The organism is Nocardia pneumoniae NBRC 100136 (assembly GCF_000308755.1).
Taxonomy (GTDB): Bacteria; Actinomycetota; Actinomycetes; order Mycobacteriales; family Mycobacteriaceae; genus Nocardia; species Nocardia pneumoniae.
This window is the reverse complement of the sequence record NZ_BAGF01000079.1, coordinates 166,922-222,322: the sequence shown is the minus strand read 5'-3', so window position 1 is coordinate 222,322 and position 55,401 is coordinate 166,922. Positions and strand designations below refer to the sequence as shown.

Here is a 55,401-nt window from a genome sequence, read left to right as displayed (position 1 = left end):
ATCCAAACCTGCGATCGTCCTGTGTGTCAGCCATACACATGGAGGATCTCAACAACGCCATGGCCAAGACAATTGCGTATGACGAAGAGGCCCGTCGCGGTCTCGAGCGGGGCCTGAACAGCCTCGCCGACGCGGTCAAGGTGACGCTGGGCCCCAAGGGTCGCAACGTTGTCCTGGAGAAGAAGTGGGGCGCCCCCACGATCACCAACGATGGTGTGTCCATCGCCAAGGAGATCGAGCTGGAGGACCCGTACGAGAAGATCGGCGCCGAGCTGGTCAAGGAAGTCGCCAAGAAGACCGACGACGTCGCCGGCGACGGCACCACCACCGCGACCGTGCTGGCGCAGGCGCTGGTGCGCGAGGGCCTGCGCAACGTCGCGGCCGGCGCGAACCCGCTGGGCCTGAAGCGCGGCATCGAGAAGGCCGTCGAGGCCGTCACCGCCAAGCTGCTCGACACCGCCAAGGAGGTCGAGACCAAGGAGCAGATCGCCGCCACCGCCGGTATCTCGGCGGGCGACGCGTCCATCGGTGAGCTGATCGCCGAGGCCATGGACAAGGTCGGCAAGGAAGGCGTCATCACCGTCGAGGAGAGCAACACCTTCGGCCTCCAGCTGGAGCTCACCGAGGGTATGCGCTTCGACAAGGGCTACATCTCGGGCTACTTCGTCACCGACCCGGAGCGTCAGGAAGCGGTTCTCGAGGACCCGTACATCCTGCTGGTCGGCTCGAAGGTCTCCACCGTGAAGGACCTGCTGCCGCTGCTGGAGAAGGTCATTCAGGCGGGCAAGCCGCTGCTGATCATCGCCGAGGACGTCGAGGGCGAGGCCCTGTCCACCCTGGTGGTCAACAAGATCCGCGGCACGTTCAAGTCCGTCGCGGTCAAGGCGCCCGGCTTCGGTGACCGTCGCAAGGCGCAGCTGGCCGATATCGCCATCCTGACCGGTGGCGAGGTCATCAGCGAAGAGGTCGGCCTCTCGCTGGAGGCCGCGGGCGTCGAGCTGCTCGGCCAGGCGCGCAAGGTCGTCGTCACCAAGGACGAGACCACCATTGTCGAGGGCGCGGGCGACGCGGAGGCGATCAAGGGCCGGGTCGCGCAGATCCGCACCGAGATCGAGAACTCCGACTCGGACTACGACCGTGAGAAGCTGCAGGAGCGGCTGGCCAAGCTGGCCGGCGGTGTCGCGGTGATCAAGGCGGGCGCGGCCACCGAGGTGGAGCTCAAGGAGCGCAAGCACCGCATCGAGGACGCCGTCCGCAACGCGAAGGCCGCCGTCGAGGAGGGCATCGTCGCCGGTGGTGGCGTCGCCCTGCTGCAGTCGGCTCCCGCTCTGGACGAGCTGAAGCTCAGTGGTGACGAGGCCACCGGTGCGAACATCGTGAAGGTAGCGCTGTCGGCTCCGCTGAAGCAGATCGCGTTCAACGCGGGCCTCGAGCCCGGTGTGGTCGCCGAGAAGGTTTCCAACCTGCCCGCGGGTCACGGCCTGAACGCCGACTCGGGTGAGTACGAGGACCTGCTGGCCGCCGGCGTCGCCGACCCGGTCAAGGTCACCCGTTCGGCCCTGCAGAACGCCGCCTCCATCGCGGCGCTGTTCCTGACCACCGAGGCCGTGGTCGCCGACAAGCCGGAGAAGGCCGCCGCTCCCGCGGCCGACCCGACCGGCGGCATGGGCGGCATGGACTTCTGAGTCCGGCCACCCGGCAACACCTGTCGAACCGGAAGCCGGTCCACCTTCGGGTGGGCCGGCTTCCGGCGTTTCTCGGTCAGATTCCGTCGACGGTGACCACCGCGAAAGGCTTCGGGGTGCCCGGGCCCATCGGGCCGCCCTTGTCGAACTGGGAGGAGACGACCAGGGTCCGGTTTCCGTCGCGGACCAGGGTCGTGGGGATGCCCAGGGACACGTCGGTCTGCTGGTGTGTGCGCGTGGCGGTGGCGCCGTCGTCGGAGATGGTCCAGCGGCTGATGGTGTTGGTCGTGTTGTGGGCCACCCACAGGGTGCCGCCACGCAGGTCGAGTCCGTCGCCCTGCCGGAGATCGCCGCCGCGCAGGGTCACCTTGCTGATCGGGTTCGCTTCCGGAGTCAGGGCTATGCGGTACAGGTCGCCGCGCGGCATGTCGACCGTGAGCAGATAGCGGCCCGCCGGGTCGGCGACGATGCCGTTCAGGGTGAAGGTGCCCGGCTCGATCGGCGGCAGGGCCGGGCGCAGATCGAACACCGGGGTCAGTTCGCCCCGTCCACCCTGTGCCATCGCGGCGGAGAGCTGGCCGGGAGTGACCCGATAGACGACCGCCCGGGTGCTGTCGGTCAGGTACGCCGTGCCGTCCGAGGTGATGGCGAGGTCGTTCACGAAGCGCGGGTCGGCGCCGGGCACGGTGAAGTCCGCCAGCAGGGTGCGAGTCGCGATGTCGTACACCGCGACTCCGGTCGTCGAGTCGGTCACCCACAGTCTTCCCGCCGCGTCGGCTTTCAAGCCGTTGGCGGTCTTGTGGCCGTTGGCTCCCTCGGGCAGGAAGATTTCGGCCTGCCGAGCGTTCGGCGTCGCGCGATAGACCGCGCCGGTGGTGTAGGAGCCGACGTAGCTGTCCCCGGTTCGGGCATCGAGCGCGATGCCTTCCGGATAGACCCGGTCGCCGGGGAGTTCGTACGCGGTGTGGACGTGCGTGGCGGGCGCGTCGTCGCCGGTTCCGCAGGCCGCCAGCATGGTGCTCGCGACTGCGGCGGCCAGGGTCGCCACGATGCGGCGGGGCAGTGTGTGGGACATCCTCTACCTCTTCGAGGGCATTCGATCAGATGGGATCACTTCAATGTGCGAGCACGAATCTAGATTAGAGTTCTAATTATCGTCAATCCTCTATCGAGAAGACGTGCACGGATACGATGCGGTCATGACGCCCATGCCCGCCTCCGAACGGATCGGCTCGTATCTCAAGCGCGCCGAGCAATCCCTGAACGCGGCCAAGAACGCCGCGTTGAAGCCGGTGGGCATCACCGTCGCGCAGTACGCCGCGTTGCTGTTCCTCGCCGAGAATCCGGGCATCTCGGCCGCCGCTCTGGCGCGGTTGTGCGGCGTCACGCCGCCGACCATGAACACCGTGCTGAGCAACCTGCAGGATCGCGGGCTCATCGCACGCACCCCACACGCCTGGCACAAGAACGTGCTGGAGACGACCCTGACCGACGAGGGCGCGGCGGTCATGCGCGACGCGGACGCCCGCGCCATCCGCGTCGAACGCGCATTGGCCGAGGAGTTCACCGAGGACGAGCGGGCGACACTGCTCGCCCTGCTGGTCCGCTGCGCCGACCGGCTGGACACCATTCGCCCGGAGCCGACAGCCTGATCGCCCGCGGCCGGAAGCAGTGGGGCCGACGCGCCCGGTCTTCCCTTCGCCCGCTGCTGGTCCGTTGACCGCACGCGCGGGGACAGGCTGCCGCATGGCGGCTGGTCACGCGCCCGTCGCCGTGCGCGCGAGGTCGCGCTGAACCGGCGACGGTCGCGTGCTGCCCGTCAGGCCGCGACGGCGCTCGGCGACTTGCTGCTAGAGCGGCCCTGCGGAACGGCCAGCGCCAGCGCGAGGGCGGCGATGAGCGCGGACGTCCAGGGCAGCCATCCGCTGCCGGAAGTGTCCAGCACCGCCGCGCCGACGAGCGAGCCGATGCCAGCGCCGAGGTAGATGGCCGAGCCGTTGAGTCCGAGGGCGACGGTGGGCGCGTCGTGGGCGATGCCGAACAGCCGATGCTGTTGCGGTATCAGGATCGCCGAGCCGAAGAGCCCGGTCACGGCCAAGACGGCGAACACCGCCCATGCCGTGTCCACGACGGCGCCGAGCAGCGCGAGGCCTGCCAGCGCGCCGACGAGCCCCACGGTCAGCGTGCGCCGCGAACCGTAGCGGTCGACCGCGCGACCCGCCTGGGCGTTGCCGATCACCTGGCCGATGCCCATGGACAGCATCAGCCAGGCGAGCATGCTCTGCGGCACCGACGCCGCGACGACCACCGGCAGGTAGACGATGGTGGTGTAGACGGCGGTGATCTGCGCCGTCGTGACGAGCAGAACGCGCAGCACCGGCGGCCGGACCAGCACGCCGATCCGCTCGCGAAGTCCGGTGCTCGGCAGCGTGACTCGGGGCAGCAGCAGTACCAGCGCAGCGGCGACCGCCCCGCCGAGCGCGATCCCCCACAGCACACCGCGCCAGCCGATCCAGCGCTCGGCGAAGACGCCGATCGGCACGCCCGCGACGCTGGACAGGGTGATGCCGGCCGTCACGATCGACAGCGCCCGTCCGCGGTGCGCGTCGTCGGCGAGCACGCCCGCGACGGCGAAGGCATTGGCCTGAAACGCCGCCGCACCGATCGCCGCGACGACGCGGGCCGCGGCCACCACGGCGAAGCTCTCACCGGCGGCCTGCCCGATCATGCCGATCACGAAAAGGGTCGCACCACCGCCGAGTAGCCAGCGACGGTCCCACGATCCGGTGGCCGCGGCGATCAGCGGCGAGGCGATGGCGTAGGTCCAGGCGAACAGGGTGGTGAGCTGCCCGGCGGTGGACACCGAGACGTGCAGGTCGGCGGCGATGAGGGGCAGCAGGCCGCTGAGCACGAAGCCGTCGGTGCCGAGCACGAAGGTGCCGACGGCCAGTGGGAGGAGCGAGCGATACAGATCGTTCGATGGTTGTCGAAACATCATAGAATGAGGGTGAGATACAATTCGATTGTTGTCAAATGATCGGAGAATGGAGATGCGCCAGCTGCCGCAGCCGAGTACCGCCGACATCGATCTGGTCCGAGTGCTCAGCGCACTGGCCGACCCGGTCCGGCTGGAACTGGTGCGCGCGCTCGCAGGCGTGCGAGAACCGCTGAGCTGCAACGTCAAAGAGTTCGACGTGGAAATCACCGCCGCGACCGCCTCGCACCACTGGAAGGTGCTGCGCGACGCCGGTGTGACGACGACGTTCGCTTCCGGCCGCAACCGCCTGGTCGAGTTGCGCCGCGAGGACCTGGATCAGCGCTTCCCGGGTCTGCTGGACGCGGTGATCGCCGGTGCCGAGCGCTGACTCAGCCGCCGAGCATGAAAGCTACGAGAAAGCCCGCCGCCGTGGCCATTCCGATCCACCACCCGCCCTCGCTATAGGCCGCGGGCATCAGCGAGTCGGCGAGCACCGCGATCGTCGCGCCGCCCGCGAACGCCTGCACGATGCCGATGTGGGCGGCGGAAAGATTGTCCGCCACCATGTTTCCCAGCACAGTGACCAGCACGAGCGCTGTCGCGGTCGCCGCCCAGAGCCACATCGCCCTGCGACGCGCGACGCCGTGCTGATCACGCATCAGAGCCGCCCCGCTGATCGCCTCGGGGACGTTGCCGACGACCACGGCCACCAGCAGGACCAGCCCGCCGCCACCGGCCAGCGAGACGCCGAGCGCGGTGTTCTCCGGAACGCCGTCGAGCATCGTGGCGAGCATCAGGGCCCAGCCGAGCGCGTGCGCCCCCAGCGTTCTCTCGATGAGATGGTTGGCCACCACGTAGACGCCCGCGCCCGCGAACAACGCCACCCCGGCGATCACCGCGCCAGCATGGTGGAACGCGGGCTCGAACAGCTCGACGGAGGCCGCCGCGATCATGGCGCCAGCGCCGAAGGCCATCAGCGAGGCGAGCACCGCTTTCGGTAGCCGCCAGCGCAATCCGGCGGCGGCCCCCAAGACCAGCGGCACGGCTGTCCCGAGTCCGTAGAGCAGCGCGGTGAGCATGCTTCACCCTAAGTCAGAATTGCCGCGTGACGCCGTCGACGGAGTCCGGTCGACGGCGTCATCGGGCGCTCGAACGTCGTCGGTCGTACGCTGAAGCCATGTCCGACCGCGGCCTGATCCGAGGCGTGCTCTACGACATCGACGGCGTCCTGGTGACCTCCTGGCAGGAGATCGAGGGCGCCGCCGCCGCGGTGCGCCGGATCCGCGACGCGGGACTGCGCCGGGCGTTCCTCACCAACACCACCTCGCGTACCTGCGCCGAGATCGCGGACCGACTGTGCGCCACCGGAATCGACGTCGAGGAGGCCGAGATCGTCACGGCCGCACGGCTCACCGCCGAGTTCGTTCGGCGCCGCTATCCCGGCGCCAGTGCCTGGGTGCTCAACCACGGCGACATCGCGGCCGACCTCACCGGCGTGCCGCTCGACGACGACCGGCCCGGCGTGGTGGTAATCGGTGGAGCGGGACCGGAGTTCACCCATCTGGCGCTGAGCCGGGTCGCGGAGCTGATGCTGGACGGGGTGCCGGTCGTCGCCATGCACAGCGGGCTCACCTGGGCGACGGCCGAGGGGCTGCGCATCGATGCGGGTGCGTACATCCCCGGCTTGGAGGCCGCGGGCAACGCGCGGATCGAGGTGGTCGGCAAGCCCGCCGCGCCCGGGTTCCGCACCTGCGCGGAATTGATGGGGCTCGATCCCGCGGAGGTGTTGATGATCGGCGACGATCTGCACTCCGATGTGCTTGCGGCGCAAGATGCCGGGTTGTCCGGCGTGTTGGTGCGCACCGGAAAATTCCGGCCCGGAGTGCTGACATCGGCCGAGCGCTCGCCCGATCACGTCATCGATTCCGTGGTCGCGCTGCCCGATTTACTGGCCGATCTTCGCGCAGCGGGCGAATCTCCCGTAACCGGCGAATCGGTTTGATTCAAAAAATTCTACGGTTTCCCTCTAAAATTGCCCGCAAACGCGGAGCGCCTGGGTATCGTCTCTTTCGGCAAATAGCCAGTGACAGGCAAGTCATACGGTCAGATCGGAGTTGCTGAATGGCTGATCCGCTAACGAGCGTGCGTCTGCGGAAACTACTATGGTCGCCGGGCTTTTGGTCCGGCGACCAATTAATGAGCTAGCCACTGTGCAGCCAACTTTCGGCTAACGCTTGTTCGGTCGACGGTTGTAACGAAGGGCCCGATCGATGACGATGCGATCGGGCTCTTTCTGTATTGTCTGGCCCAATGTCACAGGATGCGAATACGGGTCGAATGTATGCCGGGCAACCCGTGGAGGACCGGCAGCGTCAGCGGCGTGCGCGTTTTCTGGAGTCAGGCCTGACGGTCTTCGCGCGCGACGGCTACGCCAATAGTTCGGTCGGCGCCATCTGCAAGGACGCCGGACTCTCCTCGCGACAGTTCTACGAGGAGTTCACCGGTCGCGAGTCCCTACTCCTAGAGCTCTTCGAGCAGATCGATCGGGAGTCGCGGGACGCTGTGAAGAAGGCGTTGGACGCGAAGTCCGGTGCGAGCGCGTTGGATGTCATCGACGCCGCGGTGCGCGCCTATGTCGAATCCATCGGATCCGATCCGCGCAAGGCGCGCGTCGCGCTGGTCGAGGTCGTCGGCGCGGGCCCGAAGGTGGAGAAGTTCCGCCTCGCGGTGCGCCGGGAGTGGGGCTCGCTGCTGGCCGGCGCCGCCGAGGACGCGGCCCTGCACGGCGAGATACCCACCGGCGACTACGAAATGCGCGTGCTGGCGATCATCGGCGCGGTCAACTACGTGGTGGATTCGTGGAGCGGCGCGGACCCGCGCCCGCCGCTGGACGACGTCATCCGGGTGCTGAGCAAGGTGATCATCGGCGCGGTCCGCGCGTAGCGTGCGCGCCGCGGCCCGACCCGCGCGGTAGCGTGCGGACATGCAGACAGTTCCGATCCAGATGCCGGACGGCACCACGGTTCCGGTGCGGTTGATCCCGGCCGCGGGCACGCACCGGCACCCGGTCACGCCGGACGCGCCGCGCCCGGTCGTGGTGATCGTGCCCGGTCTCGGCGTCCCGGCCGGCTACTACGAACTGTTCGCTTCGGGTCTGGCGTCGCGCGGGTTCGACGTGGCCATCGGCGAGCTGCGCGGCAACGGTGACAGCAGGCCGAAGCCGAGCTCCGCCAGCGCTTTCGGCTACCACGAGCTGGTCTCGGTCGACTTCCCGGCGATCTTCGAGGTGGTGCGCGACCAGTTCCCGGACAGCACGCCGTACCTGCTCGGCCACAGCATGGGCGGCCAGCTCGGCGTGATGTACGCCGCCCGCATCCGCGGCAGGCTGGGCGGGCTGATCCTGGTGGCCTCCGGCACCCCGTATTACCGCGGCTACCGCGGACTTTCGGGTCCGGGCATGCTGGTCGGCACCGCGGCGATCTCGCTGACGGCCAACCTGGCCGGTTTCTGGCCCGGCGACCGCGTCTCGATGGGCTTCGGCCGCCAGTCCAAGGTGCTGATCTCGGACTGGGCGCGGCTGGCCCGCACCGGCCGCTTCGTCCCGGTGGGCGCGGACATCGACTACGAGGAGCGGATCGCGCGGCTGAAACTGCCGGTGCTGTCCATCACGATGACCGGAGACGAGCTCACTCCGCCCAGCTCCGCGGAGCACCTGCTGGACAAGCTGCCGAACGCGGAGGTGACGCGCTGGCGGCAGCCGGAAGCGCTCGGCCACAACGGCTGGATCCGGCAGTACACCAGCACCGTCGACCAGATCGAGAAGTGGCTGCGCGACCGCTAGGTCAGGCGTCGTTCGATCAGCATCTGGGTGAAGAACTCGTAGATCAGCGCGGCCTGGAACGCGGACTGCTTGTTGTCGGCCGCGCCGCCGTGGCCGCCCTCGATGTTCTCGTGGTACCAGAATTCGTGGCCCTGGGCCTCCAGCAGCGCGGCCATCTTCCTGGCGTGGCCGGGGTGCACCCGGTCGTCCCTGGTCGACGTGGTGAGCAGGATCGGCGGGTAGGCCCGGTCGGCGCGCGCGTTCTGGTAGGGCGAGTACTTGCTGATGTACTCCCATTCCTCCGGCTTGTCCGGGTCGCCGTACTCGGCCATCCACGATGCGCCCGCGAGCAGCAGGTGGTAGCGCTTCATGTCCAACAGCGGCACCTGGCAGACGATCGCGCCGAACAGCTCGGGATAGCGGGTCAGCATCACGCCCATGAGCAGTCCGCCGTTGCTGCCGCCGACGGCGCCGAGCTGGTCGGCGGTGGTGATGCCGCGCGCGACAAGGTCTTTGGCGATGGCGGAGAAGTCCTCGTACACCTTGTGCCGGTTGGCCTTCTGCACCGAGGTGTGCCACTGCGGCCCGTACTCGCCGCCGCCGCGGATGTTGGTCATCACCCAGGTCCCGCCGCGCTCCAGCCAGCCCATGCCCGACGCGCCGCTGTAGCCCGGGGTGCGCGACACCTCGAAGCCGCCGTAGCCGGACATCACCGTCGGGCCGGGCACGCCTTTCCGGTCGCGGTGGCGGATCACGAAGTACGGCACCCGCGTCCCGTCGTCGGACACGGCGAAGAACTGCTCGGTCTCGACCCCCTCGGCGTCGAAGAACCCGGGCTCCTGCTTCAGCTGCTCGGTCTGCCCGCCGACGGCGCTGGCCAGCAGGGTGGCCGGGGTGGTGAATCCGCTGGTGCTCAGCATGAACTCGTCGCCGCCCTCCAGCGGGTCGAGGTTCAGCACGCTGGTGGTCGCCATCGGCGGCGTATCGGCCAGCGGCTCCCGCCGCCAGCCCGTCGCGCTCGGGGTGAGCACGTGGAGCTTGGTCTGCACGTCCTCGAGCGTGACCAGCAGCAGGTGGTTCTCCGTCCAGCCGTACCCGTGCAGCGAGGTGTGCGGGTCGGGGGTGAAGATCACCTCGAATTCGCGGGCGCCGGACAGGAACTTCTCGAAGTCGGTCGCCAGCAGCGCGCCTGCCGGGAAGGTCTTCCCGCCCACCTCCCACGGCGACTTCAGCCGGACCAGCAGCCAGTCCTTGTACCAGGACTCGCTGGCGTCGCTGGGGATGTCGAGGTGGCGCAGCGTGCCGTCGGCTTCGAGCAGGTAGACCTCCTCGTTGAAGAAGTCGGTGGCGCGGCCGATGTAGTGCCGCTCGTAGCCCGGCGTCCGGTCGTAGCCCGCCGACACCGCGACATCGCTGCGCTCGCCCTCGAAAACCGTTGTCGCCTCGGTCAGCGCGGTGCCGCGGCGCCACAGCTTCGCGATCCGCGGATACCCCGAGTCGGTCAGCGAGCCCGGTCCGAAATCGGTGCCGACGTACACCGAGTCGATGTCGATCCACCGGATCTCCGACTTCGCCTCCGGCAGGAAGTAGCCGCCGTCCTCGGGGGCGATGAACACCCGGCGCTCGAGGTCGAACTCGCGCACCACCTTCGCGTCGGCCCCGCCGCGCGACAGGCTGACCAGCGCGCGGGACTGCTGCGGGCGCAGCACCGCGGCGCCGCCCCACACCCAGTTCTCGTCCTCGGCGGTGGCGACCGCGTCCAGGTCGATCAGCACGTCCCAGTCCGGGGCGTCCTTGCCGTACTCGGCGAACGTGGTGCGCCGCCAGAGGCCGCGCGGGTGCTGCGCGTCCCGCCAGAAGTTGTACAGCCACGGACCGCGGCGGGCCGGGTAGGCGATCTTGGTGTCCGTGTCGAGCATGTCCAGGATGCGGCGTTCGAGCTCCCGGAAGCGCTCGGAGTCGGCGAACCTCTCCTGCACGACGGCGTTGTGCGCGCGAGCCCAGTCCAGGGCGCGCTCGTCGGTCACTTCTTCGAGCCAGAGGTAAGGGTCGGTCACGTTCTGCTCAACGCCGCTCATGCCCACATTGTTGCCGAGCGGCGCAACCCGGGTTCACCAGGTGTGTGCTACGTCGACAACGATGCGCGATCCGCTGCCCGGTCCGGTGAGGGTGTGCACCTGGAACGGCAGCCGGGCGCGCACACCGAGCCCGACCGTGGTCTGGCCCTCGAAGGAGCCCGCCCAGGCCACCTGGCGGAAGGTCCGGTAGTCCCGCACGTCGGCGAGCTCGGCCCGGTCGCCGGGGTTGTAGGTGGCGTTGTACGTGTCGTCGTGAGCGGGGGCGTTGAGGATGATGCTCAGCGCCGCGTCGCCGCGCAGCGGGACGGGCGCGCCGGAGCCGTCCATGACGACCCGCTCCACATAGCCGACGTGGTACCCGGTGACCGGTCCGGCGATGTCGAACACCAGCCGGTCGAAGCATTCGTGCCGCCCCGCGCGCACGCCGGTCAGCGTCGCGACCGGCCGGGCTTGGCTGGTCTTGGGTAGCGAGCCCCAGGTCGCGGTGCAATCCGGGGCGGCGGACGCCGGGCCGGGCGCGATCCAGAGACCAGCGAATGTCACCAGGGAAACGAGCAGCAGAAGCAAGCGACGCATGGTCGCACCGCCTTCGTGGGCAGGGGAATGAACTACTGGGTGAATCGCTGGCCACGGATCTGCTGTTAGCACGCGAATGCCGAAATGTATTGGGCAACTTGGACGGTCGGCTTTCACATGCTGTTCGGCGACTGGGCATTTGCCGCACGCCGCCGATTCGTCGGCGTTGCCAGTAGGATCGCTGCTGGCGAGGCCGATCCGACCAGGAGGTTCGAGGTTGCCGCCGTTTCTCTGGGAGCAGCACTGCTGTCTGCCGCTGTCGCCCGCGGCGCGGATCGGCGACCTCGCGCGCTACCCGGCCGGGTCGTACCTGTCGGTCAACGTCGGCTATTCCCGTCAGTCGACCGCCGACGCCCTTGCGCTGCTGCACCGATTTCGCCGGGATGCCTTGGCGGACGGTAGGTTTCGTCTCGTCCGCACGGTGGACGACCTCGGCGACCCCGAGACGATCGCGCTGGCGTTCGATCTCGAGGACGCCGGGCCGCTCGGCGGCGATCTGGACAATGTCGCGCGGTTCTACGAGCTCGGCGTGCGATCGCTGCTGCCCGCCTACAACCACGCCAACGCCGCGGGCTGCGGGTGCCTGGACACCGAGGACACCGGGCTCACCGGGTACGGCCGCGACCTGGTCCACGCGCTCAACGAGGCCGGGATGTTCGCCGACGGGTCGCACTGTTCCCGGCGCACCGGCCTGGAGCTGGCGGAGTTGAGCGCCGTCCCGATGATCTACAGCCACTCGAACTTCGCCGCGCTGTGGGACCACCCGCGCAACATCACCGACGAGCAGGCGCGAGCCTGTGCCGCGACCGGCGGCGTGATCGGAATCAACGGCGTGGGGATCTTCTTGGGCCGTAACGGGAGCGATGAGCGTGCCGAGCGGATCGAGGCGATGGCGCGGCACATCGAGTACGGCGCCGAGCTGGTCGGCGTCGAGCACATCGGAATCGGGTCGGACTACTCCTTCGACGCCGAGGACTTCAACGCCGAGCTACGGCAGAACCCGGGCGCGTTCTCCGAGTCGTACACCCGGTGGGGGCCGTTGCAGTGGGTTCCGCCGGAGGACCTGCTCGGCGCCGCCGACCTGCCCGGCCTGGACGAGGTGCTGGCCGGGCGCGGCTTCAGCGCGGCGGACCGCGCCGCGGTGTTCGGCGGGAACTTCCGGCGGGTCGCCGCGCAGGTCTGGCGGGACTGATCACGCCAGCCGCACCAGCATCTTGCCGATGTTGGCGCCGGACAGGACGCCGAGGAACGCGGCGGGCGCCTGCTCGAGACCGTCGTAGACGGTCTCCCTGGTGCGCAGGGTGCCGTCCGCGAGCCATCCGGCGGCCTTGGCGATGTATTCCCCGAAGACCGGAAAATAGCTGGTGACCAGCATGCCGCGCAGGGAAAGCTCTTTGGTCGCGGCGAGGTACAGGTCCGGGCCCGGATCGCCGGTGGCGCCGTTGTAGCCGCTGATCGCGCCGACCAGCGCGATGCGGCCTTTCGGCCGCATGGCTTGCACGGCGACGCGTAAGTGCTCCGCGCCGACACTGTCGAGATAGACGTCGACACCGTCGGGTGCGGCCGCGGACAGCTGCCCGGCGAGATCGCCTTTTCGGTAGTCGATGGCGGCGTCGAAACCGAACTCGTCGAGCAGCAGGCTCGTCTTGGCCGCGCTCGCCGACCCGACGACCCGCGCCGCGCCGAGTGCCTTCGCGATCTGCCCTGCGACGCTGCCCACCGCGCCCGCCGCCGCGGAGATCAACACCGTGTCGCCGCGCTCGACCCGCGCCACATCGGTCAGCGCCGCGTACGCGGTGAGGCCTGTGGTGCCGAGCGCGCCGAGGTAGTGCTGTGGCGCTGCCAGCGAGGTGTCGACCGGCGTGGCGTCCGCGGCGTCGACGACCGCGTAGTCGCGCCAGCCCGCGAAGTGGGTGACCGTCGTCCCCGCCGGAAGGTTCACCGCCGCCGAGGCGATCACCTCGCCGATCGCCGAGCCCTCCAACGCCGCGCCCACCTGGAACGGCGGGAGGTAGGACGGACGGTCGTCCATCCGGCCGCGCATGTAGGGATCGACCGACATCCACGTGTTGCGGACCAGGATCTGCCCATCGGCGAGGTCGGGGAGCGGGCGTTCGACGAGCGCGAAGTTCGCCGCGGTCGGTGCGCCGACCGGACGCGCGGCGAGCTGGATCTCCCGCGAGGCGGTCGGGACGGTTCGGGTGTTGTCGATCATGAGAGTGCCTTGTCTCGGTAGCCGCTATTCGCGGCGGGGTCCGGATACCGATGACGCTATGGGCGTTGCGGACCCACTCCTAGGTCCTGCGCCGCCACGGACCGGTCCCGGCGCGCCACCGCTTGCGCGTCCGGGTCCGGGGTCTGCCGAATGCCCGGGCCAATGTTCGGCTACCGGAGTCCACTCGAGTACGCAGTCGGATTGCTCGCCTGTGTGCCGATGGGGATCAGCCCGTGCTTCCCGCGCGGCGTACTTCGCGAACCGACGCCGTGAGCGAGGTGCATGCCGAGCCCGTGGCATGCCGAGCGCTGGTGTCACCGCGCCGCGCTCGTGACGGCGGCGAGCCGCTCCACCGGCGATACGCCTTGCGCAGTGCGCGGTCGTCGGCGAACCCGAGCCGCCCCGCGATCGCGGCGGTGGTCAGCCCGTCCGCCAGCAGAGCGCGCGCCTGTTCGTAGCGGACGAGGTCGTACTCGTGGCGCCATGTGGTGCCCTGCTCGGCCAATTGGCGTTGCAGGGTGCGGGTGCTGACCGCGAGCCGTCGTGCGACGGCCCCGAGCGAGGACTCGCCGTCTGTGATCGCCGCGGCGAGCGCGATCCGGAAGGACTCCAGTGGTCCCGGGAGCGGCCGCGCGGTGGCCAGCACCAGGTCGGCGTGGCTGCGCAGCAGGTCCGCCAGCAGCGGGTCGGCGCGCGGCAGTGGCGCGGTGGCGTCGGCTTCGGTGAAGGTGATCGCGTCGACCGGGGCGTCGAAGTCGATGCGGTTGGTGCCGAATGCCTCGATGAGAATCCGGTGGTCGGCCGGAGCGGGGCGGCTGAAGCGGACCCGTTCCGGCACCACCGGACGGCCGGTGGCCTCACGCGCCCGGCGCAGGTAATAGGCGAGCACGTATTCGTTGATCACAGCGACGGCCGCCAAGTCCTCCGCGGTGGTGTGGAAGCCGACGGTCAGCGCGCCGTCGCCGGTCAGCTCGAAGCCTTCGATGGCAGCGGTGACCAAGCGGTGATACGGCCGCGCCGCGCGCAGCGAATCCGCCAGCGTCGGCCCGTTGGCCACCAGGTAGTCCCAGGTGGTGAGGGTGCCGAGCGGTGCGGCGGCGGCGACGGCCAGCCCGGCGCCCGGGCCGGTTCTCGTCTGGGCCAGCAATTCCCACAGGCGGGCCAGCGAGGGCAGTGGAATCCGGTTCAGCTCGCTCGCCAACGTAACGTCGTCGATGCCGGGGATGGCGGCCACACGGTCGGCTCCGGCTCCCGCCGTCACAGCCGCGTCGCGGACCAGCCGGGTCAGGTGCGTGGAAGCGGTCCCGTCCAGTGGATCGGGGTGTGCTTCTGCTGCGGCAGGCGAGGGTGCCGAGACGGGGTCGGCACAGCTGTTCACGCGGCATGCTAACCCTGCGATCTACCACGTTCTTCCCGCTCACGGGAAGTTTTGAGGTGGGTGTGGCCCAGGACTCATTGTTGTGGGGGACCGGTGGGTGAAGTTTGCCCGGCGGAGTTAGGCTCGGTCTCGTGACTTCCCATTACGACGTTGTCGTTCTCGGTGCCGGTCCAGGCGGTTACGTCGCCGCCATCCGTGCGGCACAGTTAGGCCTCCGTACCGCGATCGTCGAGCAGAAGTATTGGGGCGGGGTGTGCCTCAATGTCGGCTGCATCCCCTCCAAGGCGCTGCTGCGGAATGCGGAACTGGCACACATCTTCACCAAGGAGGCGAAGACCTTCGGCATCTCCGGCGAGGCGACCTTCGACTTCGGCGTCGCCTTCGACCGCAGCCGCAAGGTCGCCGACGGCCGGGTCAAGGGCGTCCACTTCCTGATGAAGAAGAACAAGATCGACGAGTTCGACGGCAAGGGCACCTTCACCGGCCCGAACTCGCTCTCGGTCGAGCTCAACAAGGGCGGCACCGAGACGGTCACGTTCGACAACGTGATCATCGCGGCGGGCACCGTCACCAAGCTGCTGCCCGGCACCCAGCTCAGCGCGAACGTGGTCACCTACGAGGAGCAGATCCTCACCCGGGACCTGCCCGGCTCGATCCTGATCGTCGGCGCGGGCGCGATCGGCATGGAGTTCGGTTACGTCCTGAAGAACTACGGCGTCGACGTGCGCATCGTCGAGTTCCTCGACCGCGCGCTGCCGAACGAGGACGCGGACGTCTCCAAGGAGATCACCAAGCAGTACAAGAAGCTGGGCATCACCATCACCACCGGTGCGGCCGTGCAGTCCATCGAGGACGACGGCGCCAAGGTCACCGTCTCGATCAAGGACAACAAGACCGGCGCCATCGAGACCGTCACCGTCGACAAGGTGTTGCAAGCCGTCGGCTTCGCGCCGCGGGTCGAGGGCTACGGCCTGGAGGCCACCGGCGTGCAGCTCGAGCGCGGCGCCATCGCGATCGACGACTACATGCGCACCAACGTGCCGCACATCTACGCCATCGGCGACGTCACCGGCAAGTTGCAGCTCGCGCACGTCGCGGAGGCGCAGGGCGTGGTGGCGGCCGAGACGATCGCGGGCGCGGAGACCGTCACCCTCGGCGACTACCGGATGATGCCGCGCGCCACGTTCTGCCAGCCCCAGGTCGCCAGCTTCGGCCTGACCGAGCAGCAGGCCCGCGACGAGGGCTACGACGTGAAGGTCGCGACCTTCCCGTTCACCGCCAACGGCAAGGCGCACGGTCTCGGCGACCCGACCGGTTTCGTCAAGCTGATCGCCGACGCCAAGTACGGTGAGCTGCTCGGCGGGCACCTCATCGGCCCGGACGTCTCCGAGCTGCTGCCGGAGCTCACCCTGGCGCAGAAGTGGGACCTGACGGTCAATGAGCTGACCCGCAACGTGCACACCCACCCGACGCTCAGCGAGGCCCTCCAGGAAGCCTTCCACGGCTTGGCCGGCCACATGATCAACTTCTGATCCTCGGGGCGCAAGGGGCGTGCGGTCATCGACCGCACGCCCTTCTTGTTTTGCCGGGCAAGGGTTTCCGCGTCGGTAGGGACTTCGGAAGTCGGCGTCGGTGCGGGTGGTCTGCTATACAGCGTGCATGCTTCGTAGGTGGCTGATCGGAAGTGTGCCGGTGCTCGTCGTCGTGGTGCTGCTCGCGACGGGCACCTACTACCTGATGAACGCCCGCACCTTCCAGTTGGCCGGTCATGTGGTGAGCCGGGTGGACACCGACGCGAAAGTGGTCGCGCTGACCTTGGACGACGGCCCGACCGACCGCGCGCCCGAGGTGCTGAAGGTTCTTGCCGAAGCTCAGGTTCCGGCCACCTTCTTTCTGAACGGCCGTGATCTGGCCGCGCACCCCGAGCACGGCAAGGCCATCGCCGCGGCGGGCCACGAGATCGGCAATCACACCTATTCACATCGCCGGATGGTCTTCGTCACGCCGGGTACAGTCCGTGACGAAGTGGAGCGCACCGACGCCGAGATCATGAAGACCGGTTACGTCGGCCCGATCACCTTCCGCCCGCCGTATGGCAAGAAGCTCGTGATGCTGCCGCGTTACCTTGCCGAGCACGACCGGGTCACCGTGATGTGGGACGTCGAACCGGATTCCGGAAAGACGGCCACCGCGGACGAGATCGTCGCCGAAACTCTCGCCCAGGTCCGCCCCGGCTCGATCATCTTGCTGCACGTCATGTTCGGCGGGACCGCCGCGCTGGACGCGATTCCGCGCATCGTCGCCGAATTGCGTTCCGCTGGCTACCAGTTCGTCACGGTATCCGACTTGATGAACCGCTGAGCCGATCGGCACGCGCGGGCGGCATTCCGCTCGCGGCGATGCGGTCCGGGTCGGGTCCAGCGCCCGGCCTGAGATGGTGCCGTTGCCTACACGCCGGTGCACTGGGCGTGTGCTGGAAGCGCGCAAGGGCCAGATCGCGATGGCCGAGCCGTTGCGGCAGAAATGTCCCAGCTTCTCGCTCGGCAGCCCCACGGGCTGGTGAGGCTGTGCGTCGCGGATGCCGCGACCGATGCTGGTGTCCGGCCGTCACCGGCTGTCCAGGAGTCAGAGCATGCCGTAAGCGTGGGTCGGTGTGAACAGCACCAGGGCGCGGCGATCGGTGACCATCGCGTTGCGGTATTCCTCCCAGTCGGGGTGTTCGCCGGAGGCGGTGCGGTAGTAGTCGACGAGCGCGTCGACCGTGGGATCGTCGGGGGCGGCGGCGACCGGTGTGAGTTCCACCGTGCCTTCCAGTACGGCGTAGGCGAAGAAGTCGTCGCGGGTCACGTGTAACGCCGCCCATGGGTCGCGGACCAGGTTGTGATACTTCGCACGGTCGGCGGTGATGGAGATGCGGATGCGGCCGTCGGCGCCGACGACGTGCAGCACGTTGGACAGTTGCGGGCGTCCGTTGCGGCGGATCGTGGTGAGCACGGACCTGCGGTGTTCGCGTGCGAAATCGACTGCGGCGGCGAGTTCCATGCCCGTGTAACCCTCGCTGGCGCCGGACTCTTCCCGGACCGTGGCGAGTCAGTCGCGGTGGTAGGCCGCCTGCGCCTCGCGCACGCGCGGCATGTTCGTCTCGAGCACCTGGATGAGCTTCTCCAGATGCGCGGCCACCTCGGCGCCCAGTTCGGTGAGGGTGTATTCGACTCGCGGCGGGATGGTCTCCAGCACCTCCCGGTGCACCATGCCGTCGCGCTCGAGTGCCTGGAGAGTTTGCGACAGCATGCGCTCGCTGACACCGTCCACCCGGCGGCGCAGCGCGCTGAACCGATACGGGCCCTCACGCAGCGCGACCAGCGCCAGCGTGCCCCAGCGGCTGGCCACATTCTGCAAAACCGGCCGTGAGGTGCAGTTTCTGGCGAAGACATCGGCTTCCAGCGTGGGGTCGTCGGCCTCGGCCGGGACGGTGCGCTGGGTGGTCATGACGGCCATGGTACCCAACTTGACCGCAGTGGCGGCAGAAGGCATAGTGCTTACGAATAGTTAGTACTAGTAAAACCGTACATATCTGGAGGTAGTCATGACCGTCGCGGTGACCGGGGCCAGCGGACAACTGGGCCGACTCGTAGTGGAGGCGCTGTTGCGTGAGGGATCGACGGCGGTCGTCGCGATCGTGCGCGATCCGCAGAAGGTGGCCGATCTGGCCGCGCGAGGTGTCGACGTCCGGCAGGCCGACTACGGCGACGCGGCGGCGCTGGACCGGGCGCTCGACGGCGTCGACCGCGTGCTGCTGATCTCCGGTAATGAGTTCGGCGTCCGAGTGGCCCAGCACACCAACGTCATTCGTGCCGCCGAGCGCGCCGGTGTCGAACTGCTCGCCTACACCAGCATTCCGGGTGCGACGGACAACCCGATGATTCTCGCCCAGGAGCACAGGGCGACCGAGGCGGTGCTCGCCGAATCGACCGTGCCGCACACGCTTCTGCGCAACGGCTGGTACTGGGAGAACTACCTGGGCGGCCTCGTGCACGCGGTGCGGTCGGGTGTGCTGCACGGTGCCGGGGGCGAGGGCCGCGTGGCGGGTGCGGCGCGCGCCGACTATGCCGAGGCGGCGGCCAGGGTGCTCACCACGGATGGGCACGCCGGTCGGGTATACGAACTCGGCGGCAGTGAATCGCTCACCTATGCCGAACTCGCCCAGGCGATTTCGGATGCGGCGGATAAGCCGGTGCGCTACGAGGATCTGTCGGAGAACGACTACGCTGCCGCGCTGGTCGGAGCAGGGCTGCCCGGAGACCACGCCAAGGCCCTCGCCGATGCCGACACCGGCGTCTCGCAGGGCCTTCTCGACGTGCGCTCCGGCGACCTGGAAAAGCTTTTGGGCCGTCCCGCTACCCCGGCCGTCGACGTATTCCGCGCGGCGCTCGCCTGACAACGGCCGCGATACGGGTATCGAACGGCGCGGCTCCTTTTCCGGAGCCGCGCCGTTCGCGCGTGCTCAAACCCACTCGACCAACTGGATGATGATCCCGTTCGGATCGCTCATCTGGAAGTACCGCTCGCCCCACGGCTCGGTTTCGATGGGCGTCACGATCGGAACTCCTTCGGTTCGCAGCCGGGCGTACTCGGCATCGATGTCGTCGACGACGAAGGCGACGATCAGGCCCTCGCCCGCGCTGCCCGCCTTGTTCTTCGGCGTGAAGGTCGACAGTCCGGTGCGCAGGAAGATGACGTTCATCCCGGCGTCGGGCCGCTCCAGCGAGACGAATCCGTCGGCCGACATCTTCTCCTCGAAGCCGAGGTGGTCGATGAGGAACTTCGCCGAGGCGCCCGGGTCGGGGACGTTGAGCGAGATGGCGGAAGCGGTGATCTTCATGGGGCTCTCCTCGGGCGTCGGCATAACTCTGTACTAAGTACGCTATACTTTGTATGGTAATTTCCGGGCGGCCGCACTGTGATCTGAATCACCTGGATACCATCGGATTTCGATCAGGTGAGGAGGCGGCGGTGGGACAGCCGAAGGAGCGCAGTGGCGCGGGCGACCCGGTGCGCACGCTCGAGCTGCTCTGGCGGATTCCGGCGAGTTCCGGCTCCGTCCGTGGCCCGAAGCAACGCAGCAGTGTCGATGCGGTCGTCGCCGCGGCGATCGAGATCGCCGACGCGGAAGGCATCGGCGCGCTCACCATGCGGGCGGTTGCCGCCGAACTCGGCCTGACGCCGATGGCCACCTACACCTACGTGCCGGGGAAGGCCGAGCTGGTCGATCTCATGCTCGACACCGTCTATGCCCAGATGGAACGCGCCGACCTGACCGGCTTGCCCTGGCGCGAACGCGTCACCCGCGTCGCCGCCGAGAACCGGGCGCTACTGGCGCGGCATCCGTGGGTCGCCTACCTGCCGACCACTCGTCCGCCGCTCGGTCCCGGCCTCGCCGCGAAATACGATCACGAGCTGACGGCATTCGACGGTCTCGGACTGGACGACGTCGCCATGGACGCCGCGCTGACGTTCGTGCTCGGTTTCGTCACGTCCGTCGCCCGCATCGCCATCGACACCGAGCGCGCGGCGACCGACAGCGCCATGTCGGACCGGCAATGGTGGGAGCGGGCCGCGCCGGTGCTGGCGCAGGTCTTCGACGCGGAGCGTTATCCGCTCGCCGCGCGCGTCGGCGCGGCCGCGGGCCAGGCGCACGACGCCGCCTACAGCGCCGACCACGCCTACGAGTTCGGCTTGGAGTTGGTGCTGGACGGCCTGGCCCGGCGCATCGAGGGCCCGCGCGCCCCGGACCGCTAGGCGCACTCGAGCCGACTCCGGCTGGCTGCGTGTTCTGCGTCCGCCTTCTCGGTGCGGGCTGTGGACGGACTGCGTCCGGCTGGGCCGGTCAGACGCCGTCGCGCTGGATGCGCAGCGCGGTGATGGTGGCGGCCAGCCCCTCGTATTGGTTGATCAGCAGGACGATTTCGATCAGGCTGCGCTCGTCGTAGTGCTTGGCCAGCTCGGCCCAGGCGTCATCGTCGATGTCGCGTTTCTCCACGAGCTGGTCCACCGCGGTCAGCAGCGCGTGGTGCTTGTCCGACCAGCCCGCGGCGGCGGGTCCGGTACGCAGCCGGTCGAGGATCTCGGCGGTCACCCCGGCCCGCCTGCCCAACCGGATGTGATGGTCCATCTCGTAGTCGCACCCGCGCAGATGCGCGACCCGGATGATGACCAACTCGGATTCGTGGCGCGGCAACCGACCGCCCGGCATCAGCCTGCCCGAGTAGTGCAGCCAGCCGCGGAACAGGCCCTTGGTGCGGCCGAGCGTGCTGAACAAATGGGCGTCGTCGGTGCCGGCGGCACGGGAAAGTACCTGCCAGGCAACCCAGTTGACTGGACCGAGTTCCCGGAGTCGCCCGGGAGAGATGCGTGGTTGCAGCACTGAAACCATGCTGGGACGCCTCCTCGCGTGCTGGTACGGCCTGCGTCGGTGCCGGGCCGTATATCGAGCGTACCCGGGCGTCAGCTCGAGGATGGGGGGATCATTCTTTTGCTTTCCAGTGGTTTTCGGGCGGGGACACCGTCATCATCAGTACCGGTGCGGGTCGCCGCGGCCGCAGCGGGTTCCGCGGTGTCAGGTGTAGGCAACAGGTCGGCAGGGGAACAGATGCTGGTGAGGATCAGGCCCGGAGCGGAGCTTTCCGGCGCCGAGCGGGAATTCGTCGCGTGCCTGCGGTCGTATCCGACGACCGGCCTCGCCGTGATCGACCTGGAGGCGGACAACCGGCGCGTGGACGCGGTGGTCTGGACGCCGCGCGGTCTGACCGTGCTCGAGGTGCACGGGTTCCGGCGCAGGCAGAGCGGCATCCTCAGCACGCCCGCCGAGGGGCCGTGGACGATCAGTGACGCGCCGGTGGAACTGGACGACCTGGCTTCCGGAAGTCCCGCCGACCGCGTGGAGCACGGGATCTACGCGGTGAAGCACATGCTCCAGCGGGCGTTGCAGGATCCTGGGCACATCAGCGGCGCCGTCGTGCTGGTTCCGTTCCGCGGCGCGGTGGTGCGCCCGGCGCGCACCAATCTGCGTGCGGGCTTGGACGTCGTCGTCGGCAACGTCACGGACGCGACCGAGCTGCGCATCTACCTGGAGGGGTTCGCCGCGGGGCCGCGCAACTGGACCGTGGACCGCGTGATCGGCGCGTGCGACGCGCTCGGCCTCGCGGAGCTCGCCCCGTCCCGCGCCGAACTGCTCGACGCGGGATTCGAGGAGACTGTGCCGGAGCAGCCGACGATGATCGCCCGCCCACCCAAACCGCGGGTCGAGCCGACGCCGGGGGCCGCGACGAAGAGCCAGGCCTACGCGGGCTGGTCCGTCGTCGTGGTCGCGGTGGTCGGCGTCCTGCTCGTGCTCGGTGTGATCGCCAGCGCACTGATGCAGGACTCCGCGCGACCGACCCGGGCGACCGACACCACGACGAGTCCGACGCCATCGCCGCCGCCGTACCGGCCCGCCGAGTGCTGGCCGTTCCAGCCGAACTGCTGACTCAATCCCGCACGGCCCGGCCCAGTTTGGTGAGCCGCAGCGCATGCTGCGCGCGGGCCAGCACATGTGTCCGGGAGGTGTCGATGTGGGCGGTCAGCGCCGCCGACGCGGCGTCCACCGCACCGGACAGCAGGTGTTCGGCGATGGCGATGTGCTCGGCGGTCATCGTGGCGATCCGTTCCGGGGTCGGCATGTCCAGCGTGCGCACCGGACGCACGCGGACGTGCACCGCGGTGAGCGCGTCGGCGAGCGCGGCATTGCCCGCCGCCGCGAGCAAGGCGGTATGGAACCGTTCGTCGGCGGCCACCAACGCGGGCCCCGGTTCGGGCGGATTGTCGCGCAGCGCGCGCCAGGTGTCGAGCTCCGCGCGCACCACGTCCAAGTCGTGCGCGTGTTCCGGTGGCCGCGCCCGCTGGATGCCCCTGGCCTCCAGCACAATCCGCAACTCGTAGAGGTGGTCGAGTTCGTCGAGCCGGGGACGATACGGGTACAGGCCGTCGGAGAGCCGCTCGACCAATCCGTCGGCTTGCAGCCGAGCCAGCGCCTCGCGTACCGGGGTGCGCGACACCCCGTAGGCCTCGGCGAGGCGTTCTTCGCCGAGCCGTTCGGTCGGCACGAGGACTCCGGTGGCCAGATCCCGTCGCAGCGAGTCGTAGACCTGCTCGCGCAGCGGAATGCGACCCCTGTTGCGGGTCACGGCGGTGCTCAGATCGCCATCGCCGAGCGGACCGCGCTCTCGGCGCCCGCGCCGCCCGAGCCCGTGGCGGCCACCCGGCCGGATTGCAGGACGTAATAGCGCTGCGCCGCCTGCAACGCGAACCCGATGTGCTGCTCGACCAGCAGCACGCTCAAGCCGCCGCGCCGGGTGAGCTCCATGATGGTGCGCTCGATCTCGGCGACCACCGACGGCTGGATGCCCTCGGTCGGCTCGTCGAGGATGAGCAGCCTGGGCTCGGTGATCAGCGCCCGCGCGATGGCCAGCTGCTGACGCTGTCCGCCGGACAGCAGGCCCGCCTTGCGGGTGAGCAGGTCGCGCAGCGCGGGGAACAGATCCAGCGATTCGTCGATCAGCGCCTTGCCCCGCTTGCGCCCGTCCGCGACGACCTGCAAATTCTCCGCGGTGGTCAATTGCGGGAAGCTCTGCTGCCCCTGCGGCACGTAAGCGATGCCGCGGCGCACCCGGCGCGACGGGGACAGTTTGGTGATGGTCTCCCCGTCGAATGCGATCCGCCCCGATTTCGTGCCGATCAGGCCGACGGCGGTGCGCAGCAGCGTGGTCTTGCCCGCGCCGTTGTGGCCCATGATGGCGACCACGCTGTCGTCCGGGACGGCCACCGAGACGCCGTGGATCACCTCGGTGCGGCCGTAGCCGGAGTGGATATCGGTGAGCTCCAGCATCCCTATGCCCTTTCGCTTTCCAGCTCGGTCCCGACGGCCGCGGCGGTGCCGAGATAGACCTCCTGCACTTTCGGGTCCGCCTGCACCTGCTCGACGGTGCCCTCGCTGAGCACCTTGCCGCCCGCGAGGACGGTCACCGAGCTGGCGAAGGAGCGCATGAAATCCATGTCGTGCTCGACCACCACGACCACGCGTTCGCCGCCGATGCGGCGCAGCAGGTTCCCGGTTTCCTCGCGTTCCTCCGCGCTCATACCGGCGACCGGCTCGTCCAGCAGCAGCACCGAGGCGTTCTGCACCAGCAGCATGCCGATCTCCAGCCACTGCTTCTGCCCGTGCGCCAGGACGCCCGCGGGTTTGTCGCGCAGGTCGGCCAGGCCGGTGGTCTCCAGCGCCTCCTCGATGCTCGGCAGCACCGATTTGCGGCGGCGCAGCATGGTGAGCGCCGAGCGGCCCGCGCCCGCCGCGATGTCGAGATTCTGCAGCACGCTGAGCTGTTCGAAGACGCTCGCGGTCTGGAACGTCCGCCCGACGCCGAGCCGGGCGATGTGATGCACCTTCTTGCCGAGCAGTTCGACGCCGGTCTTCTGGGCCGAACCGGTCGCCGGAACGAGCCCGGTGATCGCATCGATCAGCGTGGTCTTTCCCGCGCCGTTGGGGCCGATGAGGAAGCGCAGGTCACCCTGCAACACGGTCAGGTCGACGTCGGTGACGGCTTTGAATCCGTCGAAACTCACCGAGAGGCCGCGGATCTCGAGATACTCGCTGGACATTCCGGCGTTGCCGCCGAGCTTGGGTTCGTGCGTCGTCTCGGTCATCGGGATTCCACTTTCTCGGTCGCGGGTTCCGGCAGCGTCTCGACCGGCACGGCCGGGGCGGTTGGACGCCGGAAGCGGCCCTCCACCAGTCCTTTCACCATCGGCCACAGTCCCGCGAGTCCGGCCGGGACGAAACCGACCACCACGATGAACAGCACGCCTTGCAGGTAGGTCCACCCGGACGGGAACTCCTCGGAGAACGCCGTCTGCGCCCAGGCCACGCCGATCGCGCCGAGCACCGGCCCGAGCAGGGTGGTGCGTCCGCCGATCGCGACGCCGATGAGGAACGCGATCGAGGGGACGACGCCGATGTCGGCGGGGGAGATGATGCCGACGATCGGGGTGAACAGCGCGCCCGCGATGCCCGCGAAGAAGGCGGCGACCACGTAGGCGACGATCTTCACGTTCGCCGGGTCGTAGCCCAGGAAGCGCACCCGCTCCTCTTGGTCGCGCACCGCGACGAGCAGCTCGCCGTATCTGCTGTGCATCAGCTGCCGCACCAGCGCGACCACCACCAGCAGCGTGCCAGCCGCGAGGAAGAACAGCATGCGCCGATTGACCGGGTCCGACAGCTTGAAACCGAAGAACGCGCGGAAATCCGATAGTCCGGTGAACCCGCCGATGGCCTGCTGACCGGTCAGCAGGATGGCCAGCGCGGCGGCCAGCGCCTGGCTGAGGATGGCGAAGTAGGCGCCCTTCACCCGGCGCTTGAACACGCCGTACCCGAGCGCCGCCGCGACCAGCGCGGGCAGCACCAGGATGCCGAGCAGCGCCACCGGAGCCGACGCGAAAGGCCGCCAGAACGACGGCAATTCGCGAATGCCCGCGATCTCCATGAATTCCGGCACGTCGTTGCCCAGCCGCGCGGCGTCGGCCATCTGCAGGTGCATGGCCATGATGTAGGCGCCGATGCCGAAGAACACGCCCTGCCCGAGCGTGAGCATTCCGCCGCGGCCCCACGCCAATCCGATGCCCACCGCGACGATCGCGAAGCACAGGAATTTCGCCAGCAGGTTGAGCCGGAAGTCGCTGAGCACCGCGGGCGCGACCGCGAACAGCCCGACGGCGGCGACCGCGAATCCGGCCGGGGCGGTGAGCGAGGAGTGCGCGCGCCACCGTTGCACGAGTGTGGTCATGCCAGACTCCTTGTCCGGACGGTGAACAGGCCCTGCGGGCGGACCTGCAGGAAGATCACGATGACGACGAAGACGACGACCTTCGCGATGGACGCGGTGGTCGAGTACTCGATGTAGGAATTGAGCAGGCCGAGCGCGAACGCCGCGATCACCGTGCCCTTGATCTGGCCGAGCCCGCCGATGACCACCACCAGGAACGCGTCGATCAGATAGCTCTGACCGATGGTCGGGCTGGTGGAGCCGATCAGCGTGAGCGCGACACCGGCCACGCCCGCCAGCCCGGAGCCGATGAAGAAGGTGCTGATGTCGGTGAAACGACTGGAGACGCCGGAGGTTTCGGCCAGGCCGCGATTCTGCACGACCGCGCGGATGCGCCGCCCCAGCGGCGTCGTCTTCAACACCGCGGCCAGCGTGGTCACCGCGACGACCGCGAGGACGAGGATGAAGATGCGCGTCTTCGGCACCACCGCGCCCAGAATCGTGACGCCGCCGCCGAGCCACTCCGGCGCGATGACGTTCTTGGCAGGCGCGCCGAAGATGTCGCGGGCCAGCTGTTGCAACACCAGCCCGACACCGAAGGTGACCAGCAGCGTGTCCAGCGGCCGGTCGTACATCCAGCGGATCAGGCCCATCTCCAGCGCGGCGCCGAGCAGACCGCCGACGAGAAACCCGATCAGCAAGGAGACGACAAGCGACACTCCCGCCGACGAGATGACCTTCTGCACAACGTAAGTCGTGTAGCAACCGGCCATGATGAACTCGCCGTGCGCCATGTTGATCACACCCATCTGACCGAAGGTCAGCGAGAGCCCGAGCGCGGCGAGCAAGAGAATCGATCCCAGGCTCAGCCCCGTGAAGAGCTGTCCGATCACAACATCCATGGGCGGAAACTCCTGTAGGTCTGGCTGTGTTTGTTTGGCAGCGCCTGCGGCGCTGCGTGTTCGCGGCCCCCTTGTGTCTCGCGTCCGAGCGACCGCCGCTGGCGACTTCGTCGCGGACGCGGCGGCCACTCGGACCCGAGCCGGGCCGCGAACGGGCAATGTTCGGTCTCGCTTCGCTCGAAGGCGGGGTGGGCCCAGTGGTTGCAGGGTTCGCCAGCCGCCCTTCCGTGTCCGCGGCCCCCCTCATTGCTCGCTTCGGCGACCGTCGCTGGCGACTTCGTCGCGGGTGCGATGGCCACTGCTAGCTGGGCCGCGGACACGGCCGCGGACTACTTCAGGCCCTTGGCCCAGTCGTAGGACTTCAGGTACGGGTCCGGGGTCACCGCCTTGCCGGAGTCCCAGACGGTGTAGATGAGGCCGTCCGGGCGGATTTCGCCGATGCGGGCGGTCTTGGTGATGTGGTGGTTGGAGCCATCGATGGTCACCGGGCCCTCGGGGGCTTCGAAGCTCACGCCGTCGGCGGCGGCCTGGATGTCCTCCACCTTGAACGACTTCGCCTTCTCGACGGTGTTCTTCCACAGGTAGACCGACGCGTAGGCGGCCTCCATCGGGTCCGAGGTCGGCTTGTCGGCGCCGAACGCGGCCTTGTAGTCGGCGACGAACTTCTTGTTCACCGGGGTGTCCACGGTCTGGTAGTAGTTCCAGGCGGTGAGCTGGCCCGCGATGTTCTGCGCGCCGATGCCCGCGACCTCCTCCTCGGCGATGGACACCGAGATCACCGGCATGTCAGCGGCTTTCAGTCCCGCGCTGGTGTACTCGCGGAAGAACGCGACGTTGGAATCGCCGTTGAGGGTGTTGAACACCGCGCCCGCCTTGGCGGTGCGGACCTTGTTCACGATGGTCGAGAAGTCGGTGGAGCCGAGCGGGGTGTAGTCCTCGCCCTTGATCTCGATGCCGTTGGCCGCGGCGTACGCCTTGATCTCGCGATTGGCCGTCTGTGGGAAGACGTAGTCGCTACCGACCAGGTAGAGCGAGGTGATGCCCTTCTGCTTCAGGTAGTCCAGCGCCGGGATGATCTGCTGGTTGGTGGTCGCGCCGGTATAGAAGATGTTCTTGCTGTCCTCCAGGCCCTCGTACTGCACCGGGTAGTACAGCAGCGAGTTGAGGCTTTCGAACTTCGGCTTCATGGCCTTGCGGCTCGAGGAGGTCCAGCCGCCGAACACCGCGGCGACGCAGTCGGAGCTGATCAGCTTCTCCGCCTTCTCCGCGAAGGTCTTCGGGTCCGAGGCGCCGTCCTCCAGCACCAGCTCGATCTTCTTGCCGAGCACGCCGCCCGCGGCGTTGATCTGGTCGACGGCCAGCTTGGTGGAGTTGGCGACGGTGACCTCGGAGATGGCCATCGTGCCGGACAGCGAGTGCAGCGAACCGACCTTGATCGTGTCCTTCGACGTGTCGACGCAGGACGCGGCGTTCGAACCGGTCGAGGCGTCGTCCTTGGCGCCGCAGGCGGTCAGCAACAGGCCGGCGAGCGCGACCGCGGTCGGTACCGCCATCGCCTTGACCAAGCGCCGATGGCGCGCGATGGCACGGGAATCTGACATGGGGCGGACCCTTCTCCTCATCAGGTGTGCGGCGGCGCTGGGTTCGCGCCGCCTCGAATACCCGCGGCTTTGGCCCGGTCACGGCAGTACACCGGGATGTATACAACTGCTGTATTCGTGATGCGAACGGTAGACAGAAGTTGTTGCGCCGGAATATCTCTCGATAACGAGTCGGTTTCGTCTGTTTCGCGCGTGTGAACCTTTGCTCCTCGACCGCTGGTGCGCGGTTGTGAGGTCTGGCAAACCCGCTGGCCGGGGCGGATGTGGCTACGGTTGCGTAGCGTCGCCGCGATGCGGCACGCTTCGGTTCGTACGAGGTCACCAACCGTCTGTCCCAGCGGCGGCTGCCGCGGACTCGAGTCGAGGAGGACGAGATGGGCCACTACAAGGCGAACCTGCGGGATATCGAGTTCAACCTCTTCGAGGTCCTCCAACTGGACAAGCTCCTCGACACCGGCGCCTACGGCGACCTCGACTCCGACACGGCCCGCGAGATCCTGGCCGAGGTCAGGCGGCTGGCCGAGGGCCCCGTCGCCGACTCCTTCGCCGCGGCCGACCGGGAGCCGGTGGTGTACGACGCGACCACGTTCTCGCTCTCGGTTCCTGAGCCGCTGCGCAAGACCGTCGCCGCCGTGCGCGAGTCGGACTGGAGTCGTCTGGGCATGCCGGAAGGCATGGGCGGCACCCCGGCGCCCGCGGTGCTGGTGTGGGCGGTCGCCGAGATGATCACCTGCGCCAATCCCTCGGCGTCGTTCTTCAACATGGGCCCGGTCATGGCGGCGGTGCTGTACAACGTCGGCACCGAGCAGCAGAAGCACTGGGCCACGCTCGGCTTCGAGAAGGGCTGGCAGGGCACCATGGTGCTCACCGAGCCGGACGCGGGCTCGGACGTGGGCGCGGGACGGACCAAGGCGATCAGGCAGGAAGACGGCTCGTGGCATATCGAAGGCGTCAAGCGCTTCATCTCCGGCGCCGAGGTCGGCGACACGGCGGAGAACGTCTTCCATCTGGTGCTGGCCCGCCCGGAGGGCGCGGGGCCGGGCACCAAGGGCCTGTCGCTGTTCTACGTGCCGAAGTTCCTGTTCGATCACGAGACGCTGGCACTGGGCGAGCGCAACGGCGTGTACGTCACCGGAGTCGAGCACAAGATGGGCCTGAAGTCCTCGCCCACCTGTGAGGTGACTTTCGGCGCCGGTGGCGTGCCCGCGAAAGGCTGGCTGGTCGGCGAGGTGCACAACGGCATCGCGCAGATGTTCCAGGTGATCGAGAACGCGCGCATGATGGTCGGCGTCAAGTCGGCGGGCACCCTGTCGACCGGCTACTTGAACGCCTTGGACTACGCCAAGGAGCGCATCCAGGGCGCGGATCTGACCCAGATGACCGACAAGGCCGCGCCTCGCGTGACCATCACCCGTCACCCGGACGTGCGGCGCTCGCTGGCCATGCAGAAGGCGTACGCCGAGGGCCTGCGCGCGGTGTACCTCTACACGGCCGCCCACCAGAACGCCGATGTGGCGCAGCTCGTTTCCGGCGCCGACCCCGATATGGCGCACCGGGTGGACGATCTGCTGCTGCCGATCGTCAAGGGCGTGGGTTCCGAGCGGGCCTACGAATACCTGACCGAGTCGCTGCAAACGCTGGGTGGCTCGGGCTATCTCCAGGACTACCCGATCGAGCAGTACATCCGGGACGCGAAGATCGACTCGCTGTACGAGGGCACCACCGCCATCCAGGCGCAGGACTTCTTCTTCCGCAAGATCGCCCGCGACCGCGGCGTCGCGCTCGGCCACGTCAACGCGCAGATCGCGGCGTTCCTGGACACGAAGACCGGCCGATTCGAGACCGAGCGCGAACTGCTGCGCACCGCGGCGACGGACGTGCAGGCGATGGCGGCCACGCTCACCGGCTACCTGATGGCCGCGCAGCAGACGCCCGCCGAGCTGTACAAGGTCGGCCTCGGCTCGGTGCGCTTCCTGCTGGCGGTCGGCGATCTGCTCATCGGCTGGCGACTGCTGGTGCAGGCGGAGATCGCGGCCGCCGCGCTGGCCGCGGACGCGCCGGAGAAGGACCGCGCCTTCTACACCGGAAAGGTCGCCGTGGCGAGCTTCTTCGCCAAGAACGTGCTGCCGACCGTAACCGCGGTGAAGGAGATCATCGCCGCGCTGGACAACGACATCATGGAGCTGGACGAGGCGGCGTTCTAGCGCTCGTCACCGGAGCTTGTCACCGAGGACCTCGACCGTCGCGCCCCGAGCCGACGGTCGAGGTCGGTGGCTGTTCCCAGGGCGCGTCGCGGTGATGGTGCCACGACGGACGTACTCCGCGGTGATTCGAATCAGCGACCCGTATGGGTCCGCCGCTGGCGGTGCCGTGCGGTCAGGCGTCGGGGTTGGCCAGGAGTTTGAGCACGACCGGGCGGGAGAGGGTGCCAGAGACCTGCCTGGCCAGCTGATTGGCGCTCATGCCTGCTGCGTGGGCGGCGCGCAGCGTCGTGGCGAGTTCTTCGCGGGCGGTTTCGGCGGCGGCCTGGGCGGCGCGGAGTCGAGCGGCGGCCCCCTCCACGTCGGCTTGCCCCGCACTGGTGGTCAAGCCATTGACCAGTTCGACTTCCGGCACGCGCGCCTCGTGCTCTCCCGCGGGCGACTCGCGCCGCATCGCGGCCCTGGCGAACTCCATCAGGAACCGCCGGGTTCCGTCGGTGTCCTCCGCGGCCTCGCCCAGCAGCAGCCTGGTGGTCTGCGGCACCGCCAGCGACCAGTTGGCCAGGCCGCACAACGCGAGCAGCAGGCGGCCCGCGTTGGAGGAGTCCACGTCGAATTGCTCTTGCGCGCGGTCCGATTTGCGCACGTAGTGCTGGGCTCGCCAGCCGTCGATGTCGTGCGCGTCCGCGCCGCGGTGCAGCGCCTCCCACAGCATCAGCCGCAGCAGCTGGGGATTGTTTCGGTGGTAGTCGAACAGCTTCCCGACGTACGCGCCGGGTTCGGTGTCGGCCAGCGGTTGGACCACGGTGATGAACTCGCGCAGCGTCTCGATCAGGATGACGTCGAACAGCTTGTCCTTGCTGCCGAACAGCCCGTAGATGCGTTCCTTGTTGACGCCCGCCGCCTCCGCGATCCGGTCGACCCTGGCTCCGGCCAGCCCGTACTGCGCGAATTCGTCGCGGGCGGCGCGCAACAGGGCCTGCCTGGTCGCGTCACTGCGTTTCATCGTGGCCGTCATGACCAAGACTTTACCAGGTCATTAAACCAACTATTTGGTTGACATCGAGCCGTCGGCGGGCTTACCTTCGACGCATGGCAATGTCCATCGTTCAGCCCGCGGCCGACACTTCGGCCGACACGCGCACCCCAGGCGCGTCATCGCGTGCCCACACCCGGCGCACTGTGCCCTTCTTCGTCCTCTCCGCCCTCCTGGCCACCGGTCAGATGTACGTCCCTATTCCGCTGTTCACCGCCATGAAAGCCGACTGGGGCGTCGGCTCGGCCGTGATGACCTGGATCATCAGCGCGTTCGCGTTCGGATACGCCGGTGGCTTCGTCCTGTTCGGTCCGCTGTCCGACCGCTACGGTCACCGCCGGGTGCTGGTCACCGGGATGCTGATCGCCGGGGTGGTCACACTGTTGACCGGTTTGGCGTTCAGTGCGCCGCTGGCCGTGGGACTGCGGGTGGTCCAGGGCCTGGTGGTGGGCTCGATTCCGCCCGCGATCATGGCCTATGTGGCCACCCGCCTCGACCCCGCGCACCGCGCTGTGGCCACCATGTCGGTGTCGACGGCGTTCCTCGCGGCGACGGTGATCGCGCAGATCGTGTCGCAGGCGATCGTCGGCGCATTCCCTTGGCGCACCGTATTCCTCGCCTCGGCAGTCGTTTTCGCAGTGCTGGCGCTGGTATTGCGCTCGGTGCTGGTCGCAGACGCACCGGCCGGGCGGGACCGGCCGCTGCGGCACAGCTACGCCGCGATTCCCGCGGTGCTGCGCATCGGGGCCCTGCTGCCGCTGTTGCTCGCCGGTGCGATGAGCATGGCCGCGATGGTCGGCGTGTACACCGGCCTCGAATTGACCGGCGTCATCGAGAATTCGGGGGAACTGCTCGCGCTGCGCGCGGGCGCGCTGCCGGTGATGATGGCGCTGCCTTTCGTCGCGGTCCCGCTGGCCAGGCTGTCCAAGCACCGTCAGATCGTGCTCGGCGTGCTGATCGCCGCGTCCGCGATGGTGGTGGCGACCTTCGAAGGCACGCATCCGCTCGTGCTGACCGTCTTGCTCGCGGTCCTGGTCGGCGGCGTCGGCGTCGTCGCTCCCGCGGTATTGCAGAGCGCGGGCGAACTGGGCGGCGAATCCCGCGCCGCCGCCATGTCGGTCGCGATGTTCAGCTTCTATGTGGGCGCCACCATCGGCCCGCTCGTCGCCGCGGCCGCCGCGCCCCACGGCTTCGCGGTTCTCGCCTGGGTCCTGGCGCTCCTGCTCGTCGCCGCCCTCGGTATGACGGCGGTCGGCCTGCGTATCCAGCAGGCGGTGGAGCCCGCCTGATCGAACATGATCTCCGGCCGGTGTCGGTACTCCCGATACCGGCCGGATCGGGGCGACTACTTCAGCACGTACGGCGAGACCGAGCTGCGGTGCTCGCTGATGTCGAGCACCTTGCCCAGGGGCGGGAACGCGCGCTGCGGGCAGTTGGCCCGCTCGCATACCCGGCAGCCGGCGCCGATCGGTGTCGGCTGCACTTCGTCGAGATCGATGCCGTCGGCGTAGATCACGCGGCTCGCGTGGCGCAGCTCGCAGCCGAGGCCGATGGCGAAGGTCTTGCTCGGCTGGCCGTAGCGGGTGGCGCGGCGCTCCACCGTGCGGGCCACCCACAGGTACTTGCGGCCATCGGGCATCTGGGCGATCTGCGTCATGATCTTGCCGGGATAGGCGAAGGTCTCGTAGACGTTCCACAGCGGGCAGGTCCCGCCGCTCGAGGAGAAGTGGAAACCCGTGGCGGACTGGCGCTTGGACATGTTGCCCGCCCGGTCGACCCGGACGAACGAGAACGGGACGCCGCGCAGCGACGGTCGTTGCAGCGTGGAGAGCCGGTGGCAGATTGTCTCGTAGCTCTGGGTGAAGAACGCCGACAGCCGCTCGATGTCGTAGCGGAAATCCTCGGCCACCTCGTGGAAGTGCGTGTACGGCAGCACGGTCGCCGCCGCGAAGTAGTTGGCCAGGCCGAGCATCGCCAGCTTGCGGGCGTCCTCGGAGGCGAAATTGCCCTCCTCGACCAGCTTTTCCAGCAGGTCGCCGCATTCGAAGTAGGCCAGCTCGGCGGCCAGCTTGAAGGTGCGCTGCCCACCGGACAGATGCGGGGCGATCTCCAGGTTCCGCGTCTGGGGGTCGTAGCGGTGCAGCACGCCCTCGCCGAGATCGATGCGTTCGGTGATCCGCACGTCGTGCGCGCGCAGCATCCTGGCGACCTCGCTGTTCACGTCGCCGCCGTGGAAGCGGATCCGGGCGGTGAGTTCTTCGGCAGCCGTGTCCAGCTCGTGGATGTAGTTCTGGCGCTGATAGAAGTAGTCGCGCACTTCCTCGTGCGGCTTGCTGATCGCGCCGCTGCCCGCGCCGTCGGCGAACCGGTCCTCGGTGGCCGCGGCCAGCTGCGCGGAGGTGTTGCGGTAGCGGTTGTGCATGTTGACCAGCGCGCGGGCCATGCTCGGATGCGCCGAGACGATGTCCGCGATCTCCTGGGCGTCGGCCTCGATACCCAGCTCCTGGTCCATGACGACCTCTTGCAGCTCGGCGATGAGCCGGGTGTCGTCCTGGGCGGCGAAGAAGGTCGCGTCGACGCCGAACAGGTCGCTGATCTTCAGCAGCACCGGTACGGTCAGCGGGCGCACGTCGTGTTCGATCTGGTTGAGGTAGCTCGCCGAGATCTCCAGCTGCTGTGCCAGCGAGACCTGGCTCAGTCCGCGTTCGGTCCGCAGCTGACGCAGCCGCGCCCCGACGTAAGTCTTGGCCATGGGCCCAGCCTATGGGCGGTTTCGCATCCGTGCCAATGTGCGATTAGCACTCGGGTCGCCGCATGGGTGTCATACCTCGGGGCTACCGTCGGCAGGGTGTTGTTCTCGGATGTCGTCCTGGCCTCGGAGACTGTGCGGGCGACCAGGTCGCGAAAGACGAAGATCGCCACCTTGGCGGGGCTGCTGACGTCGGCCGCGCCGCAGGAGCTGGCGCCGGTGGTCGCCTGGGTATCCGGTGAACTGCCGCAGGGCCGGATCGGGACGGGTTGGCGCACACTCGCCGCGCTGGATCATCCACCAGCGGCCGCGGCGACGCTGACGGTGCCCGCGGTGCACGCCGCGCTGAGCGATCTGGCCGAGACCTCCGGCCCCGGGTCGGCGGCCCGGCGGAAGGAACTGCTCACCGCGCTGTGGTCCGCCGCCACCGCGGATGAGCAGAGCTTTCTGCTGCGCCTGCTGACCGGGGAGTTGCGCCAGGGCGCGCTGACGGCCGTCGTCGCCGAAGCCGTGGCGATCGCCGCCGACGTCCCCGCCGACCTGGTTCGCCGGGCGTACATGCTGTCGGGCCAGTTGCCGGTCACCGCCGCGGCCGCGCTGACCGGCGGCGCCGCCGCGCTCGCCGCATTCCGGCTCGAGGTCGGCCGTCCGATCCAGCCGATGCTCGCCTCGCCCGGCGCGACGCTGGACGAGGCGCTGCTCGAATTCGAGGGCGAGGTGAGCGTCGAGCACAAGCTGGACGGCGCCCGCATCCAGGTGCATCGGAATGGGGACCAGGTGCGGGTGTTCACCAGGACGCTGCGCGACATCACCGCGGGCGTTCCGGAGCTGGTCGAGTTGGTGGCCGGTCTGCACTGCACGAGCGTGGTGCTGGACGGGGAGACGCTCGCGCTCACCGACGCCGGGCGGCCGCGCCCGTTCCAGGAGACCATGAGCCGTTTCGCCGAGGTGAGTTCCACGCGCGAGCTGCTGCTGCACCCGTACTTCTTCGACTGCCTGCACCTGGACGGCCGGGACCTGCTCGACGCTCCGCTGGCTGAGCGGCGCGCCGCGCTGACCGAAGTGGCCGGTGAGCACAGCATTCCCGCGCTGCTGCGGCCGGACGCCGAGGCGGCCGCCGAATATTTCGACGGCGCGCTCGCGGCGGGGCACGAGGGCGTGATGGTCAAGTCGTTGACCGCGCCGTACGCGGCGGGCAGGCGCGGCCGGGCCTGGCAGAAGATCAAGCCGACGCACACCCTCGATCTGATCGTGCTCGGCGCCGAGTGGGGCTACGGCCGCCGCACGGGCTACCTGTCGAATCTGCACCTCGGCGCCCGCGACCCGGACACGGGCGACCCGGTCATGGTGGGCAAGACCTTCAAAGGTCTCACCGACGCGCTGCTGCACTGGCAGACCGCCGAATTCCCGCGGCACGAGCGATCCCGCGATCAGCACACCGTGTACCTGTGGCCGCGGCTGGTCGTCGAGATCGCCCTCGACGGGGTCCAGGTGAGCCCGCGCTATCCCGGCGGCGTCGCATTGCGTTTCGCTCGCGTCGTGCGCTACCGCCCGGACAAGGAACCCGCCGACGCGGACACCATCGACACCGTTCGCGCGCTGCTGCCCTGATCACCGCTTTCGAAGTGAAGCACGCCCGCTCCGCCGAGGGCGCGTGTCGGGCGTGCGAAGCACGTTGAGCCACTGTAAGTATGGGCAGCGCAAGGTTCCGGATGGCCGCCACAATGCAATGGTTCGGCCGGTTCGTGCTCCGGACAAGGAATCGGCGGGTGGGTGGGATGATGCGAAAGTTGCTGGGCGGGCGGTCTGCCCGAGTGCTGGTGGCGCTGCTCGGCGCTGTGGCGGTGAGTGCGGTCGGGATGCCCGCGCAGGCGAATCCGATCGAGCAGTTGCTCACGCCGTCGCGCGAGTACAGCGGAATTCTGCCCACGCCGCTGGGCGATCCCTTCTACACGCCGCCGCCGGAGTTCGAGAGCCAGCCGCTCGGGACGGTTCTGGCCGCCCGCCCCGGCGGCACCGGCCTGACGCTGTTTCCGTTGACCTCCACCGAACTGCTGCTGCGATCCACCGATGCCAAGGGACGCCCGGTTCCGGTGGTCGCGACGCTGCTGGTGCCGAGGACGCCGTGGACCGGGCCGGGACCGCGCCCACTGTTGACGTTCAATGCCGCCATCGATTCGCTCGGGCATCGGTGCGCGCCGTCCTACGAGCTCAAGGGCGAGCTGTCGGCCAAGCTCTGGGCCGCGCAGATTCCCCTGTCGAAGGGCTATGCCGTGCTCGTGCCCGATCATCAGGGCCCACGGCAGGCCTACGGGGCGGGCGTGATGGCCGGGCACGCGGTGCTCGACGCGATCCGGGCCGTGGTGGGAACCCCGGAGCTGGGCTTGCGACCGGACACGCCGACGGTGCTCACGGGATACTCCGGTGGCGCCATCGCCAGCGGGTGGGCCGCCCAGTTGGCGCCGGAGTACGCGCCGGAGCTGAACCTGGTGGGTGCGGCGTTCGGCGGCGTCCCCGCCGACTTCGGCATGCTGCTGGACACCATGAACGGCCGCAACCTCGCGTCCGGGGTCTTCCTGGCCGCGACGCTCGGGCTGGCGCGGGAGTACCCGGAGATGCTCGGGTTGATGAACGACAACGGCTGGCGCCTGGCCCAGATCGGCAAGGACTTCTGCATGTCCGCGCAGGAGTTCGCCGGGGTCGTGGCGCCGATCCCGGTGCAGGTGCTCACCGACGCGTCCGCGCCCACCGACCTGCCGGTGATCAAGGAGATCCTGGCCGCCAATCGGATGGGCGCCGCCGCGCCGACGGTGCCGGTGTTCCTCTATCACGCCTCGCACGATCCATGGGTGCCGCTGGCCGGCGCGGAGAAACTCTACGCGGACTGGTGTCGCGCCGGGACGTCGGTTGATTTCCAGGTCTACCTCGGCGAACACTTCCTGGTCGGGCTCAGCGGCATCCCCGGCGCCACCGAGTGGATCGACGATCGCTTCGCCGGTCGGCCGGTGGCCTCCGGCTGCACCCGATTCGGGTGAGCAGGGCGAACCAGGCTAGCCCATCCTGGACGAACGGTTCGCGGCAACCGGGCGGCACCGGAATTAACCTGTGCTTCACACTGGAGGCGTGACCGTCGAACTACTGGTTCTCCTGATCGTCATCGGCACGGCGCTCGTCTTCGATTTCACCAACGGATTCCACGACACCGCCAACGCCATGGCGACCTCGATCGCCACCGGTGCGCTCCGGCCGCGCATCGCGGTCGCGCTCTCGGCGGTGCTGAACCTGATCGGCGCGTTCCTGTCGGTCGCCGTCGCCGCGACCGTGGCCAAGGGCATCGTCCGCCTCGACGCGGTGTCGGGTCACGATCTGCTCGTCATCGTGTTCGCCGGGCTGGTCGGCGGGATTCTGTGGAACCTGCTGACCTGGCTGTTCGGGTTGCCGTCGAGTTCTTCGCACGCGCTGTTCGGCGGTCTGATCGGCGCGACGCTGGCCGCGCTCGGCTGGAGCGGGGTGATCTGGGCGTCCGGTTCGGACGGCGTGGTCACCAAGATCATTCTTCCCGCGGTGCTCGCCCCGATCGTCGCCGCGCTGGTCTCGGCGATCGGCACCTGGCTGGTCTACCGGATCACCAGGGGCTCCGACGAGGACAAGGTCACCCAGGGCTTCCGCTGGGGGCAGATCGGCTCCGCCTCGCTGGTCTCGCTGGCGCACGGCACCAATGACGCCCAGAAGACGATGGGCGTGATCTTCCTCGCGCTCGTGGCGCACGGGACGCTCACCAAGAACGACGAGATGCCGCTGTGGGTGATGGCCGCATGTGCCGTGGCGATCGCTGCGGGTACCTATCTCGGGGGCTGGCGGATCATCCGGACGCTCGGCAAGGGCCTGGTCGAAATCGACTCACCGCAGGGCTTGGCCGCCGAGTCCGCCTCGGCGGCGATCATCCTCACCTCCGCGCACTTCGGGTTGCCGCTGTCCACCACGCAGACCGCGACCGGCTCGATCCTCGGCACCGGCCTCGGCAAGGGCGCGGAGGTGCGGTGGAGCGTGATGGGACGAATGGTGGTCGCCTGGTTGCTCACCTTGCCGCTGGCCGGGGTGGCCGGGGCGATCTGCTGGGCCATCGCGCACGTCATCGGCGGGTTGGCGGGCGTGCTCGTGGTGTTCGCCATCCTGATCGCGCTGTCGGCGCTGATGTATCTGCGGTCGCGGCGCAACCCGGTGCACACCGGAAACGTCAATGAGTGGCCGGGCGACAATACCGATCCCCAGGCGATCACGGAGAAGCCTGCTGACGGCGGCCCGGCCACCCCATCCAACTCGACCCATTCGGCCCAGGTGTAGGAGGACCAGGCGTGCACACTCTCGTCACGAATCTGAACTCGCTGGGGAAGGTCACCGTGGCCGGGCTGCTGCTCGGCGCGGGCTTGCCGATGATCTTCGCGATCGGGGTGCGGTTCTGGTCTTTGTCGGCCACCGTCGCCGCGGACGGACGCACGGTGCGGCGCAACTATCCGGCGCTCGCGGTCGCGCTGCTGTGCCTCGTGGTGGTCGTCGCGGCGATCATCAGTGGGATCCTGTACACGGCCAGAGCGTTCCTGGCGGCCAGATTCGGCATCCATCTGTTCGGACAGGCATGAAGGGCGGCGATGTGACCGATCAAGCGAAACTCCGGCCGAAGCTGCTCGGCAAGATCGTGAGCTGGCTGCGTGCGGGTTACCCGCAGGGCGTTCCGCAGTCGGACTACGTCGCGCTGTTGGCGGTGCTGCATCGCCACCTCACCGACTACGAGGTGGCCGCCATCGCCGAGGAGTTGGCGGCCTCGAATCCGGAATCCGGGATCACCCGCGTGGAGATCGAGCAGGCCATCGCCCGGATCGCGAAGGAGCAACCGGACGACGACGACATTGCCCGCGTCGCCTCCCACTTGGCGGCGGGTGGCTGGCCCTTGGCCGACCCGCCCGCCGATTCCGACTGACCGAGAAGCGATCGCCGATGCCTCCGTTCCTAAGCGCGATCATCGACTGGCTGCGGGCCGGATATCCGGAGGGTGTCCCGGAATCCGACTACATCCCGCTGCTCGCTCTGCTGCGCCGCCGCCTGTCCGACGAGGAGGTGGCTCGGATCGCCGCCGAGCTGGCCGATCCCGGCGACACGACCGATATCCAGGTCACCATCACCAAGATCACCAACGACATGCCCTCCGAAGCCGACGTCGCTCGAGTGCGCGCCCGCGTCGAAGCGCGCGCCTGGCCGGATCTCGAGCACGGTGCCGGAGGTTCATGACGCCGAGCGTGGACCGCTGAGGTACGGCAGGCGGCGCAGACCCGCCGCGACCTCGTAGGCGAGGTCTTCGTACCCGAGCGCGAGTTCGGCGAGGCGCTCCCAGGCGTCGTGCACGGCCCATTCCGGTGCGCTGGGCAGTATTTCGTGAGCGGACGCGGAGAACTGGGCGAGCCGGTCGATCACCATGCCGACGGTCTCGGTGTGCATGAGCGCGCCGCCGTGCGGAAGCGGCGTCTCGGTGGCGACCCAGCGGTCGATGGCGATGACGAGCCCGGCCCGATGCTGATCGATGTCGTTCGCCCCACCCGGTTCGGTAAGTAGCCGACGCTGATGCAGTCCGGCGAGTAGGTGGGCGGACGTCAGGATCGGATGATCGCGGCGCGGCGCCGCGCGGCAGGCATGCAGGACAAGTTCTTTGGTCGGCAGCGGTCGCACCGCGATTACCCCCTGTTGTCGACTGGTATTGCCGGGCAGTGCGCGAAACGCGCGAGTCATCGACGATGCCGCCCGCCCGGGCGCGGCAACCGGTACCCATCACGGGCATCCCACGGCTTCTCGATGACGACCAGGCCGAGCGCTTCCATCGCCGTGAGCCCGATGCGGCTCGCCAACTCCTCCATCAGCGAAACCGCTTCCGCCGCTTGGATAGCCGCTGTCGCCTGCTCCGTCGTCACCATCCGCCCGCGCAGATAGGACACCACCCACGCGTCCTCACTGACCCGCCGCGCCTGATGCGGCGTCCGATCACTCACCATCCAAGCCCGGTCGATGACGTGCACAGACATTCGGAACCCCCTCCATCCCCGCCGAGCGGGTCCAGAAGCCCCCGCCTGTGATGCGCGACCCCCGAATTCTAAAGTATACAAGTCAATTTACGGAACTGTTTGGGCAGCATTGTCGGCTGTATTGTGCTGGCATGGCGCTGTCACCCGCGGTTGCGCGTTGGGAACTGGCGCTCAGGCTTCGGCAGCGGCGGTTGGAGTTGGGCATTGGAGCCGCCTCGATCACCAGAGCGCTCGATGTCTCGGCCGCGTACTGGTCGCACATCGAGAACGAGCGCAACCTGCTCCCCAAGGACAAGCTCGAGCAACTGCTGGACATCCTCGAGATCGATCGCAGCGAACAGCGCGAACTGCTGGCGCTGCGTGAGGCCGCGAAGCGGCGCGGATGGTGGAGTCGATACTCCGCGTTGTTCGGCGACGAGATCCTTCGCTACTACGGAATGGAGTGGGGAGCCGAGTCGATCCGGACCTATGAAAGCGTCATGATGCCTGGCCTCCTGCAAGGTGAGGAGTTCATTCGGGCACAGATGCTATCCGCAGGAGCGACGGTACGGGCGATCGAAGTCGATCAGCGAGTCGAGGCGAGACTTCATCGGCAGCAAAGGCTCTCAGGCGAGAGCCCGGTTTCGCTCCGGGCGGTTGTCGGAGAGGCGGCACTCCGTCAGCAGGTAGGCGGTCCGGATGTGCTGCGTCGTCAACTGGTTCACCTTGCCGACCTCCTCGAGTCGCACTCGGAGAACGTCGAGCTGCAGGTCATCCCGTTCACGGCCGCGGACAGCGTTCCGGCAAGCTCCACATACCACCTGCTCGACTTCGCCAGCCCTCGTCTGCCGACGCTGGCCTGGCACGAATCAGCGGTATTCGGCCAGATCATCATCGATGACGAAAGTCGAAAGGAAACCAAAGTGCGCGACTTGGGTTTTGTGTTCGAGCGAGCGCGTTCGTTGGCGCTGTCTCGGGCCGAGTCCTTGGCGCTGATCCGGGCGACCGCGGCCGGATTAAACTCGGCCGGGTGAGCAGTACCGGTTGGTTCAAATCTTCCTATTCCAACGACAGCCAGACCTGCGTCGAGGTGTGCTTCGACAGCGGCCGAGTACTGGTCCGTGACAGCAAGTTTCAGGGCACACCGGACGTCCGGCCCGTCCTTGCCTTCACACCCGCCCAGTGGTCCGCATTCACAGCGGCGATTCGATCCGCCGAACTCGCTCAGTGAGCGAGAACCGCAACCGCACTACTCCCAGCTGACTCACAGCTCGGCTACAAGCAACACTCAGCCAGAGCGGGAAGAGTGGCCCCGTCGATGCAACCAATCCATCGACAGCTCGACCGGTGGACAACTGCCCTGCTCCACCACCCGACCGGCCGGTGGCGCCAACTCCCTCGTCCGCGCCACCGGCCGTTCCTATCGGCGAGTGGCGCCTGGCTGCGGCGAAACGCGAGAAGATCTCTCCGTGGTGTGCCACTCGCGGGGGATCAGGCGAGGAGGTGGAGGAAGTGTTCGACTTCCGATTGGATGGCGGTGCGGGCGGGGGTGAGGTATTTGCGGGGGTCGGAGAGGGTGGGGTTGGTGGACAGGGTGGTGCGGATGGTGGTGGTCATCTGGATGTTGAGGCGGGTGGCGATGTTTATCTTGGTCATGCCGTGGGCGACGGCGGCGCGTAGGCCTTCGTCGGGGACGCCGGAGGAGCCGTGCAGTACGAGGGGGACCGGGACTTTCGCCGCCAGGCGGGCGATCAGGTCGTTGTCGAGTTCCGCGGTGCGGGTGTGCATGGCGTGCGAGGAGCCGACCGCCACCGCTAGCGCGTCTACGCCGGTGACATCGACGAATTCGACGGCCTCGTCGGGGTCGGTGCGTGCGCCGGGGGCGTGGGCGCCGTCTTTGCCGCCGACTTCGCCGAGTTCGGCTTCGATGTGTACGCCGCGGTCATGGCACCACCGGGCGATGCGGGCGGTGGCGGCGAGGTTGTCGGCGTAATCGAGGGTGGAGCCGTCGAACATGACCGAGCGGATACCGAGGTCGACCGCTTCATGGACCAATTCGGCGGTGGTGGCATGGTCGAGATGGACCGCGACGGCCGCGCTGCTGTCGGCGGCAATGCGCAGGCAGGCGAGGGCGAGCGGGGCGACGCTCCCGTGGTAGATCGCCGTGTTCTCCGAAAGCTGAAGTACCACCGGCCTTTTCGACGACTCCGCGGCGGCGGCGATCGCCTCGGCGTGCTCGAGGGTGATCACGTTGAACGCGCCTAGCCCGCCGGGACGGGCCGCCGCAATCAGTTCCGGAACAGAGGTCAGCGGCATAGCTCATGCTTTCGTGATGCCCGGTGCGTGGGGCCGGTCGGGTGGGCTGGACCGCGTTGTACGGCCGCCGAATCTGGATGGGGAACAGGGGCTGTGCCGACCCCGCGCACACGTTGAACCAGTCGGCAGTCCAGCCCGCCGGGTGGCGGCATCGGGTGGCAATTAGGCATGGGCGAACTCACTGGGTGGGCTGAGCCGGGGTTGTATGGTCGCTGAATCTCGACGCCGAAAAGGGGTTGTGTCGGCTACGTGCACAGGTTGGGCCGGTCGGGAGTCCGGCCCGCCGCATGACGGGATTGGGGGGCAATGCCGAAGTCCGTGACCGTGGTGCGGGCCGCCTCGATGCGCTGCGCCGCGCCTGCGGGCTGCTCGTCGGTACTGTCGAGCGTGGTGGCGGGCAGCTACTGCCGCTGTGCCGAGGCTGGAGTGTTGGCCCGGGCGGTGGGGACCGACCTCGTCGGCGCACTCGGTGCGGTCGGCGATCGTCATGGTGAAGTTTCCTGAGGTTTTGGTAGATCCAGTCGTTCGACGCGGACGGTCGGGGCGAGGCGGGTCCGCAGACCGCGGTCGATCTCACCGGCCACCGGGATGACCACGGCGGACGCGGAAGTCGCCACCGCGTCGGTGAGCAGGGCCGCCCAGTCGGGGCTGGAGTCGGTGGAAAGGGCGGCGATCACCGCAGCCACCACGGAATCTCCTGCGCCCGTGGGGTTTCCGGCTAGCGGCTCAGGGAGCGCGGCCGACCACGCGCCGTCGGCGGTGACCGCGACCATTCCTTCCGCACCGCGGGTGGTGATCACGGCGCGCACGCCGCGTTCGACGAGAGGGTAGGCGGCGGCCACGACGGCGTCGGTGCTGTCGGGTTCGGTGCCGGTGAGGCGATGCACTTCGCCGCGATTCGGCGTGAGCACGATGCCCGGCACCTGGGCGGCCAGGCGCAACGCCTCGCCGTCGACGTCGACGATGGTCGGCACGTCGGCCGCGATGGCGGTGCGTGCGATCTCGGCGGGAAGCGAGGGTTCGATGCCGCCCGGCAACGAGCCGGAGATGACCAGGCCCGCGATCTCGGGTAGCAGCCCGGCCACCCGGACGGCCAGTTGCTCGGCCGCGTGCGGATTGGAGACCCGGGCGCCCGGTTCCCACAGCGCGGTGGCGGTGCCGTCCTCGGATTCGCTGATCACCACGGTGCGGCGCACCCAGGGCAGGGCGTGCACGAAGTCCACCGGCATCTCCAGTTCGGCGGCAGCCGCGAAAGCGTGGTCGGAGAAACCGGTGGCCTTGGCGTATTTGCCGAGCTGATTCAGCACCCGGGTCACGTTGATGCCCTTGCCGCCGATGCGCTGCTCCACCGAGCGGACCCGGTGGGCCTGCCCGCGTTCGAAGCGTTCGACCCGGTAGGTCATGTCGTACGCGGGATTCATTGTCACGGTGAGGATCACGTCAACCACTGTCCACGTCTGAGCACCCGGCGCAACTGGAGATTGTCACTGACTGTCAATATGTCGGCGAAGTAGCCGGGCCGCAGGTCACCGACCTCCGCGAGTCCCAGCGCGGTCGCCGGAGTGCAGGTGGCCGCCAGCACCGCGTCCCGCAGCGGGACATTGGATTCTCGCACCGCCCGCGCCACACACTGCAACAGCGTGCTGACCCCACCCGCGATCGACCCGTTGGCGATTCGCGCCACCCCGTCGCGCACCGTGACCGACTGTGGGCCGAGCCGGTATTCGCCGTCCCCGAGCCCCGCCGCCTGCATGGCATCGGTGACCAGCGCGACCCGCCCCGGCGCGGTCGCGAACACCAGCGCGGCGAAGCCGGGATCGACGTGCACACCGTCGCCGATCAGCTCCACGGTCACGTCACCTGCCGCCGCGGTGACCAGAGCCGCGGCGACCGGACCGGCTTCGCGGTGATGCAGCGGTGGCATCCCGTTCGCCAGATGCGTGACGACGCTGCCGAATCCGCTGGGGTGCAAGGCATTACGGAAAGTCCGGTAGTCGGCGTCGCTGTGGCCGAGCGCGACCACCACACCGTGGTCGACCAACCGCCTTGCGACGTCCGCATATCCAGGGCGCTCCGGCGCGAGCGTCATCGCGCGGAGCCACGCGCCGCCCGCGGCCAGCAGTTGGTCGGTCAGGTCCGGATCCGGGTCGCGCAGGAACCGCGGATCCTGTGCTCCGCATCGGGCTTCGGCCAGGAAAGGTCCCTCGACGTGGATGCCTCCGAGCACGCCCTCCTCGGCCAGTACGCGCAGTACGGCGATCTGCGCCACCATCGCCGGGGCAGGTCCGGTGACCACGCTCGCCACCACGGTGGTGGAGCCGCTCGCGTGGTGCGCCTCGGCCGCCGCTCTCGCCTCCGCGGCGTCCACCGTGTCGAACCGATGCCCGAACCCGCCGTGATTGTGAATATCCACAAGCCCCGGCAGCACCGTTCCGGAAAATGGCGGCTCCGGTAAATCCGGGTGGACGGCCCGCCATTGCGCGAACGACCGCACCGCGATGATCCGCTCCCCGGACGTCATCACCACACCGTCATCCAGGACGACACTCGCCGAGACGATGCGCCCCCGAATAATCAGCTCGGAGTGCTCTGTCATGCGGGTGCTCCCTGCCGTGCGAATTGTGCGTGGCTCGCGAGCTTTGCGTGTGTGCGGTGCCCGGCGGAGGTAATTCGGGGTGCGGAGGTCGGGTGGATTTGGTTGGCGGGTGTGCGTGTCATGCCAGTTCTCCCTTCCGTGCGAGGAGGGAAGCACCCGCCAGGCCTGCGCGGGCGCCGAATTCGCCGAGCACCACACGGGGTGTGGGGACCAGGCGGAGCCGGTCGGCCAGTGCTCGGTGTAGTGGCTCGGTGAGCGCCGCGCCCGCTCCGGCGAGTCCGCCGCCGAGAACGATCAGCTCGGGGCAGGCGGCGTGCACGATGCCTACCAGACCGTCGGCGAGTGCGTCGACGGCGTCCTGGACGACGGCAGCGGCGTCGGGGTCGGTGGGCATGAGTGCGAAAACTTCAGCGGCGCCGGAGATCTCGCGTCCTGTCCGGTGGGTGTAGGCCCGCGCGATCGCCGCGCCCGAGGCGACCGTCTCGACGCAGCCGATATTGCCGCAGGGACAGGGCAATCCGTCGCGCCGCACCGGTATGTGCCCGTACTCGCCGACTTGTCCGTAGCCGCTGCGCACCAGCCGACCGCCGACGGACAGAGTCCCGGAGATGCCGGTGCCGAGGATGACGACGCACACGTTCTCGTGGCTCCGTCCCGCGCCGTAACGCGCTTCCGCCCAACCGGCGACGGCGACATCGTGCTCGATCAGCGTCGGCAGACCCCAGCGCTCGGTGAAACGGTCGCCGACATGCACGTCTCGCCAGCCGACGTTGCTGCTGAACACCGCGACGGATCGGGCGACGTCGACGATCCCGGGCAGTACGACGGCCGCGCGCCCGACGCGGCGGCGGTCGGATTCCGGTAGCTCGGCCAGCAATCGCTCGCCCAAATCGCCCATGGCGTCGAAGGCGGCCGCGCCGAGCGGCGTCGGGACCGCGCCGACCGCCAGCGCGGTCCCCTGAGCATCGGAGATCTCGCCTTTGATGGTGGTTCCGCCGACATCCAACCCGAGCACGAGCGCGTCATCGGGCAAAGGCGCGGCAGCTCTCGTCACAGCTGTCGGGCGGAGCGTGGTTGCGGGCTGCTCGTGTTTGTCCGGTGCGGCGGAGCGGGTGAACTCCGTCGTATGTGTGCTGGGCCGGGTAGCACCGGAGTTCGAGGGCATCGGGCGCTGCTCGACCACGTCCGGTTCGGCGGCCGGTCGGTCGAAGTCCGTTGCGTCCGCTTCGGGGCCGGTCGTGGAGCGCGAGCTTGTGCTCGGCGGTTCGGCTATGTCCGGTGTGGTTGCGGAGCGGGCGAAATCCGGTCCGGGTGATCCGGATCTGGTCACGCCGAAGCGGGCGGGAGTCTCCGGCTGTTTGGTTCCCATGTTCGGCACAGTAGTTCCTGGTCGCGCCCGTGCTGCCGCACACGCGGCCGGGAAGGAAACGCCCGCGTCGCGCGGTGGGAGGGCAGGCGTGGCCCGGAATCGGGCGGGCGCGCCCGGTGGCGCGGTTGTTGCCGGTGCGGCGCCGTGCAGTGCGCTAGTCCCCGGTGCTGATGGGACTGCGGTTCGCGAAGGCTGGAGTCGCGGCATGGTGCCCGGTGGTTGTGTCGCAGGGTGTGTTGCCACCTGGCATCTGGGCGAGTCGGCTGCGAGCCCGGGCATCACGCGGCATCGGCCGCGCCGAGCGGGAATCATCACACGGCTCCGGTCGTCACTTCAGGACGACGGAGCGGTTGAGGCTGCGCGGGTGGTCGGGGTCCAGGCCAAGGTCGGCGGAGCGCAGGAGGCACAGCCGGTGCACCCGGATCAGGTCCGCCATCGGGTCGATGTCGCGGTGTTCCAGGTGTGCGCCGGTGGCGGCGACATCCCCGGCGAAGTCCGGCTCCAGCGGCCCGAAGGCCCAGACCGCGCGGCCGGGCGCGGAGATGCTGATCGGGCCGTGGCGATATTCGGTGGCCAAGTACGCCTCGGTCCAGGATTGGCAGGATTCCCGCAGCTTGAGCGCCGCTTCGTCGGCGATGGCCGCCGCGAATCCCATCCCGACGAAACTGATCTGCTCCGCGGCGCGCACCGCGGCCAGGGACTCGGCGGGATCCTCGGCGAGCACCGCGCGGGCCTGGGCGATCACCGGCGTCAGGTTCTGGCCCAGGTGCCAGCGCAGGATGGCGAGGGTGGTGGTCGCGAAGCGGGTCTGCACCACCGACTGCTCGTCGACCCGCTCGATGAGGATCGGATCGCCGAGGTCGAGCACGGGTGTGCCGGGGCTGGAGCAGATCACCGCCCGCGGGATGTGCGCCGGAATGGCCCGCATCGCGCGCACCACTTCGGTGGTGGTCCCGGACCGGCAGATCACCAGGTACCGGTCGTAGTCGCGATCGCGCACCGCGCTGGCGGGCCACGCGTCGGTAACGCCGTGACCCGCGTCCTCGCGTAGTGCGGCGATCGCTTGCGACATGAAAAACGATGTTCCGCAACCTATTACGGCCACACGTTCACCCGGTTGGGGTAGCACGGCGCGGTGGTCGGCGGCGACGGTCTCGGCATTCGCCCAGTCGTCCGGCTGGGTGGCTACCTCGGTGGCCAGATGCGGCGCGGGGGTGTGTTCGGCGGGCACACGAACAGCTTCACCCCGCGTGATCATTCATGTCAAATTTACGTGCAAATCGGTCACATCTGATCACCGACCGGGCTAGATTGAGGTGCACGGACGGTGCGTCCTCCCATCATCGGTTCCTCCGTTGGCGCCCGGTGGGTAAATCTGAAAGGTTCTGCTCGTGAAAAGACCATTCCACCGCGTGCTTGCCGGAGTCGCGATGGTCACCGGCCTCGCGCTGGCCCTGTCGTCCTGCGGATTCGGTTCGAAAGACGCCGCGGACTCCGACACCACGATCAACTTCCTCGCGCCCGCCTACAGCGACGGCGCGACGGGCACCAAGGCTCTGTGGGACGGCATCATCGCCGAGTTCCAGAAGCAGAACCCGGGCCTCACCGTCAATCTGCAGATGGAGTCCTGGAACTCGATCAACGACGTGGTGCGCACCAAGCTCCAGTCCACGTCCACCACCCCGGACATCCTCAATATCGACGCCTACGCCAGCTTCGCCGGCGACGGCATGCTGTACCCGGCGGCCGAGATCGTCTCCGCGCCGGTGCTGGCCGACATCCAGCCGAGTTTCGCGCAGAACGCCGCGCTGAACGGCACGCAGTACGCGCTGCCGCTGTTCGCCTCCACCCGCACGCTGTTCTACAACACCGAGCTGTTCGACAAGGCGGGCATCACCCGGCCGCCGAAGACCTGGGCCGAGCTGACCGACGCTGCCAAGAAGATCCAGGCACTTGGCGGCGGCGTCTCCGGGTACGGACTGCCATTGGGCAGCGAGGAGGCACAGGGGGAGACGTCCATCTGGACCTTCGGCGCGGGCGGCGCCTGGGCGGACGGCGACCGGATCACCGTGGACACCCCGCAGAACCTGGAGGGTGTGCGGGCCATGCGTGACCTCATCGATGCGGGTGCGACACAGCCGAATCCGGGCGCGACCGACCGCAAAGACGTGATCAACGCCTTCATCCAGGGCAAGATCGGCATGATCGAGGCGCTACCGCCCACCATCGGACAGATCGCCGCGAAGAACCCCGGCCTGCGCTACGCGACCGCGCCGTCGCCGACCAAGACCGGCGCGCCGGTCACCCTCGGGGTCGCCGACCACCTGATGGCGTTCAAGAAGGACGGCAAGAAGGCCGAGTCGATCAGGAAGTTCCTCGACTACTTCTACTCCGCCGCCGTGTACGCGAATTTCGTCGAGCACGAGGGTTTCATCCCGATCACGCACAGCGCCGCGGCCGCGCTCGCCGACGACCCGGTCACCAAGGCGTTCGCCGCGACGCTTCCGGTGGCGCGGTTCTATCCCAGCAACAACCCGAAATGGGCCGCCGCGCAGGGAGCAATCCGCCAGCAGATGGGCACCATCGCCCAGGGCGCGGACCCGGCCCAGGTGTTGCGGCGGATCCAGGAAGCCGCGAAGTAACGTGCGGCGCAGAGGAATACTGCCGGCGCTGCCGTGGATCGGGCCGTCGCTGGTCTTGATCGCGGCCATCGTCGCCTTCCCGGCTTGCTACATGGTGTGGACCAGCACCAGAGACCTCAGCGCCTACGGTCAGGACCGGGGCAACGCCGGGCTGGCCAACTACCGGGCGCTGTTCGGCATCTCGGAACTCGGGTCGGTGCTGGTCCACACGGTGGTCTGGGTGGTCGGCGTCGTGCTGATCACGCTGGTGTTGTCCGCGGCGCTGGCCCAGTTCCTGAACAAGGACTTCCCCGGCCGCACGGCGGTGCGGATGGCGATACTGGTGCCGTGGGCGGCGTCGGTGGTGATGACGACGACCATCTTCTACTACCTGCTCGATCCGGACGTCGGCATCGCCAACCGGTTACTGGTCGACATCGGTGTGCTGGAACGGGGCTACGGCTTCACCAAGCAGCCGACGCAGGCGTTCCTCGTGGCGATGGGCGTCGCGGTGTTCGTCTCGGTGCCGTTCACGACCTACACGATTCTGGCCGGGCTGCAATCGATTCCGGCGGAGATCGAGGAGGCGGGGCGGGTCGACGGGGCGAGCGCATGGCAGCGCTACCGCTATCTCACGCTGCCGCAGCTGCGCCCGGCGATCGCGGTGGCCACCATCATCAACATCATCAACGTGTTCAACTCACTGCCGATTCTGCAGGTGATCACCGGAAGCATCGCGGGTTTCTCCGCCGACACCACGACCACGCTGACCTTCAAGCTGATCCGGCAGAACCAGCAGATCGATACGGCGGCCGCGATGAGCGTGCTGAACTTCGCGCTGATCCTGGTCGTCATCGCGATCTACGTGAAGGTGGTCCGCCCGACCCAGGAGATCGACCGATGACGACCAGGACCGAGGTGGCGCCGGTCGAGCAGGTGCTCGATACGCCGCATCCCACCGCGGTGCCCGCACGGGCAAGAAGGCGGCGCTGGGAGCTCACCGCGGTCGGGGTGGTGCTGGCCGCGCTGTTCCTGCTGCCGTTCGTCGTGATGGTGCTCGGCTCGCTGAAGAGCAGGGTCGAGATCCTGCGCATCCCGCCGACGTATCTACCGCGGTCCTGGCACCCGGACAACTACGCGACCGTGTGGGACACACCGGAGACGCCGCTGCCGTTCAACCTGGCCAGCACGATCATCATCGCGGTCTGCGCCACCGCGCTGGTGTTGCTGGTCGCGATACCGGCGGGGTATTACACGGCCCGTCATCGCTTTCCGGGCCGCGGCGTGTTTCTCGGCTTGGTGCTGGTCACCCAGATGTTGCAGCCCACCGTTCTGGTCACCGGGTTGATCCGGGAGTTCTTCGCCCTCGGCATCAACGACACCTGGCTGGCGATGATCCTGGTGAACGCGGCGTTCAACCTGTCGTTCGCGGTGTGGATCCTGCACAGTTTCTTCGCGGCGATCCCGATCGAGATCGAGGAGGCCGCGCTGCTCGACGGGTTGACTCGCTGGCAGACGCTGATCCGGGTGAGCCTGCCGCTGGTGTGGCCGGGCATCGTCACGGCGACGATCTTCGTCGTGGTGGCGTGCTGGAACGAGTTCGCCGCCAGCCTGGTGGTGCTCACCACGCCGGAGAACCAGCCGCTGTCGGTGGCGTTGACCAAGTTCGTCGGTCAGTACGACACGGCGTGGCAATACGTGTTCGCCATTTCCACCGTCGGCATCATTCCGGTGGTGCTGCTGTTCGCGGTGATCGAGAAGCGCTTGGTGGCGGGGCTCACAGCGGGCAGTGTGAAATAGCCGGACCTTGGCCAGATCCCTTGCCGTCCATGGCCCGAACGCCCGCTGGCGCGCCAAAGGGATCGTCGCGGATCGACGTTCGCGGCGCAGACCAGCGATTGCCGCGCGGTAGCATCGAATGGTGACACGGCAGGATCACGGAGCCAAGGACGGTCGCCACTACGGCGGGCTGACCAAGGAGCAGCGGGTAGCCCAGCGGCAGACCCGGCTGATCGACGCCGCGCTCGAACTATTCGGCACCCAGGGCTACGCGGCCACGTCCATCGAGCGGCTCTGTGCCTTCGCCAATGTCTCCACGCGCAGTTTCTACGAGGACATGGGCAGCCGCGAGGCATTGCTCATCGCGCTGGCGAACAGCATCACCGCGCAGGCCTTGGACAGCGCGCTCGCCGCGCTCGCGGAAACCGCGGGCGAGCCGCTGGCCACCCGTGTCGTGGCGGGTTTTCGGGCGTATCTGGGAGTCACGTGTGCCGACCCGCGCCGAGCCCGGGTGTGCTATGTCGAGGTGGTCGGTGTGAGTGCCGCGGTGGAGGAGTGGCGCAGGCAGCAGCGCCGCTTGCTGTCGGAGTTGCTGGTGGGCGAGGCCGAACGCGCCATCGAGCGCGGCGAGACCGGGTCGCGGCGGCGTTTCGATCTGTTCGCTCTGGCCGTGATCGGCGCGGTCAATTCGCTTGCCCAGGAGTTCGTGCAGAGCACGGCGCCGGACTCGGCGCTCGGTCTCGACGAAATATGCGAGGAAATCGCCTATTTCGTGAATTCCGGCCTCGCGCTGACGTGAGCGGAATCCCTGTGGTCATATGGTTCGCGTGCACACCGAAACAGCAGGTTTCCCGCACGACCGGGGCGGTCTGAGATGACCGGGCCGACCGATCGCCCGCAACGGTGGAACCGGTTGCTGGAACTGCTCGCCGAATCCGGACGGCTCTCGGTGGAGGAAGCCGCCGAGCGACTCGGTGTGTCCCCCGCGACCGTGCGCCGCGATTTCACCGCGCTCGCCGAGCAGCAGCTGGCGACCAGGACGCACGGCGGCGTTGTGGCCACCGCCGTGGCCTACGACCTGCCCGCTCGCTACCGGCAGTCCGGCGGCGAAGCCAAGCAGCGCATCGCCGAACACGCCGCCGCGCTGATCGATCCGCACGCGGTGGTGGGGATGAACGGCGGCACCACCACCACGGCGGTGGCCAGGGCGCTGGCCGGACGGACCGACCTCGGACTGTCCGGCGACGAGCAGCTGACCATCGTCACCAACGCACTGAACATCGCGGGCGAGATGGTGCTGCGGCCGCACGTGCGCACGATCATCCTCGGCGGCGTGGCGCGGCGCGAGTCCTACGAACTGCACGGACCGCTGGCCGAGCGGGCGCTGGCCGAATTGCGGCTCGACGACCTGATCCTCGGCGTGAACGCGATCTCCGCCGAGGGCGGCGCCCAGTGCAGGCACATCGACGAGGCCGGGGTGACCACCGAGATGGTCCGTCGTTCCGGGCGAGTGCTGGTGGTGGCCACCGCGGACAAGCTGGAGCGCACCGCGCTGGCCCGCATCTGCGGCATCGAGCAGGTGCATCTGCTGGTGACCGACACCGACGCCGATCCAGCGGCGGTCGCGACCATCCGCGCCGCGGGCGTGCGGGTCGACGTGGTCTAGCCCGCCCGGTCCGCGCTGTGATTGATGTCCGATCCGCCGTTGTGGAGTATTTGGTGCCGTATCGTGAGCTGCGACATCACGGCATGGCCTTCGTTCAGCAGCAACCGGTTCACATGATCGTCGGCCCATTGCTTGCGGGTTCGGCCCATCGGCGGCGACGGCGCGTCGTTGTATGGATTCAGATTATGGTGGTCACATTGTCGGACAACCGCTCGCCCCCGGTGGCGGCGCGACACGGCCGCCAGGATGCCGAGCAACCGGCGCTCCGGTCAGTGGTGGGCGTCTCCGCAAGTGTGGCAAACAGGTGGCACCGCTAATGTTCCCGGGGTGTGTCGAATGATGTTTCTGGAAGGTAGCCATGGAGTGACCCCTGAATGAACCGGCGACAGCCGATTACCGATCGTCGACGGCGGCGGCAACCCGATCGAGCGGCGCATCGGTGCCGGTGTCTCGGCGCAGGGTTCGCACCCACACCAGGAAGCCCCACACGACGAAGCCCGCGTAGACCAGATACAACGTCGCCGACGGGTAGTAGCCCGCCCGTACCAGGAGCGGGATTCCGACCAGATCGACGGCGATCCAGATCAACCAGAATTCGGCCCAGCCGCGGGCCATGCCGTAGGTCGCCAGCGCCGAGCCGGTGAAGATCCACGCCTCCGCCCATGGGCCGAACGAGCCGATCCACCCGAAGAGCTGAGCGAAACCTGCGGTCCCGAGCAGCATGGCCGCCACGAGCAGCCATCGTTCGCGGGCGCTCGCCCAGCGCGGCGAGACACCGCGCTGCGCGGGACCGGTGTCCGCCCTCGCGCGGCGGTACCAGCTCCACCACCCATAGCCGCTCACCGCGATGAATATCACTTGGCGTCCGGCCTGTCCCGCCATGTTCAGCTGCTGCGGTGTGTGGAAGATCGCACCGACGAACACCGTGAACAGCAGGGCGTTCCCGGCGATGCCGATCGGCCAGGCCCAGACTCGCCGCCGCATCCCGCCGATCGCGGAGGCCAGGCCGAAGCCGTTGCCGATCACTTCGCGCCAGAGGATCTCCGAGCCCGCGATGTGCAGCTTGGCGTCGAGCAGCGTGATGATCGGGTTCACTTGTCCTGCAACCAGCGGCGGGCCGCATCTCATCCGCATCGGATCGCCGCGATTCGAAATCCGCGCGGCGGCCGTCGTGCGCACCGTAACGATTGCGCAATCTGACGACGCCATTCGCAATATCCGCGCAACCGGGTGCTCCTAGGGTGGCCGTCATGAGCACGGAAAGCGGTACCGCCGGAGGGACCGGAATTCACCTCAGCGGGTTGACCAAGACCTTCCGGGTAGGGCGGAAAACGGTGCAGGCGTTGGATTCCGTGGATCTGCACACCGAGCAGGGCGCCTTCCTGTCGCTGCTGGGCCCCTCCGGCTGCGGCAAGTCGACGGTGCTGCGCATTCTCGCCGGTCTGGAGACGCCGACCGCGGGCCAGGCGTTGATCAACGGCGAGACGCCCGCCGAATTGCGCGGGCACCACGAGCTGGGCATCGCGTTCCAGGATTCGGCGCTGCTGCCGTGGCGGTCGGTGGAGTCGAACATCAAGCTGCCGCTGCAGGTCGCCGGGATGACACCGGAGCCAGGGCAGATCGCCGACCTGATCCGGCTGGTCGGTCTGGAGGGTTTCGAGAAGGCCAAACCGGCGCAGCTGTCCGGCGGCATGCGCCAGCGCGTGTCGATCGCGCGGGCGCTGGTGGTGAAGCCGACCGTGCTGCTGCTGGACGAGCCGTTCGGCGCCCTCGACGACATGACCAGGCAGCGGCTCAATCTGGAATTGCTGCGGATCTGGACCGAGAAACCGGCGACCACCCTGATGGTCACGCACGGCATCGCGGAGGCTGTGTTCCTGTCCGACGTGGTGGCCGTGATGAGCCCGCGGCCGGGCCGGGTGCTGGAGCTGGTCGAGATCGACCTGCCGCGTCCGCGGCTGCCGGAGATGATGCGCACGCCGGAATTCCACAAGCTGCACGACTATCTGTCCGAGCTGCTGTTCGGAAAGTCAGGAAAGGGAGGTCTGGCATGAGTGAGCGCGGCGGACTCATGAGCGGTCAGGCCCGGAGGCGGCAGCGGAGCGTGACCCTGGAGGTCCCCGCTCATGACGGAATGGAGACAGCATGAGCGGGCGCGGTTCGTGGCGCTGTCTGCGCCATCGCAAACCCGGGTGGCAGCGGGTGAGCACGCACATGCAGCCGGTGCGGCGGCACCCCCTCGCACGGTGCATCCGGCGAGCGGGAGGTGCGTCATGAAGCGCTACGGCGGTGTGGTGGGCGTGCTCGGGCTGGTCGCGGTGTGGTGGATTCTCGCGGCATTCGAGGTCGCGGGCGGCACCATTCCGAGCCCATGGCGGGTGCTGCACACCATGTACACCGACGGATGGGGTTTGTACGGACCGAACTTCCGAATCACCGCGCTCGGTGCGTTGCAGGGGTTCGTCTGGGGCAATGGGCTGGCCATCGCGCTGGCCGTCTTGATCGTGCTCGTCCCGCCGATCGAATCGCTGGCCACTCAGCTGGCGATCCTGAGCTATTGCACGCCGCTGCTCGCGCTCGGCCCGATCATTCTGGTCGTCTTCGGCGGACGCACCCCGACCGTGTTCCTCGCCGCGATGTACTGCTTCTTCACGACGATGGTCGGTACCGTCGCCGGATTGCGCTCGGCCGACCGTACCAGCCTCGACCTGGTGCGCGCCTACGGCGGCGGACGCTGGCAACAGCTCTACCTGATCCAGGCGATCGCGGCGCTGCCAAGCACCTTCGCGGCGCTGAAGATCGCCGCGCCGTCCGCCGTGCTCGGCGCCATCATCGGCGAGTACCTCGGCGGCGTGGACAGCGGCATCGGGGTCGCGCTGACCGCCGCGCAGACCGCCTACAACGTGCCGCGCACCTGGGGCATGGCGCTGGCC

The 55,401-nt window shown here is 68.5% G+C and carries 57 protein-coding genes (1 of these 57 running past the window's edge); 29 read left to right on the top strand and 28 right to left on the bottom strand.

Annotated elements, in window-relative coordinates:
* Window positions 1–59 precede the first annotated feature (59 nt).
* Entirely contained in the window at window positions 60–1,685 is a 1,626-nt protein-coding gene (gene groL / locus ON34_RS26105; RefSeq protein ID WP_040784310.1) for a chaperonin GroEL, read from the top strand.
* 76 nt (window positions 1,686–1,761) lie between these two features.
* Here the strand turns inward: groL and ON34_RS26100 are convergent, their stop codons facing one another.
* Complete coding sequence (locus ON34_RS26100) at window positions 1,762–2,760, bottom strand: SMP-30/gluconolactonase/LRE family protein (RefSeq protein ID WP_040784152.1); 999 nt, start codon at window positions 2,758–2,760, stop codon at window positions 1,762–1,764.
* A 124-nt stretch (window positions 2,761–2,884) separates the two neighbouring features.
* Between ON34_RS26100 and ON34_RS26095 the strand changes: the two genes are divergently transcribed.
* Window positions 2,885–3,337, top strand: coding sequence for a MarR family winged helix-turn-helix transcriptional regulator (locus tag ON34_RS26095; RefSeq protein ID WP_245548193.1), 453 nt, complete (start codon window positions 2,885–2,887; stop codon window positions 3,335–3,337).
* Between the two features lie 167 nt (window positions 3,338–3,504).
* Here the strand turns inward: ON34_RS26095 and ON34_RS26090 are convergent, their stop codons facing one another.
* On the bottom strand, window positions 3,505–4,683 hold the full coding sequence (locus tag ON34_RS26090) for an MFS transporter (RefSeq protein WP_040784151.1): 1,179 nt from the start codon (window positions 4,681–4,683) through the stop codon (window positions 3,505–3,507).
* 46 nt (window positions 4,684–4,729) lie between these two features.
* Here ON34_RS26090 and ON34_RS26085 point away from each other — a divergent pair, with 46 nt between their 5' ends.
* On the top strand, window positions 4,730–5,050 hold the full coding sequence (locus ON34_RS26085) for an ArsR/SmtB family transcription factor (protein ID WP_218003930.1): 321 nt from the start codon (window positions 4,730–4,732) through the stop codon (window positions 5,048–5,050).
* A 1-nt stretch (window position 5,051) separates the two neighbouring features.
* Here the strand turns inward: ON34_RS26085 and ON34_RS26080 are convergent, their stop codons facing one another.
* Complete coding sequence (locus ON34_RS26080; protein WP_040784149.1) at window positions 5,052–5,741, bottom strand: ZIP family metal transporter; 690 nt, start codon at window positions 5,739–5,741, stop codon at window positions 5,052–5,054.
* A gap of 98 nt (window positions 5,742–5,839) precedes the next feature.
* Here ON34_RS26080 and ON34_RS26075 point away from each other — a divergent pair, with 98 nt between their 5' ends.
* The 3 genes from ON34_RS26075 to ON34_RS26065 all read left to right on the top strand — a co-directional run bounded on the left by ON34_RS26075 (window position 5,840) and on the right by ON34_RS26065 (window position 8,503).
* Window positions 5,840–6,664 (top strand): HAD-IIA family hydrolase, encoded by an 825-nt coding sequence (locus ON34_RS26075; protein ID WP_040784147.1) that lies wholly within the window; start codon window positions 5,840–5,842, stop codon window positions 6,662–6,664.
* A gap of 308 nt (window positions 6,665–6,972) precedes the next feature.
* Entirely contained in the window at window positions 6,973–7,605 is a 633-nt protein-coding gene (locus ON34_RS26070) for a TetR/AcrR family transcriptional regulator (protein ID WP_245548192.1), read from the top strand.
* Window positions 7,606–7,645: 40 nt separating this feature from the next.
* Window positions 7,646–8,503, top strand: a complete 858-nt coding sequence (locus ON34_RS26065; protein WP_040784143.1) for an alpha/beta hydrolase family protein — start codon at window positions 7,646–7,648, stop codon at window positions 8,501–8,503.
* Here the strand turns inward: ON34_RS26065 and ON34_RS26060 are convergent.
* Together ON34_RS26060 and ON34_RS26055 are read right to left on the bottom strand one after the other, a co-directional pair.
* Window positions 8,500–10,560: a prolyl oligopeptidase family serine peptidase gene (locus ON34_RS26060; RefSeq protein WP_040784140.1), complete on the bottom strand. Its 2,061-nt coding sequence runs from the start codon at window positions 10,558–10,560 to the stop codon at window positions 8,500–8,502. The genes ON34_RS26065 and ON34_RS26060 overlap by 4 nt on opposite strands.
* A gap of 33 nt (window positions 10,561–10,593) precedes the next feature.
* Window positions 10,594–11,136 carry an AMIN-like domain-containing (lipo)protein gene (locus tag ON34_RS26055; RefSeq protein ID WP_040784138.1) on the bottom strand — a complete coding sequence of 181 codons (543 nt, stop codon included), beginning with the start codon at window positions 11,134–11,136 and terminating at the stop codon, window positions 10,594–10,596.
* Between the two features lie 217 nt (window positions 11,137–11,353).
* Here ON34_RS26055 and ON34_RS26050 point away from each other — a divergent pair, with 217 nt between their 5' ends.
* Window positions 11,354–12,328, top strand: coding sequence for a dipeptidase (locus ON34_RS26050; protein WP_040784136.1), 975 nt, complete (start codon window positions 11,354–11,356; stop codon window positions 12,326–12,328).
* Here the strand turns inward: ON34_RS26050 and ON34_RS26045 are convergent, their stop codons facing one another.
* Window positions 12,329–13,351, bottom strand: coding sequence for an NADP-dependent oxidoreductase (locus ON34_RS26045; protein WP_040784134.1), 1,023 nt, complete (start codon window positions 13,349–13,351; stop codon window positions 12,329–12,331).
* A 226-nt stretch (window positions 13,352–13,577) separates the two neighbouring features.
* Window positions 13,578–14,729, bottom strand: a complete 1,152-nt coding sequence (locus tag ON34_RS26040) for an AraC family transcriptional regulator (protein ID WP_169333899.1) — start codon at window positions 14,727–14,729, stop codon at window positions 13,578–13,580.
* Window positions 14,730–14,860: 131 nt separating this feature from the next.
* On the opposite strand from ON34_RS26040, the gene lpdA reads away from it, so the two are divergent.
* Together lpdA and ON34_RS26030 are read left to right on the top strand one after the other, a co-directional pair.
* Complete coding sequence (gene lpdA, locus ON34_RS26035; protein WP_040784132.1) at window positions 14,861–16,261, top strand: dihydrolipoyl dehydrogenase; 1,401 nt, start codon at window positions 14,861–14,863, stop codon at window positions 16,259–16,261.
* A 127-nt stretch (window positions 16,262–16,388) separates the two neighbouring features.
* On the top strand, window positions 16,389–17,090 hold the full coding sequence (locus tag ON34_RS26030; protein ID WP_040784124.1) for a polysaccharide deacetylase family protein: 702 nt from the start codon (window positions 16,389–16,391) through the stop codon (window positions 17,088–17,090).
* Between the two features lie 264 nt (window positions 17,091–17,354).
* On the opposite strand, the gene ON34_RS26025 is transcribed toward ON34_RS26030, so the two are convergent.
* Together ON34_RS26025 and ON34_RS26020 are read right to left on the bottom strand one after the other, a co-directional pair.
* Complete coding sequence (locus ON34_RS26025; RefSeq protein WP_040784122.1) at window positions 17,355–17,771, bottom strand: PPOX class F420-dependent oxidoreductase; 417 nt, start codon at window positions 17,769–17,771, stop codon at window positions 17,355–17,357.
* Window positions 17,772–17,819: 48 nt separating this feature from the next.
* A complete protein-coding gene (locus ON34_RS26020; RefSeq protein ID WP_040784301.1) occupies window positions 17,820–18,218 on the bottom strand; it encodes a winged helix-turn-helix transcriptional regulator in 399 nt (132 codons plus the stop codon).
* 97 nt (window positions 18,219–18,315) lie between these two features.
* On the opposite strand from ON34_RS26020, the gene ON34_RS26015 reads away from it, so the two are divergent.
* Window positions 18,316–19,167 (top strand): SDR family oxidoreductase, encoded by an 852-nt coding sequence (locus ON34_RS26015; protein WP_040784120.1) that lies wholly within the window; start codon window positions 18,316–18,318, stop codon window positions 19,165–19,167.
* A 66-nt stretch (window positions 19,168–19,233) separates the two neighbouring features.
* On the opposite strand, the gene ON34_RS26010 is transcribed toward ON34_RS26015, so the two are convergent.
* Entirely contained in the window at window positions 19,234–19,611 is a 378-nt protein-coding gene (locus tag ON34_RS26010) for a VOC family protein (protein WP_040784118.1), read from the bottom strand.
* 131 nt (window positions 19,612–19,742) lie between these two features.
* Here ON34_RS26010 and ON34_RS26005 point away from each other — a divergent pair, with 131 nt between their 5' ends.
* On the top strand, window positions 19,743–20,528 hold the full coding sequence (locus ON34_RS26005) for a TetR/AcrR family transcriptional regulator (RefSeq protein ID WP_040784114.1): 786 nt from the start codon (window positions 19,743–19,745) through the stop codon (window positions 20,526–20,528).
* Window positions 20,529–20,616: 88 nt separating this feature from the next.
* On the opposite strand, the gene ON34_RS26000 is transcribed toward ON34_RS26005, so the two are convergent.
* Window positions 20,617–21,150: a carboxymuconolactone decarboxylase family protein gene (locus tag ON34_RS26000; protein WP_040784299.1), complete on the bottom strand. Its 534-nt coding sequence runs from the start codon at window positions 21,148–21,150 to the stop codon at window positions 20,617–20,619.
* A gap of 228 nt (window positions 21,151–21,378) precedes the next feature.
* On the opposite strand from ON34_RS26000, the gene ON34_RS25995 reads away from it, so the two are divergent.
* Entirely contained in the window at window positions 21,379–22,254 is an 876-nt protein-coding gene (locus ON34_RS25995; protein ID WP_040784111.1) for a hypothetical protein, read from the top strand.
* A gap of 1 nt (window position 22,255) precedes the next feature.
* Here ON34_RS25995 and ON34_RS25990 read toward each other — a convergent pair whose 3' ends face one another.
* The 6 genes from ON34_RS25990 to urtA all read right to left on the bottom strand — a co-directional run bounded on the left by ON34_RS25990 (window position 22,256) and on the right by urtA (window position 28,085).
* Window positions 22,256–22,951 (bottom strand): GntR family transcriptional regulator, encoded by a 696-nt coding sequence (locus tag ON34_RS25990; RefSeq protein WP_040784109.1) that lies wholly within the window; start codon window positions 22,949–22,951, stop codon window positions 22,256–22,258.
* 8 nt (window positions 22,952–22,959) lie between these two features.
* Window positions 22,960–23,652, bottom strand: a complete 693-nt coding sequence (urtE, locus tag ON34_RS25985; protein ID WP_040784107.1) for an urea ABC transporter ATP-binding subunit UrtE — start codon at window positions 23,650–23,652, stop codon at window positions 22,960–22,962.
* Between the two features lie 2 nt (window positions 23,653–23,654).
* Window positions 23,655–24,467 (bottom strand): urea ABC transporter ATP-binding protein UrtD, encoded by an 813-nt coding sequence (gene urtD, locus ON34_RS25980; protein ID WP_040784106.1) that lies wholly within the window; start codon window positions 24,465–24,467, stop codon window positions 23,655–23,657.
* The gene (gene urtC / locus ON34_RS25975; protein ID WP_040784105.1) at window positions 24,464–25,603 is read right to left on the bottom strand and encodes an urea ABC transporter permease subunit UrtC; all 1,140 of its coding nucleotides are present in this window, start codon (window positions 25,601–25,603) and stop codon (window positions 24,464–24,466) included. The genes urtD and urtC overlap by 4 nt, the downstream gene beginning before the upstream one ends.
* Window positions 25,600–26,484: an urea ABC transporter permease subunit UrtB gene (gene urtB / locus ON34_RS25970; RefSeq protein WP_040784104.1), complete on the bottom strand. Its 885-nt coding sequence runs from the start codon at window positions 26,482–26,484 to the stop codon at window positions 25,600–25,602. Before urtB ends, urtC begins: the two co-directional genes overlap by 4 nt.
* A 329-nt stretch (window positions 26,485–26,813) precedes the next feature.
* Window positions 26,814–28,085 (bottom strand): urea ABC transporter substrate-binding protein, encoded by a 1,272-nt coding sequence (urtA, locus tag ON34_RS25965; protein ID WP_051023106.1) that lies wholly within the window; start codon window positions 28,083–28,085, stop codon window positions 26,814–26,816.
* A gap of 374 nt (window positions 28,086–28,459) precedes the next feature.
* Between urtA and ON34_RS25960 the strand changes: the two genes are divergently transcribed.
* On the top strand, window positions 28,460–30,289 hold the full coding sequence (locus ON34_RS25960) for an acyl-CoA dehydrogenase (protein WP_040784101.1): 1,830 nt from the start codon (window positions 28,460–28,462) through the stop codon (window positions 30,287–30,289).
* 172 nt (window positions 30,290–30,461) lie between these two features.
* Here ON34_RS25960 and ON34_RS25955 read toward each other — a convergent pair whose 3' ends face one another.
* Window positions 30,462–31,304 (bottom strand): TetR/AcrR family transcriptional regulator, encoded by an 843-nt coding sequence (locus ON34_RS25955; RefSeq protein ID WP_245548191.1) that lies wholly within the window; start codon window positions 31,302–31,304, stop codon window positions 30,462–30,464.
* Between the two features lie 74 nt (window positions 31,305–31,378).
* Here ON34_RS25955 and ON34_RS25950 point away from each other — a divergent pair, with 74 nt between their 5' ends.
* Window positions 31,379–32,611, top strand: a complete 1,233-nt coding sequence (locus ON34_RS25950) for an MFS transporter (RefSeq protein ID WP_040784099.1) — start codon at window positions 31,379–31,381, stop codon at window positions 32,609–32,611.
* 56 nt (window positions 32,612–32,667) lie between these two features.
* Here the strand turns inward: ON34_RS25950 and ramB are convergent, their stop codons facing one another.
* A complete protein-coding gene (gene ramB / locus ON34_RS25945) occupies window positions 32,668–34,074 on the bottom strand; it encodes an acetate metabolism transcriptional regulator RamB (protein ID WP_040784097.1) in 1,407 nt (468 codons plus the stop codon).
* 96 nt (window positions 34,075–34,170) lie between these two features.
* Here ramB and ON34_RS25940 point away from each other — a divergent pair, with 96 nt between their 5' ends.
* The 6 genes from ON34_RS25940 to ON34_RS25915 all read left to right on the top strand — a co-directional run bounded on the left by ON34_RS25940 (window position 34,171) and on the right by ON34_RS25915 (window position 39,357).
* Window positions 34,171–35,682, top strand: a complete 1,512-nt coding sequence (locus tag ON34_RS25940; protein WP_040784094.1) for an ATP-dependent DNA ligase — start codon at window positions 34,171–34,173, stop codon at window positions 35,680–35,682.
* Between the two features lie 167 nt (window positions 35,683–35,849).
* On the top strand, window positions 35,850–37,106 hold the full coding sequence (locus ON34_RS25935; protein WP_051023105.1) for a lipase family protein: 1,257 nt from the start codon (window positions 35,850–35,852) through the stop codon (window positions 37,104–37,106).
* An 88-nt stretch (window positions 37,107–37,194) separates the two neighbouring features.
* Window positions 37,195–38,415, top strand: a complete 1,221-nt coding sequence (locus tag ON34_RS25930; protein ID WP_040784093.1) for an inorganic phosphate transporter — start codon at window positions 37,195–37,197, stop codon at window positions 38,413–38,415.
* An 11-nt stretch (window positions 38,416–38,426) separates the two neighbouring features.
* Window positions 38,427–38,711, top strand: a complete 285-nt coding sequence (locus tag ON34_RS25925; RefSeq protein ID WP_040784091.1) for a hypothetical protein — start codon at window positions 38,427–38,429, stop codon at window positions 38,709–38,711.
* A gap of 11 nt (window positions 38,712–38,722) precedes the next feature.
* Window positions 38,723–39,049, top strand: a complete 327-nt coding sequence (locus tag ON34_RS25920; RefSeq protein WP_040784290.1) for a DUF3349 domain-containing protein — start codon at window positions 38,723–38,725, stop codon at window positions 39,047–39,049.
* A gap of 17 nt (window positions 39,050–39,066) precedes the next feature.
* On the top strand, window positions 39,067–39,357 hold the full coding sequence (locus ON34_RS25915) for a DUF3349 domain-containing protein (protein ID WP_040784090.1): 291 nt from the start codon (window positions 39,067–39,069) through the stop codon (window positions 39,355–39,357).
* On the opposite strand, the gene ON34_RS25910 is transcribed toward ON34_RS25915, so the two are convergent.
* Together ON34_RS25910 and ON34_RS25905 are read right to left on the bottom strand one after the other, a co-directional pair.
* A complete protein-coding gene (locus tag ON34_RS25910; RefSeq protein WP_083889780.1) occupies window positions 39,352–39,852 on the bottom strand; it encodes a DUF4254 domain-containing protein in 501 nt (166 codons plus the stop codon). The two genes, ON34_RS25915 and ON34_RS25910, sit on opposite strands and share 6 nt — an antisense overlap.
* Entirely contained in the window at window positions 39,849–40,142 is a 294-nt protein-coding gene (locus ON34_RS25905; RefSeq protein ID WP_040784086.1) for a hypothetical protein, read from the bottom strand. The genes ON34_RS25910 and ON34_RS25905 overlap by 4 nt, the downstream gene beginning before the upstream one ends.
* A gap of 131 nt (window positions 40,143–40,273) precedes the next feature.
* On the opposite strand from ON34_RS25905, the gene ON34_RS25900 reads away from it, so the two are divergent.
* Window positions 40,274–41,155, top strand: a complete 882-nt coding sequence (locus ON34_RS25900; RefSeq protein ID WP_040784083.1) for a DUF5753 domain-containing protein — start codon at window positions 40,274–40,276, stop codon at window positions 41,153–41,155.
* Complete coding sequence (locus tag ON34_RS25895) at window positions 41,152–41,352, top strand: DUF397 domain-containing protein (RefSeq protein ID WP_083889778.1); 201 nt, start codon at window positions 41,152–41,154, stop codon at window positions 41,350–41,352. Before ON34_RS25900 ends, ON34_RS25895 begins: the two co-directional genes overlap by 4 nt.
* 260 nt (window positions 41,353–41,612) lie before the next feature.
* On the opposite strand, the gene ON34_RS25890 is transcribed toward ON34_RS25895, so the two are convergent.
* The 5 genes from ON34_RS25890 to ON34_RS25870 form a co-directional block, all read right to left on the bottom strand.
* On the bottom strand, window positions 41,613–42,437 hold the full coding sequence (locus tag ON34_RS25890) for a class II fructose-bisphosphate aldolase (protein WP_040784077.1): 825 nt from the start codon (window positions 42,435–42,437) through the stop codon (window positions 41,613–41,615).
* A 485-nt stretch (window positions 42,438–42,922) separates the two neighbouring features.
* Window positions 42,923–43,876, bottom strand: coding sequence for a 1-phosphofructokinase (locus ON34_RS25885; protein WP_083889776.1), 954 nt, complete (start codon window positions 43,874–43,876; stop codon window positions 42,923–42,925).
* Window positions 43,873–45,033: an N-acetylglucosamine-6-phosphate deacetylase gene (locus tag ON34_RS25880; RefSeq protein WP_040784074.1), complete on the bottom strand. Its 1,161-nt coding sequence runs from the start codon at window positions 45,031–45,033 to the stop codon at window positions 43,873–43,875. Before ON34_RS25880 ends, ON34_RS25885 begins: the two co-directional genes overlap by 4 nt.
* 118 nt (window positions 45,034–45,151) lie before the next feature.
* Window positions 45,152–46,402, bottom strand: a complete 1,251-nt coding sequence (locus ON34_RS25875; RefSeq protein ID WP_245548190.1) for an ROK family protein — start codon at window positions 46,400–46,402, stop codon at window positions 45,152–45,154.
* Between the two features lie 328 nt (window positions 46,403–46,730).
* Window positions 46,731–47,660, bottom strand: coding sequence for an SIS domain-containing protein (locus ON34_RS25870; RefSeq protein WP_051023103.1), 930 nt, complete (start codon window positions 47,658–47,660; stop codon window positions 46,731–46,733).
* A 133-nt stretch (window positions 47,661–47,793) separates the two neighbouring features.
* Between ON34_RS25870 and ON34_RS25865 the strand changes: the two genes are divergently transcribed.
* The 5 genes from ON34_RS25865 to ON34_RS25845 all read left to right on the top strand — a co-directional run bounded on the left by ON34_RS25865 (window position 47,794) and on the right by ON34_RS25845 (window position 52,468).
* Complete coding sequence (locus tag ON34_RS25865; protein ID WP_245548189.1) at window positions 47,794–49,044, top strand: extracellular solute-binding protein; 1,251 nt, start codon at window positions 47,794–47,796, stop codon at window positions 49,042–49,044.
* Between the two features lies 1 nt (window position 49,045).
* The gene (locus ON34_RS25860) at window positions 49,046–49,927 is read left to right on the top strand and encodes a carbohydrate ABC transporter permease (protein ID WP_040784067.1); all 882 of its coding nucleotides are present in this window, start codon (window positions 49,046–49,048) and stop codon (window positions 49,925–49,927) included.
* Window positions 49,924–50,823 (top strand): carbohydrate ABC transporter permease, encoded by a 900-nt coding sequence (locus tag ON34_RS25855; protein WP_083889774.1) that lies wholly within the window; start codon window positions 49,924–49,926, stop codon window positions 50,821–50,823. Before ON34_RS25860 ends, ON34_RS25855 begins: the two co-directional genes overlap by 4 nt.
* Window positions 50,824–50,944: 121 nt before the next feature.
* Window positions 50,945–51,601 (top strand): TetR/AcrR family transcriptional regulator, encoded by a 657-nt coding sequence (locus ON34_RS25850; protein WP_040784280.1) that lies wholly within the window; start codon window positions 50,945–50,947, stop codon window positions 51,599–51,601.
* A 75-nt stretch (window positions 51,602–51,676) separates the two neighbouring features.
* Complete coding sequence (locus tag ON34_RS25845) at window positions 51,677–52,468, top strand: DeoR/GlpR family DNA-binding transcription regulator (protein ID WP_040784064.1); 792 nt, start codon at window positions 51,677–51,679, stop codon at window positions 52,466–52,468.
* Here ON34_RS25845 and ON34_RS36335 read toward each other — a convergent pair.
* Window positions 52,465–52,725, bottom strand: a complete 261-nt coding sequence (locus tag ON34_RS36335; protein WP_157172432.1) for a hypothetical protein — start codon at window positions 52,723–52,725, stop codon at window positions 52,465–52,467. The two genes, ON34_RS25845 and ON34_RS36335, sit on opposite strands and share 4 nt — an antisense overlap.
* A gap of 136 nt (window positions 52,726–52,861) precedes the next feature.
* Window positions 52,862–53,563 (bottom strand): nicotinamide mononucleotide transporter family protein, encoded by a 702-nt coding sequence (locus ON34_RS25840; RefSeq protein ID WP_040784279.1) that lies wholly within the window; start codon window positions 53,561–53,563, stop codon window positions 52,862–52,864.
* Between the two features lie 155 nt (window positions 53,564–53,718).
* On the opposite strand from ON34_RS25840, the gene ON34_RS25835 reads away from it, so the two are divergent.
* Both ON34_RS25835 and ON34_RS25830 read left to right on the top strand, forming a co-directional pair.
* On the top strand, window positions 53,719–54,522 hold the full coding sequence (locus ON34_RS25835; RefSeq protein ID WP_040784278.1) for an ABC transporter ATP-binding protein: 804 nt from the start codon (window positions 53,719–53,721) through the stop codon (window positions 54,520–54,522).
* A 219-nt stretch (window positions 54,523–54,741) separates the two neighbouring features.
* Window positions 54,742–55,401, top strand: the 5' portion of a protein-coding gene (locus ON34_RS25830; RefSeq protein ID WP_040784060.1) for an ABC transporter permease. It continues 87 nt past the right edge of the window; the window shows 660 of its 747 coding nt (coding positions 1–660); the start codon lies at window positions 54,742–54,744; its stop codon lies off the right edge, out of view.

What these genes read in the sequence shown, in the direction of transcription:
- ON34_RS26080 (WP_040784149.1), bottom strand. Translation starts at nt 5,741, where the DNA reads ATGCTCACCGCGCTGCTCTACGGACTCGGGACAGCCGTGCCGCTGGTC.
- ON34_RS25880 (WP_040784074.1), bottom strand. Translation starts at nt 45,033, where the DNA reads ATGACAGAGCACTCCGAGCTGATTATTCGGGGGCGCATCGTCTCGGCG.
- ON34_RS26090 (WP_040784151.1), bottom strand. Translation starts at nt 4,683, where the DNA reads ATGATGTTTCGACAACCATCGAACGATCTGTATCGCTCGCTCCTCCCA.
- groL (WP_040784310.1), top strand. Translation starts at nt 60, where the DNA reads ATGGCCAAGACAATTGCGTATGACGAAGAGGCCCGTCGCGGTCTCGAG.
- ON34_RS25950 (WP_040784099.1), top strand. Translation starts at nt 31,379, where the DNA reads ATGGCAATGTCCATCGTTCAGCCCGCGGCCGACACTTCGGCCGACACG.
- ON34_RS25910 (WP_083889780.1), bottom strand. Translation starts at nt 39,852, where the DNA reads ATGACTCGCGCGTTTCGCGCACTGCCCGGCAATACCAGTCGACAACAG.
- urtE (WP_040784107.1), bottom strand. Translation starts at nt 23,652, where the DNA reads ATGCTGGAGCTCACCGATATCCACTCCGGCTACGGCCGCACCGAGGTG.
- urtC (WP_040784105.1), bottom strand. Translation starts at nt 25,603, where the DNA reads ATGACCACACTCGTGCAACGGTGGCGCGCGCACTCCTCGCTCACCGCC.
- ON34_RS26075 (WP_040784147.1), top strand. Translation starts at nt 5,840, where the DNA reads ATGTCCGACCGCGGCCTGATCCGAGGCGTGCTCTACGACATCGACGGC.
- ON34_RS26025 (WP_040784122.1), bottom strand. Translation starts at nt 17,771, where the DNA reads ATGGAACTCGCCGCCGCAGTCGATTTCGCACGCGAACACCGCAGGTCC.
- ON34_RS25960 (WP_040784101.1), top strand. Translation starts at nt 28,460, where the DNA reads ATGGGCCACTACAAGGCGAACCTGCGGGATATCGAGTTCAACCTCTTC.
- ON34_RS26055 (WP_040784138.1), bottom strand. Translation starts at nt 11,136, where the DNA reads ATGCGTCGCTTGCTTCTGCTGCTCGTTTCCCTGGTGACATTCGCTGGT.
- ON34_RS26065 (WP_040784143.1), top strand. Translation starts at nt 7,646, where the DNA reads ATGCAGACAGTTCCGATCCAGATGCCGGACGGCACCACGGTTCCGGTG.
- ON34_RS25935 (WP_051023105.1), top strand. Translation starts at nt 35,850, where the DNA reads ATGATGCGAAAGTTGCTGGGCGGGCGGTCTGCCCGAGTGCTGGTGGCG.
- ON34_RS25915 (WP_040784090.1), top strand. Translation starts at nt 39,067, where the DNA reads ATGCCTCCGTTCCTAAGCGCGATCATCGACTGGCTGCGGGCCGGATAT.
- urtA (WP_051023106.1), bottom strand. Translation starts at nt 28,085, where the DNA reads ATGTCAGATTCCCGTGCCATCGCGCGCCATCGGCGCTTGGTCAAGGCG.
- ON34_RS26100 (WP_040784152.1), bottom strand. Translation starts at nt 2,760, where the DNA reads ATGTCCCACACACTGCCCCGCCGCATCGTGGCGACCCTGGCCGCCGCA.
- ON34_RS26095 (WP_245548193.1), top strand. Translation starts at nt 2,885, where the DNA reads ATGACGCCCATGCCCGCCTCCGAACGGATCGGCTCGTATCTCAAGCGC.
- ON34_RS25855 (WP_083889774.1), top strand. Translation starts at nt 49,924, where the DNA reads ATGACGACCAGGACCGAGGTGGCGCCGGTCGAGCAGGTGCTCGATACG.
- ON34_RS25835 (WP_040784278.1), top strand. Translation starts at nt 53,719, where the DNA reads ATGAGCACGGAAAGCGGTACCGCCGGAGGGACCGGAATTCACCTCAGC.
- ON34_RS26070 (WP_245548192.1), top strand. Translation starts at nt 6,973, where the DNA reads ATGTCACAGGATGCGAATACGGGTCGAATGTATGCCGGGCAACCCGTG.
- ON34_RS25875 (WP_245548190.1), bottom strand. Translation starts at nt 46,402, where the DNA reads ATGGGAACCAAACAGCCGGAGACTCCCGCCCGCTTCGGCGTGACCAGA.
- ON34_RS26010 (WP_040784118.1), bottom strand. Translation starts at nt 19,611, where the DNA reads ATGAAGATCACCGCTTCCGCCATCTCGCTCAACGTCCCCGACCCGGGC.
- ON34_RS25890 (WP_040784077.1), bottom strand. Translation starts at nt 42,437, where the DNA reads ATGCCGCTGACCTCTGTTCCGGAACTGATTGCGGCGGCCCGTCCCGGC.
- ON34_RS26030 (WP_040784124.1), top strand. Translation starts at nt 16,389, where the DNA reads ATGCTTCGTAGGTGGCTGATCGGAAGTGTGCCGGTGCTCGTCGTCGTG.
- ON34_RS25900 (WP_040784083.1), top strand. Translation starts at nt 40,274, where the DNA reads ATGGCGCTGTCACCCGCGGTTGCGCGTTGGGAACTGGCGCTCAGGCTT.
- ON34_RS25870 (WP_051023103.1), bottom strand. Translation starts at nt 47,660, where the DNA reads ATGATCACGCGGGGTGAAGCTGTTCGTGTGCCCGCCGAACACACCCCC.
- urtB (WP_040784104.1), bottom strand. Translation starts at nt 26,484, where the DNA reads ATGGATGTTGTGATCGGACAGCTCTTCACGGGGCTGAGCCTGGGATCG.
- ON34_RS26045 (WP_040784134.1), bottom strand. Translation starts at nt 13,351, where the DNA reads ATGATCGACAACACCCGAACCGTCCCGACCGCCTCGCGGGAGATCCAG.
- ramB (WP_040784097.1), bottom strand. Translation starts at nt 34,074, where the DNA reads ATGGCCAAGACTTACGTCGGGGCGCGGCTGCGTCAGCTGCGGACCGAA.
- ON34_RS26015 (WP_040784120.1), top strand. Translation starts at nt 18,316, where the DNA reads ATGACCGTCGCGGTGACCGGGGCCAGCGGACAACTGGGCCGACTCGTA.
- ON34_RS26085 (WP_218003930.1), top strand. Translation starts at nt 4,730, where the DNA reads ATGGAGATGCGCCAGCTGCCGCAGCCGAGTACCGCCGACATCGATCTG.
- ON34_RS25845 (WP_040784064.1), top strand. Translation starts at nt 51,677, where the DNA reads ATGACCGGGCCGACCGATCGCCCGCAACGGTGGAACCGGTTGCTGGAA.
- ON34_RS26020 (WP_040784301.1), bottom strand. Translation starts at nt 18,218, where the DNA reads ATGACCACCCAGCGCACCGTCCCGGCCGAGGCCGACGACCCCACGCTG.
- ON34_RS25995 (WP_040784111.1), top strand. Translation starts at nt 21,379, where the DNA reads ATGCTGGTGAGGATCAGGCCCGGAGCGGAGCTTTCCGGCGCCGAGCGG.
- ON34_RS26060 (WP_040784140.1), bottom strand. Translation starts at nt 10,560, where the DNA reads ATGAGCGGCGTTGAGCAGAACGTGACCGACCCTTACCTCTGGCTCGAA.
- urtD (WP_040784106.1), bottom strand. Translation starts at nt 24,467, where the DNA reads ATGACCGAGACGACGCACGAACCCAAGCTCGGCGGCAACGCCGGAATG.
- ON34_RS25905 (WP_040784086.1), bottom strand. Translation starts at nt 40,142, where the DNA reads ATGTCTGTGCACGTCATCGACCGGGCTTGGATGGTGAGTGATCGGACG.
- ON34_RS25955 (WP_245548191.1), bottom strand. Translation starts at nt 31,304, where the DNA reads ATGACGGCCACGATGAAACGCAGTGACGCGACCAGGCAGGCCCTGTTG.